55 protein-coding genes, 1 tRNA gene and 2 pseudogenes (2 of these 58 running past the window's edge) are annotated in these 57,671 nt (G+C 45.5%); 35 read left to right on the plus strand and 23 right to left on the minus strand.

Going from position 1 to position 57,671, the window contains the following annotated elements; all coding sequences use genetic code 11:
* Positions 1–303: the end of an endo-1,4-beta-xylanase gene (locus QH73_RS09525; protein ID WP_039716618.1), read on the plus strand. 909 nt of this gene lie to the left of the window's left edge; the window shows 303 of its 1,212 coding nt (coding positions 910–1,212); its start codon lies off the left edge, out of view; it ends in the stop codon at positions 301–303.
* A 327-nt stretch (positions 304–630) separates the two neighbouring features.
* Here QH73_RS09525 and QH73_RS09530 read toward each other — a convergent pair whose 3' ends face one another.
* Positions 631–1,410, minus strand: coding sequence for an ABC transporter permease (locus QH73_RS09530; protein ID WP_039716617.1), 780 nt, complete (start codon positions 1,408–1,410; stop codon positions 631–633).
* Positions 1,411–1,646: 236 nt separating this feature from the next.
* Between QH73_RS09530 and QH73_RS09535 the strand changes: the two genes are divergently transcribed.
* The 3 genes from QH73_RS09535 (at position 1,647) to QH73_RS29320 (ending at position 5,737) form a co-directional block, all read left to right on the plus strand.
* Positions 1,647–2,780, plus strand: coding sequence for a cob(I)yrinic acid a,c-diamide adenosyltransferase (locus QH73_RS09535; protein ID WP_039717667.1), 1,134 nt, complete (start codon positions 1,647–1,649; stop codon positions 2,778–2,780).
* Positions 2,781–3,902: 1,122 nt separating this feature from the next.
* Positions 3,903–5,261 (plus strand): flavin monoamine oxidase family protein, encoded by a 1,359-nt coding sequence (locus QH73_RS09545; protein WP_039716616.1) that lies wholly within the window; start codon positions 3,903–3,905, stop codon positions 5,259–5,261.
* A gap of 86 nt (positions 5,262–5,347) precedes the next feature.
* Positions 5,348–5,737 (plus strand): tetratricopeptide repeat protein, encoded by a 390-nt coding sequence (locus QH73_RS29320; protein ID WP_374189020.1) that lies wholly within the window; start codon positions 5,348–5,350, stop codon positions 5,735–5,737.
* Between the two features lie 200 nt (positions 5,738–5,937).
* Here QH73_RS29320 and QH73_RS09555 read toward each other — a convergent pair whose 3' ends face one another.
* Positions 5,938–7,458, minus strand: a complete 1,521-nt coding sequence (locus QH73_RS09555; protein ID WP_039716614.1) for a bifunctional metallophosphatase/5'-nucleotidase — start codon at positions 7,456–7,458, stop codon at positions 5,938–5,940.
* A 6-nt stretch (positions 7,459–7,464) separates the two neighbouring features.
* Positions 7,465–7,782 carry a hypothetical protein gene (locus QH73_RS09560; RefSeq protein ID WP_039716613.1) on the minus strand — a complete coding sequence of 106 codons (318 nt, stop codon included), beginning with the start codon at positions 7,780–7,782 and terminating at the stop codon, positions 7,465–7,467.
* 145 nt (positions 7,783–7,927) lie between these two features.
* On the opposite strand from QH73_RS09560, the gene QH73_RS09565 reads away from it, so the two are divergent.
* Positions 7,928–8,389, plus strand: coding sequence for a rhodanese-like domain-containing protein (locus tag QH73_RS09565; RefSeq protein ID WP_039716612.1), 462 nt, complete (start codon positions 7,928–7,930; stop codon positions 8,387–8,389).
* Between the two features lie 50 nt (positions 8,390–8,439).
* Here QH73_RS09565 and QH73_RS09570 read toward each other — a convergent pair whose 3' ends face one another.
* The 5 genes from QH73_RS09570 to QH73_RS09590 all read right to left on the minus strand — a co-directional run bounded on the left by QH73_RS09570 (position 8,440) and on the right by QH73_RS09590 (position 13,281).
* Positions 8,440–8,985: a 5-formyltetrahydrofolate cyclo-ligase gene (locus tag QH73_RS09570; protein ID WP_039716611.1), complete on the minus strand. Its 546-nt coding sequence runs from the start codon at positions 8,983–8,985 to the stop codon at positions 8,440–8,442.
* Positions 8,986–8,991: 6 nt separating this feature from the next.
* Entirely contained in the window at positions 8,992–9,582 is a 591-nt protein-coding gene (locus QH73_RS09575) for a TetR/AcrR family transcriptional regulator (RefSeq protein WP_039716610.1), read from the minus strand.
* A 56-nt stretch (positions 9,583–9,638) separates the two neighbouring features.
* Positions 9,639–10,322 (minus strand): phytochelatin synthase family protein, encoded by a 684-nt coding sequence (locus QH73_RS09580; RefSeq protein WP_236146983.1) that lies wholly within the window; start codon positions 10,320–10,322, stop codon positions 9,639–9,641.
* A gap of 142 nt (positions 10,323–10,464) precedes the next feature.
* Positions 10,465–11,364 carry a glycine betaine ABC transporter substrate-binding protein gene (locus QH73_RS09585; protein WP_039716608.1) on the minus strand — a complete coding sequence of 300 codons (900 nt, stop codon included), beginning with the start codon at positions 11,362–11,364 and terminating at the stop codon, positions 10,465–10,467.
* A 27-nt stretch (positions 11,365–11,391) separates the two neighbouring features.
* Positions 11,392–13,281, minus strand: coding sequence for a tetratricopeptide repeat protein (locus QH73_RS09590; RefSeq protein WP_039716607.1), 1,890 nt, complete (start codon positions 13,279–13,281; stop codon positions 11,392–11,394).
* A 153-nt stretch (positions 13,282–13,434) separates the two neighbouring features.
* Here QH73_RS09590 and QH73_RS09595 point away from each other — a divergent pair, with 153 nt between their 5' ends.
* Positions 13,435–14,328, plus strand: a complete 894-nt coding sequence (locus QH73_RS09595; protein ID WP_039716606.1) for an SGNH/GDSL hydrolase family protein — start codon at positions 13,435–13,437, stop codon at positions 14,326–14,328.
* A 72-nt stretch (positions 14,329–14,400) separates the two neighbouring features.
* Here QH73_RS09595 and QH73_RS09600 read toward each other — a convergent pair whose 3' ends face one another.
* The gene (locus QH73_RS09600; RefSeq protein WP_015154444.1) at positions 14,401–14,877 is read right to left on the minus strand and encodes a hypothetical protein; all 477 of its coding nucleotides are present in this window, start codon (positions 14,875–14,877) and stop codon (positions 14,401–14,403) included.
* 235 nt (positions 14,878–15,112) lie between these two features.
* On the opposite strand from QH73_RS09600, the gene QH73_RS09605 reads away from it, so the two are divergent.
* The 6 genes from QH73_RS09605 (at position 15,113) to QH73_RS09630 (ending at position 25,135) form a co-directional block, all read left to right on the plus strand.
* Positions 15,113–15,715, plus strand: coding sequence for a LysE family translocator (locus QH73_RS09605; RefSeq protein WP_039716605.1), 603 nt, complete (start codon positions 15,113–15,115; stop codon positions 15,713–15,715).
* A 595-nt stretch (positions 15,716–16,310) separates the two neighbouring features.
* A complete protein-coding gene (locus tag QH73_RS09610) occupies positions 16,311–19,535 on the plus strand; it encodes an efflux RND transporter permease subunit (RefSeq protein ID WP_039716604.1) in 3,225 nt (1,074 codons plus the stop codon).
* 452 nt (positions 19,536–19,987) lie between these two features.
* On the plus strand, positions 19,988–21,175 hold the full coding sequence (locus QH73_RS09615) for a DUF4336 domain-containing protein (RefSeq protein ID WP_039716603.1): 1,188 nt from the start codon (positions 19,988–19,990) through the stop codon (positions 21,173–21,175).
* 145 nt (positions 21,176–21,320) lie between these two features.
* Positions 21,321–22,745, plus strand: a complete 1,425-nt coding sequence (locus QH73_RS09620) for a sensor histidine kinase (RefSeq protein ID WP_039716602.1) — start codon at positions 21,321–21,323, stop codon at positions 22,743–22,745.
* Positions 22,742–23,191, plus strand: a complete 450-nt coding sequence (locus QH73_RS09625) for a response regulator (protein WP_039716601.1) — start codon at positions 22,742–22,744, stop codon at positions 23,189–23,191. Before QH73_RS09620 ends, QH73_RS09625 begins: the two co-directional genes overlap by 4 nt.
* Positions 23,192–23,200: 9 nt before the next feature.
* A complete protein-coding gene (locus QH73_RS09630) occupies positions 23,201–25,135 on the plus strand; it encodes a hybrid sensor histidine kinase/response regulator (protein ID WP_039716600.1) in 1,935 nt (644 codons plus the stop codon).
* A gap of 150 nt (positions 25,136–25,285) precedes the next feature.
* Here the strand turns inward: QH73_RS09630 and acs are convergent, their stop codons facing one another.
* Entirely contained in the window at positions 25,286–28,129 is a 2,844-nt protein-coding gene (acs, locus tag QH73_RS09635) for an acetate--CoA ligase alpha subunit (protein WP_201278063.1), read from the minus strand.
* 17 nt (positions 28,130–28,146) lie between these two features.
* Positions 28,147–29,049, minus strand: a complete 903-nt coding sequence (locus QH73_RS09640) for a LysR substrate-binding domain-containing protein (protein ID WP_309476468.1) — start codon at positions 29,047–29,049, stop codon at positions 28,147–28,149.
* Between the two features lie 191 nt (positions 29,050–29,240).
* Between QH73_RS09640 and QH73_RS09645 the strand changes: the two genes are divergently transcribed.
* From QH73_RS09645 to QH73_RS09655, 3 genes are all read left to right on the plus strand, one after another.
* On the plus strand, positions 29,241–29,702 hold the full coding sequence (locus tag QH73_RS09645) for a GNAT family N-acetyltransferase (RefSeq protein WP_039716598.1): 462 nt from the start codon (positions 29,241–29,243) through the stop codon (positions 29,700–29,702).
* Positions 29,703–29,890: 188 nt separating this feature from the next.
* On the plus strand, positions 29,891–31,126 hold the full coding sequence (locus QH73_RS09650; RefSeq protein ID WP_039716597.1) for an LL-diaminopimelate aminotransferase: 1,236 nt from the start codon (positions 29,891–29,893) through the stop codon (positions 31,124–31,126).
* Between the two features lie 98 nt (positions 31,127–31,224).
* Positions 31,225–31,884, plus strand: a complete 660-nt coding sequence (locus tag QH73_RS09655) for a Uma2 family endonuclease (RefSeq protein WP_039716596.1) — start codon at positions 31,225–31,227, stop codon at positions 31,882–31,884.
* Positions 31,885–31,902: 18 nt separating this feature from the next.
* Here QH73_RS09655 and QH73_RS09660 read toward each other — a convergent pair whose 3' ends face one another.
* A complete protein-coding gene (locus QH73_RS09660; RefSeq protein ID WP_039716595.1) occupies positions 31,903–32,118 on the minus strand; it encodes a hypothetical protein in 216 nt (71 codons plus the stop codon).
* Between the two features lie 274 nt (positions 32,119–32,392).
* Between QH73_RS09660 and QH73_RS09665 the strand changes: the two genes are divergently transcribed.
* The gene (locus tag QH73_RS09665; protein ID WP_039716594.1) at positions 32,393–32,917 is read left to right on the plus strand and encodes a GAF domain-containing protein; all 525 of its coding nucleotides are present in this window, start codon (positions 32,393–32,395) and stop codon (positions 32,915–32,917) included.
* Between the two features lie 32 nt (positions 32,918–32,949).
* Here the strand turns inward: QH73_RS09665 and QH73_RS09670 are convergent.
* Positions 32,950–33,105 (minus strand): annotated as a pseudogene (locus QH73_RS09670) (SAM-dependent methyltransferase); the annotation flags it as partial.
* A 151-nt stretch (positions 33,106–33,256) separates the two neighbouring features.
* Here QH73_RS09670 and QH73_RS09675 point away from each other — a divergent pair.
* From QH73_RS09675 to QH73_RS09700, 6 genes are all read left to right on the plus strand, one after another.
* Positions 33,257–33,991, plus strand: a complete 735-nt coding sequence (locus tag QH73_RS09675; RefSeq protein WP_039716592.1) for a glutathione peroxidase — start codon at positions 33,257–33,259, stop codon at positions 33,989–33,991.
* 58 nt (positions 33,992–34,049) lie between these two features.
* A complete protein-coding gene (locus QH73_RS09680; RefSeq protein WP_165587652.1) occupies positions 34,050–34,223 on the plus strand; it encodes a hypothetical protein in 174 nt (57 codons plus the stop codon).
* A 284-nt stretch (positions 34,224–34,507) separates the two neighbouring features.
* A complete protein-coding gene (locus tag QH73_RS09685) occupies positions 34,508–34,981 on the plus strand; it encodes a TspO/MBR family protein (RefSeq protein ID WP_039716591.1) in 474 nt (157 codons plus the stop codon).
* A gap of 105 nt (positions 34,982–35,086) precedes the next feature.
* Positions 35,087–35,548 (plus strand): TspO/MBR family protein, encoded by a 462-nt coding sequence (locus tag QH73_RS09690; protein WP_039716590.1) that lies wholly within the window; start codon positions 35,087–35,089, stop codon positions 35,546–35,548.
* A 131-nt stretch (positions 35,549–35,679) separates the two neighbouring features.
* Complete coding sequence (locus QH73_RS09695) at positions 35,680–36,462, plus strand: ATP-binding cassette domain-containing protein (protein ID WP_039716589.1); 783 nt, start codon at positions 35,680–35,682, stop codon at positions 36,460–36,462.
* On the plus strand, positions 36,459–37,151 hold the full coding sequence (locus QH73_RS09700) for an ABC transporter permease (protein WP_132866862.1): 693 nt from the start codon (positions 36,459–36,461) through the stop codon (positions 37,149–37,151). Before QH73_RS09695 ends, QH73_RS09700 begins: the two co-directional genes overlap by 4 nt.
* A gap of 146 nt (positions 37,152–37,297) precedes the next feature.
* On the opposite strand, the gene hisG is transcribed toward QH73_RS09700, so the two are convergent.
* Positions 37,298–37,942 carry an ATP phosphoribosyltransferase gene (hisG, locus tag QH73_RS09705; protein ID WP_039716588.1) on the minus strand — a complete coding sequence of 215 codons (645 nt, stop codon included), beginning with the start codon at positions 37,940–37,942 and terminating at the stop codon, positions 37,298–37,300.
* A gap of 190 nt (positions 37,943–38,132) precedes the next feature.
* Between hisG and rppA the strand changes: the two genes are divergently transcribed.
* Positions 38,133–38,822, plus strand: coding sequence for a two-component system response regulator RppA (gene rppA / locus QH73_RS09710; protein WP_039716587.1), 690 nt, complete (start codon positions 38,133–38,135; stop codon positions 38,820–38,822).
* Between the two features lie 76 nt (positions 38,823–38,898).
* Here the strand turns inward: rppA and QH73_RS09715 are convergent, their stop codons facing one another.
* From QH73_RS09715 to bioA, 3 genes are all read right to left on the minus strand, one after another.
* Positions 38,899–39,423: a GNAT family N-acetyltransferase gene (locus tag QH73_RS09715; RefSeq protein ID WP_039717664.1), complete on the minus strand. Its 525-nt coding sequence runs from the start codon at positions 39,421–39,423 to the stop codon at positions 38,899–38,901.
* A 120-nt stretch (positions 39,424–39,543) separates the two neighbouring features.
* Positions 39,544–40,533 (minus strand): biotin synthase BioB, encoded by a 990-nt coding sequence (gene bioB, locus QH73_RS09720; protein WP_201278064.1) that lies wholly within the window; start codon positions 40,531–40,533, stop codon positions 39,544–39,546.
* 60 nt (positions 40,534–40,593) lie between these two features.
* Complete coding sequence (gene bioA, locus QH73_RS09725) at positions 40,594–41,877, minus strand: adenosylmethionine--8-amino-7-oxononanoate transaminase (RefSeq protein ID WP_039716586.1); 1,284 nt, start codon at positions 41,875–41,877, stop codon at positions 40,594–40,596.
* 374 nt (positions 41,878–42,251) lie between these two features.
* Here bioA and QH73_RS09730 point away from each other — a divergent pair, with 374 nt between their 5' ends.
* From QH73_RS09730 to QH73_RS09740, 3 genes are read left to right on the plus strand one after another with little or no spacing between them, the layout of a single operon-like run.
* Positions 42,252–42,461, plus strand: a complete 210-nt coding sequence (locus QH73_RS09730) for a DUF2997 domain-containing protein (protein ID WP_039716585.1) — start codon at positions 42,252–42,254, stop codon at positions 42,459–42,461.
* 52 nt (positions 42,462–42,513) lie between these two features.
* The gene (locus QH73_RS09735; protein WP_039716584.1) at positions 42,514–42,900 is read left to right on the plus strand and encodes a DUF1257 domain-containing protein; all 387 of its coding nucleotides are present in this window, start codon (positions 42,514–42,516) and stop codon (positions 42,898–42,900) included.
* The gene (locus QH73_RS09740; protein WP_132866866.1) at positions 42,900–43,361 is read left to right on the plus strand and encodes a ferredoxin; all 462 of its coding nucleotides are present in this window, start codon (positions 42,900–42,902) and stop codon (positions 43,359–43,361) included. Before QH73_RS09735 ends, QH73_RS09740 begins: the two co-directional genes overlap by 1 nt.
* Positions 43,362–43,516: 155 nt before the next feature.
* Here the strand turns inward: QH73_RS09740 and QH73_RS09745 are convergent, their stop codons facing one another.
* The 4 genes from QH73_RS09745 to QH73_RS09760 all read right to left on the minus strand — a co-directional run bounded on the left by QH73_RS09745 (position 43,517) and on the right by QH73_RS09760 (position 48,760).
* On the minus strand, positions 43,517–43,708 hold the full coding sequence (locus tag QH73_RS09745) for a hypothetical protein (protein WP_132866868.1): 192 nt from the start codon (positions 43,706–43,708) through the stop codon (positions 43,517–43,519).
* Positions 43,709–43,738: 30 nt separating this feature from the next.
* On the minus strand, positions 43,739–45,364 hold the full coding sequence (locus QH73_RS09750; RefSeq protein ID WP_165587653.1) for a DUF4335 domain-containing protein: 1,626 nt from the start codon (positions 45,362–45,364) through the stop codon (positions 43,739–43,741).
* 72 nt (positions 45,365–45,436) lie between these two features.
* The gene (locus QH73_RS09755; protein ID WP_015154474.1) at positions 45,437–46,036 is read right to left on the minus strand and encodes a DUF3038 domain-containing protein; all 600 of its coding nucleotides are present in this window, start codon (positions 46,034–46,036) and stop codon (positions 45,437–45,439) included.
* A gap of 159 nt (positions 46,037–46,195) precedes the next feature.
* Positions 46,196–48,760 carry an endonuclease MutS2 gene (locus QH73_RS09760; protein ID WP_039717662.1) on the minus strand — a complete coding sequence of 855 codons (2,565 nt, stop codon included), beginning with the start codon at positions 48,758–48,760 and terminating at the stop codon, positions 46,196–46,198.
* A gap of 563 nt (positions 48,761–49,323) precedes the next feature.
* Here QH73_RS09760 and QH73_RS09765 point away from each other — a divergent pair.
* The 8 genes and pseudogenes from QH73_RS09765 (at position 49,324) to QH73_RS09800 (ending at position 55,157) form a co-directional block, all read left to right on the plus strand.
* Positions 49,324–50,487 (plus strand): GuaB3 family IMP dehydrogenase-related protein, encoded by a 1,164-nt coding sequence (locus tag QH73_RS09765; protein ID WP_039716581.1) that lies wholly within the window; start codon positions 49,324–49,326, stop codon positions 50,485–50,487.
* Between the two features lie 364 nt (positions 50,488–50,851).
* Positions 50,852–51,184, plus strand: a pseudogene (trxA, locus tag QH73_RS09770) (thioredoxin); the annotation flags it as partial.
* Between the two features lie 192 nt (positions 51,185–51,376).
* Entirely contained in the window at positions 51,377–52,447 is a 1,071-nt protein-coding gene (locus tag QH73_RS09775) for an LOG family protein (RefSeq protein ID WP_039716580.1), read from the plus strand.
* Positions 52,448–52,558: 111 nt separating this feature from the next.
* Entirely contained in the window at positions 52,559–53,563 is a 1,005-nt protein-coding gene (locus tag QH73_RS09780; RefSeq protein ID WP_039716579.1) for an energy transducer TonB family protein, read from the plus strand.
* Between the two features lie 89 nt (positions 53,564–53,652).
* The gene (locus tag QH73_RS09785; RefSeq protein WP_039716578.1) at positions 53,653–54,156 is read left to right on the plus strand and encodes a sterol desaturase family protein; all 504 of its coding nucleotides are present in this window, start codon (positions 53,653–53,655) and stop codon (positions 54,154–54,156) included.
* 231 nt (positions 54,157–54,387) lie between these two features.
* Positions 54,388–54,750 (plus strand): DUF1818 family protein, encoded by a 363-nt coding sequence (locus QH73_RS09790; RefSeq protein WP_039716577.1) that lies wholly within the window; start codon positions 54,388–54,390, stop codon positions 54,748–54,750.
* Between the two features lie 46 nt (positions 54,751–54,796).
* Positions 54,797–54,870, plus strand: a tRNA-Pro gene (locus QH73_RS09795).
* Positions 54,846–55,157 (plus strand): hypothetical protein, encoded by a 312-nt coding sequence (locus QH73_RS09800; protein ID WP_132866870.1) that lies wholly within the window; start codon positions 54,846–54,848, stop codon positions 55,155–55,157. The genes QH73_RS09795 and QH73_RS09800 overlap by 25 nt, the downstream gene beginning before the upstream one ends.
* A gap of 43 nt (positions 55,158–55,200) precedes the next feature.
* Here QH73_RS09800 and QH73_RS09805 read toward each other — a convergent pair whose 3' ends face one another.
* On the minus strand, positions 55,201–55,398 hold the full coding sequence (locus QH73_RS09805; RefSeq protein WP_039716576.1) for a hypothetical protein: 198 nt from the start codon (positions 55,396–55,398) through the stop codon (positions 55,201–55,203).
* A gap of 38 nt (positions 55,399–55,436) precedes the next feature.
* Positions 55,437–55,667: a hypothetical protein gene (locus tag QH73_RS09810; RefSeq protein ID WP_132866871.1), complete on the minus strand. Its 231-nt coding sequence runs from the start codon at positions 55,665–55,667 to the stop codon at positions 55,437–55,439.
* Positions 55,668–56,492: 825 nt separating this feature from the next.
* Here QH73_RS09810 and psaB point away from each other — a divergent pair.
* On the plus strand, positions 56,493–57,671 hold the 5' portion of the coding sequence (psaB, locus tag QH73_RS09815; protein ID WP_039716575.1) for a photosystem I core protein PsaB. 1,038 nt of this gene lie beyond the right edge of the window; the window shows 1,179 of its 2,217 coding nt (coding positions 1–1,179); its start codon is at positions 56,493–56,495; the stop codon falls past the right edge of the window.

The raw sequence follows: 57,671 nt of genomic DNA on the forward strand, positions 1-57,671 counted from the left end.
CCGACAGACATTAAAGTACGCGATCGCATGGTTGCCGAAGTTTACAAACAGTTTCTCTCGGTAGTCTTGGAGGAACCAGCGGTTTTGGGCGCAATTACTTGGGGATTGAGCGATAAGTATACATGGCTTTCTAACTATGCACCTAGAGAAGACGGCACGCCAGTACGTTCGCTACCATATGATGCTGAGATGAATCGTAAGTTAGCTTGGAATGGGATTGCTCTTGCTTTCGAGCAGCTGAAACAACGTCGTAAATCTTCTAAACTTTGGCTGGCATGGAGAAGACTCCAAACACAAGTTTAAAAGTGAAAGTTGTTTGACCAATTTTTTATGTCTACGCCGCAGAAGATCCCCCCAACCCCCTTTTTAAGGGGAGCATTGTTGCCCTGGTTATTAAGGAAAGCATTGTTTCTCTCTCATTAACACAATCATTTTTACCCCTCATCAAGGAAAGCATTATTTCCCATTATTTCCCCCCTTGATAAGGGGGGTTAGGGGGGATCGGAGCTTTGCCATAACAAACAGAATTAGTGTCCCCCCTTATTAAAGGGGATTAGGGGGAATCGCATCTTTGCCATAACAGGCAGAATTAATGCTACTGGCTAGCAATGAGTAGCACACTTTTTTTATCTAAAACTCACGACGAGAGAACACAATAATTGCGATCGCCAACATTAATACTGTATAAACCACACCATAGATAGCATTAGTTATCAGCGTCATTGCATCGGGTAAGGCAGAAAAACCATAAACAGCTTGATTTTTTAAGTCTAGTCGCGATAGATCGGGTAAGACAAGATACAAATTTCTCACTAATTGTTCGATCGCAGGATTTTTGCTCAAGCGTCCAAACTCTAATAAATCTTGACTCAAATTTCCCATCAAATAAATACCAAAACAGAGTAAAGTAGCTAGTACTGTACTGGTAAATACTCCTAAAACTAGTGCGATCGCAGTTATTAAAGATAACTGCAAGAATAAATAAACGACTGCTAAAAGTATGCTACCTAGCGGATAAGCCAACTGATTTAATTGCAGCAGAGCCAGGAAAATAACTGTCATGGCTGTCACCAAAGCACCTAAAACAGCTGCTAGTCCTAAATGTTTGCCCGTAATAAACTCGCTATGACTGATAGGTTTAGCAATTAATACCAACACGGTACGTTTTTCAATTTCTTTATTCACCAATCCCGTACCGACAAACACCGCGACAATTAAACCTAAAACATTCATCGCCGCCAAACCAAAATCCAGAATAATTTTATCCTCTGCCCCCCCGGCAATTTGGGGAATCAGCATCACCGCCCCACCCAAGAGTAAAGCATATAGAGCGATGATATAGAGAATGCGATCGCGCACCACTTCCCGAAACACATTCGAGCCAATTGTAAACACCCTAGTTGGATTCATATTGTCAGTTATTTAGTGGTTAGTGGCTAGTGGCTAGTGGCTAGAAAAGATTAGTCACCAGTCACTAGCCACTCCTTGCTTGTGGTTGGTGGCTAGAAAAGATTTAATTACTAGTCACTAGTCACCAGTCACTAGCCACTCCTTTACTGTTTTAACTGTTGTAATTGCTAATGCCCAGAGGATAGAGGCTTCAGTTACAATTACAATCTAAGACGGCACGTCAAGAGGGGATGACTGTGAGTAGGAATGGGATCGGAATAAAAACGGCGCAGGTGCGATCGCAGCGGGTTGTCGGTCAAATTCACGTCTACGATGGCGCGGGCAAAGGTAAGTCTCAAGCGGCTTTAGGCGTGGTTTTGCGATCGATTGGCTTGGGAATTCACAGCCGCAACGATACCCGCGTCTTGCTACTGCGGTTTCTTAAGGGACCAGGACGGGCTTACGATGAAGATGGGGCAATTAAGGCTCTACAACAAGGTTTTCCTCATTTAATCGACCAAGTACGGACGGGACGAGCCGAATTTTTTGGTCCCGATGAAATTACCCGTTTTGATCGCCTAGAGGCGCAGCGGGGCTGGGATATTGCTAAAGGGGCGATCGCTTCTGGTTTATATTCCGTGATCGTTTTGGACGAACTCAATCCGGTGTTAGATTTAGGTTTGCTACCCGTGGATGAAGTTGTCAGCGTTCTCCAGTCCAAGCTAGAAGAAATCGAAATTATCGCTACAGGACGCGGCGCACCCCAAAAACTGCTCGATATTGCCGATCTGCACTCGGAAATGCGCCCGCACCATCACCCTACAGCTGAGATGCAGGGAATTGCTGGAATTGAAATCTATACGGGGGCGGGTAAAGGTAAGTCTACCAGCGCCCTGGGTAAGGCACTGCAAGCGATTGGCAGAGGGATTAGTCAAGATAATTCCCACCGCGTTCTGATTATGCAATGGCTTAAAGGTGGTAGCGGCTACACTGAGGATGCCGCGATCGCGGCTTTACAACAAACTTATCCGAATTTGGTCGATCATCAGCGCTGCGGACGCGATGCGATTGTCTGGCGCGGACAACAGCAAGAACTCGACTATGTAGAAGCCGAACGCGGTTGGGAAATTGCTAGAGTGGCGATCGCTTCTGGTTTATACAAAACTATTATCCTCGACGAGCTGAACCCAACTGTAGATTTAGAATTGCTGCCAATTGAGCCAATTATGCAAGCGCTACTGCGCAAGCCCCGCGATACGGAAATTATCATCACTGGGCGCTGTCACACTCCCCCCGCTTATTTCGACTTGGCTGAAGTTCACTCCGAGGTATACTGTCACAAGCACTATGCTAATAGTGGAGTAGAACTCAAAAGCGGCGTTGATTTTTAATGGTTAATGGTTGATGATACTGAACGCTAGGCAATCTTCGACTCCCGGCTCCCGTACGGACGGGTTTTGACCAAAGATTTACTGCCTCAATTGTCCAGCTATTTGCTAAACCCGCCCCTACAACTCCCCACACAATGGAAAACACTCAAACATTAGATCTGATTACTGGTGGCATTGCGATCGCGATCCTAATTGGCGGTTATTTGATGATGTTCACCGATATTTTTACTAGGAAAAAGAAGTAGTTTCTTCTGTTGAAAGTATTGATATAGCTTGGTTTGAGCGCTAGCTCTTGTAGCATTTTTCGATTTTTACGAGTTGTTTAGTGTTGACTAAACAACCTAAATGCTATACTGTTATTATTGCTAATAGCAAGAAAATTTTATGACTTAAGAACTGAAAGCAACAAAACAAGCTAAAGGGAAACTGAGTCATCATTGGCAGGTTATCTAAAAATTGCGCGAATTTCCTAGCCTTTAGCTGCAAAGCACAAAAACAAGGCAAATTTTATGTATTATCAAGCAGGAATACCTGATATATAGCTATTTTTTCTGAAACGCTTTATTAAGATTTAGCGTTATGGCTGTCATTGGTCATTAGTCATTGGTGACTGACTGATAACTTTGGTGACTGACAACTACTGACAATAATAGCTGTTGCCTTCAGTTGCCGCGATCGCAGCGAATAAATTTAGAGTGTTTCTGTCTAAAGTTATAGCTGGCACTGAACATAGGTTTTAAATCTTTTCTCGTCGATTTCAGCTTCTCTTCTGATAACCGCTAGTTTTCTTTTGGAAGGCGATCGCAGTTATAAGGGTTTAGTATTGCCATATTCTTATATGGTGAAGTCTACATAGACATAAATATTTTTTGCGCCTATTTTTCGGACTTGAGTTAAGCCTGAAAATATCTGGCGTTTGAATCAGTTTTGGTTTGTGGTGGGCGCTGCCGTCTTACTTAGTGGTGGGCGCTGCCCACACGACTATTTCTGGTGTTTAAATCAGTTTTGGTTTGTAGTCGGCGCTGCCCACCCTACTAAGTTATTAGTTGCTATTGATAACTGATAACTGATAACTGATAACTGATAACTGATAACCAACCAATTACCATTAGATGAAAAGTTATGCTGACACGCAGAAACTTCATCGAACAAGCAATTATTACTCCGATTCAAGCTGTAGCAGCCACCAAACTTTGTCACTTTCTGCCAATTAACTACAAACCAAAAGTAGTTATTATCGGTGCAGGAATATCGGGACTGGCAGCAGGATATTTCTTATCTCAAAAAGGTATCGATATAACAATTTTAGAAGCACGTTCCCGTTTAGGAGGGCGTGTTTATTCACAAACAATAGATGCAGGTGAAAACTTAACTATCGAACTAGGTGCAGAGTGGATTGGTGCTTGCCACCAGCGAGTCATTTCTCTTTGTCAAGAATTGGGGTTAGAATTACAAAATAATCAATTTCATACTCATTTGTTATATCAAGGTAAATATTTTCGTCAAGATGAATGGGATTTTTCCGACGCTTGGTATGACAAATTAGAAATTTTGTTAAAGGCTTACTCCAATTTAAGCGAATTCGATAAAATGAAATTGGATAAGATTGACTTGTGGCGTTATTTAGTTGACAACGGTATTAAAGATAAAGACTTAGATTTTATTGAACTAATTAAAAGTACTGATTTTGGCGAGAGTATTCGGTTCGCTTCTGCTTTTATTGCTCTAGATGAATATGTCGAATCGCAAGAAACATATCATATGGATTATAAAATTAAAGGAGGCAATAGTAAATTAGCGCAAGCTTTAGCAGCTAGAATTGGGCGAGATAAAATTTTACTAAATCGTCCAGTTGTGGCAATCGAACAAACAGGGCGATCGGTAACAGTCACCTGTGCCAATGGAGATAAAATTAGTGCAGATAAAGTTATCTGTACTCTGCCAACGACAGTGATGAAAAGTATTCGCTGGAATCCAGCGTTACCAGAAGACAAATTAGAAGCGATCGACGCATTACAATACAGTCGGATCAATAAATATGCCACGTTATACGATCGCAGATTTTGGCAAGATGAAAGCTTTGACTTAATTACCGATGGACCCGCTCATTATTTCTATCATGCTACCAAAAATCAAGCTTCTACCAAAGGCGCATTAGTCTCTTACACGATTGGCGATAAAGCCGATATCTTTGCTAGACAATCCGAACTGGGGAGAAATGCATTAGTTGAAAGTGCGTTAAAACCTATCTTTGGCGATACCGAACGGTATGCTCTAAAACGAATCAATCACTATTGGGGAAATGATGAGTTTGCCAAAGGAAGTTATGCTTTCTACGGTAAAAATCAGTGGTTTAATATTCGTCCAGTCTTGCAAAGAAGATTTAAACACGTTCACTTTGCAGGGGAACATATAGCTGATTGGCAGGGATATATGGAAGGGGCAATTGAGACGGGTGAAGCCGCCGCCGCTGCTATTTAGAGATGACTCTAGAATATTTAACATAACTGGAACATTAATAGAGACGCATGATGGAAAGTTGCCCTATTGATTTTAATTGCGCTGACATGGGTCTAACCGACGAAGGTTGTCTAAATCGTCTAACTTGCATTGTACATGCAGCTTATACCAACCTGTATATACCAGCGGATGACTGGGATGACTGGGAGGAAGAACTTGCTGTCTGTGAGCGAGACATAGAGCTTCGTCCTAATGATTTCCGGGCTTGGGAAAAGTTGGGCAATGTGTTGGAGAAACTAGGGCGAGATGAAGAAGCACTCGCCGCTTGCGAGCGAGCCATAGAGATTCGTTCCTATGAATACTTCGCTTGGGGCTTGCAGAGCAGAGTGTTGGAGAAACTGGGGCGAGATAAAGAAGCACGCGCCGCTTGTGAGGAATCCATATCTTGTATAAAGTTCTGGCGCAGTCGCCTAATCAATTCCAGTGTGCAGACTTGAGCTTGCTTACCCTGAAGTGAGTTGGTCTACAATCAACCGGGCTTTAGCTCGGCTGCGTTCTCCAGGTCAAATCCACTACATTAAGCGGGGTCGAAATACATTTTGGGAAAAAATACCAAACAGACACGATCGATCCGATCGTTTGAGGGATGTCGAGCGGATTGTTTGCGCCTGCGAGCAGTATTGGATGAAATCTATGATTAAAAAGAAGGACTTTTGTATCGCTTTAAGACAGACTCCGTAAAACTATCCTTAAGGCGATCGATCGCCACAAAACGTAAATCGCGCATTTGATGAATTAACCTGACATCTTTTTGCTTAAAATTGAGAAATTCTAGCCCTTGTTCTCGACCGCTCATCAAAAAATCATTAATCGCTACGCGGTAATTCTTATCTTTATCGAGGGGTTCGCCGTCAATCATCCAAGTCCCAACATCGGGCTTCTTACTCGCATTGGCTGTTTGTAAAAAACCGCCCGTACCTCTGTTAGCTTGTCCTTGTTCTAAAACTTTTTCTAACAAACTTCCCTTTATTTCGACAGCTAAAACTTTACCACCAAATGGCAAGACTCGAATCATATCGTATTGGGTAATTATTCCTGGGGGAATGAGATCGTCAATCCGAATCGAACCACTGTTAAATATAGCTAAATCTGCTTGATAAACCTCTCGCAACATCGCTTGAGCGATTAATGCGGTGAGGTTAGTGGCGCGATTGCGGACGCTAGATTCTAAACCATCTAAAGCAATATTTGTCGTGGCGATCGCCTCTTCTGGAGCAAAGCCATCTGCCCTAAATCCCTGATATGCTTTTTCTATCCATGCATTCACGACTTTCGCCACGCGAGGATCTTCAGGAATTGCTTCTGTAACTGACTGTAATTGAGAATCTACTAATAGTTTTTTTGTCTCAGTATTGTAACGCAAATTGTGAATATAAACGCTACGCGCATTTGCATCGGCTTTAAATAAAGGTGTAAAATCGTTCCCGCGCCATTGTTGAATATTTTCATGTTCGTGTCCCCCTAAAATCAAGTCAATTTCTGGAACTTCTGCGGCGAGTTTTTGGTCTTGAGCGAGATTTAAATGAGTTAAAGCAACAATCAAATCGACTTTATCTTTAAGCGCTGCAACTTGAGTGCGGGCGGCTTGAATTGGATCGGCATAGCTGACATACCTTTGTTTGTTACTATCTATCGTTAATCCAATTAAACCAACTTTAATAACTGTACCTCGATCGCTTTTTACATTTAATATTTGCGATTCTGCCACACCAGGAAAAGACTTATCTTGACTATCCCTGACATTGCTAGATATCCACTTAAATTGAGATTCTTTGAGGCGTTGTAAAAACTCGGATTCGGCTAAATCAAATTCATGGTTGCCAAAGGTAGCGTAGTCGAAACCAACAGCATTCATCACCGCTACCATTTGTTGACCAGCCAAAGGTTTACCATTCACTTTCGCAGTCCCCAAAGCCGAGGGGCTAAAAGCATCTCCAGCTAGTACAGTGTAGGTACGAGGATTTTGGCTGAGTAATTCTTGTCGCAAAGTCGCAACCCGCGCTAATCCCCCTCGTTTTCCCCCTTCCACCGGGGCGATTTCATAAACATCGTTCAGATGTAGCAGAGCGATCTCCACTACCTCAGCCAACGCAGGGCTAGCGATACATAAAGCTACAATTTGCAGCACCAAACCCCACGCGACAGAGAATGATTTCATCTTCGGTTACATATTTAACGCCAAGCGTCTTTGTAACACAATCATCCCCAAATTGGTAAGCAAACAGGTGCTAGCAAGTCCCAGTAGGATGTATGTAGGAGCCATCACCACCCCAATTGATAGCCAGGTTGCGACGTGTAAAATCATGATTAGGGCAAAAAAGCCAGCTACTCCTGCTGCTTGCCAAACCCGCGCTTGAGGGTGGCGCAGCGCCGTGAAAATCATCGTCGCTATAGTAGCAATTAAAGTTGCTGGAACCAAAAAGGCACAGATACTAACGCAGTGGGTGCGCGAAAACTCCGCCATAATATGTAAATCCAACATTAGTTCTCCCGATCGCGTTGCCAAATATTACAACAGTTACCACCCCAGACTCTAGGAACTTTAAACTTTTTGAAACAATATGAGGGAGTAGGGAGCAGGGAGTAGGGTAAGAGATGAATGGTAACTGATAACTGATAAATGAATAATGCGATCGCTCGTTTTTTACATGATTAAGCGCTGGATTCAACGCAAGTTTCCAACTGTGAAGTGGTTGAAGACTCAACAGTTGGTAGGGTGGTTGCGCGATCGCACTCAGCCGCAGCCGCTTTTACTCGATGCCCGAACTGAGGCAGAATATCAGACTAGCCATCTTCCGCAAGCCCAGCGCATCGATCCGTATCATCCTAACTTAGAGGAAATTGCTGTGGATAAGGATGTACCTGTGGTCGTATATTGCTCTATCGGCTATCGCAGCGCCAGAATTGCCCAGCAACTCGAACAATCTGGATTTACGAATGTTTACAACCTCGAAGGCAGCATTTTTCAATGGGTGAATGAAGGCAACGCAGTTTTTCAAGGCGATCGCCCAACCGTTCAAGTTCATCCCTACAATGCTAATTGGGGCAGATTGTTAAAGGCTCGATATCGTGCTTCAGTTGACAGTTGACAGTTGACAGTTATCAGTAAGTAATATTTTGACTTTTGACTTTTGACTTCTTACCCTAGTCCTTTTTCAGTACAGACAGCATGTAGTGGAATGTCCCAAGGATCTGTGGGGAGTTGGGGTAGGTAGGCAAATTCAAATACAATGCCGATGGTAGGTTTCGATCGCCATACGGGAGAAGATAGGAGGCGATCGTAGTAACCGCCACCGTAACCTAAGCGATAGCCGCGATAATCGCAAGCAACTGCTGGAACGATGATTAAATCGACTGCTGAGGGTGATACGGTGGGAGTTGTGGGAAGGGGTTCGTAAATTCCATACGCGCCAACTTGAATTTCATCCCCAGGTTGCCAAATGTGCCAAGCTAAATTTTCGCCGACACAACGCGGCAGTCCCCAGTTGTAATGATTATGGTGAAATAAGGAATTTAGATCGGGTTCTTGACGACAACTGAAATAAGCGAGAATGGTTTTGCCTTGGCTAAATAAGGGTGAAGCAAGCAGATGGGAGACAATCCGATCGCTTTTTTCGCGCCATTCTTGCTGAGATAATGATTTACGTTTTTGAAGTAGCGATCGCCTCAACTCTACTTTATCCATGATTATTTATTTGTTATTACAAAACTCCGCGATCGCTTGAGCCTTAAGTTTTTCTAATGGAAAGCTATTAGGATAGGTCGAAAACATTAGCATAATACCTTGGAGCGTTGAGGAAAAATAAAGCGATCGCTGTCGCGGTTCTGCGACTCCAAGCCGGACAAACATGTCAGTCTGAATTTCAAATTGCCTTGCTTGCTCGTCCATCAACTTCTGGCTGTATTTTGCCACCACTGGATCGAGACGCGGTTGAGTAAACAAATTTAGATAGAATCGGAAGACTTCAGGTTGGCGGCTGACATCTTCGAGCGCGCCTTCAATAATATGCTGAATTTGTTCGGAAGGGGTTGTTTTGGCTACAGCCGCATTCATCACCACTAAAACATCGTTGATTCGGAGATCGACTAGCGCCGCCAGTAAATCTTCTTTGCCTTTAAAGTAGTGATAGAGCAGCCCTTTTGAGATCTGAGCTTGCTTGGCAACGTCATCAATTGACGTAGAATAGTAGCCCTTCTCACAGAACAGAGTCATAGCTGTTTTAAGAATCTGTTCTGTGGTGGCGCGACGGATGCGTTCGTTTTCGCTTGGAGTGCGTGGCATTAATATGAATATTGTTTATTCGCTCGGGAATTGAGTGATGAGACGATACACCTCTTTTAACTTTTGACTTTCTTACTCACCAACACAAATCCCCTCGTCTTACCTGACACCCTGTCTGTTGTGTCCATTGCTTGCCATAAATCCGTTGCTTTTACCCATACTGGGGGATATTTATAGCGAGAAACATCGAGAATTAAAAACCGATCTGTTTGTTGGTTATAGGCGGCGATAGGAGAAATATGTCCGCCTCTTTCTTGTCCAATTTTGCGACGTAAGTAATTAACCAAGACAAAGTTATTTTCTTGGCGTAAATTCTGTGCGACAAGCTGACGAAACTGCTCTAGATTAGTATCAGTACTGTGATAAACTTTAGCTTCTACAGCATAACTAGCAAGTAGCTGCCCTAACTGTTCTAAAGTCATACCTTGACGGGCAACAACTTCAGGTGCAAGAACTTTTCTAGTTTGAGCATTATTAAAAAAATTTGCCTGGGTAAATACTCGATAAGGCGTATACTCAGGAGCAATAGGAGCAGGAATTGAGAGGGCATTTAATACCATCACTATACTGGCGACTCCACAATAAGCTTGAGTATTTTGGGTAACATACTGCGTACTCAAATCCCAAAAATCTTCCCGCGCTTTACTTTGTAGTAATAATTGTTCTCCTGTTTCGGAGTTGAAGGAGATTAAATTATTAGGTAAGGGTAGTGTCTGCGTCGATACGCTATCGCCAGCCATAAACAACGCGACTGCGCCAAACTTAATTAGTGAAGCAAACGTCTTGATTATCATTTGTCATTCGTCATTTGTCATTTCTGTTCCCTCTTCCCTACTCCCTGCTCCCTGCTCCCTGATAACTGATAACTGATTTTTCAGCCTCCTACTTTATCAAACCCTTTGCAACTAAAAATTCGCGCACGACTTCCTTAATATCGCGAAATTCCCCTTCGACTTGATAATTTAAATTGCGCATTTCCTCTTCATTAATCTTTCCACCTAGTTGTGCGATCGCCTGATGTAGTTTGGGATACTTTTTCAAAGTTGCCTGTCGCACGATAGGAGTTGCTTCATAGGGAGGAAAATAACCCTTATCATCTTGCAGAATAGTTAAATCTAAACGGGCGATTTGAGCATCGGTAGAGTTACCTGCAACTATATCTACTTGTTTATCAATTATTGCTCGATAAATTAAGCCCAAATCCATCACGCGGGGTGGTTTATTTAACTTCAGATCGTATGTCTTTGCTAATCCTGGAAACCCATCCTCGCGGCTGATAAATTCATAGCCGAAGCCAGCTTGCCACTGGGGTGTGTATTGGGCAGCTTGCGAGAGAGTGCGAAGATTATGCTTGCGGGCATCTTCTCCACGAATAATCATGGCAAAGGTATTTTCAAATCCTAAAGCTGGGGTAACTTCTAATTGAAACTGCTCGTAGCCAGATTTTACCTGCTGATAAACAGCTTTTGGATCGCTAATTGGCTTTTGTTTTAAAATAGTTGTAAATGCCGTTCCCGTATATTCGATATAAGCATCAACTTGTCCGGCGAGCATTGCTTGATGGCAAACAAACGTTCCTCCTAAATCTAGACGACGAGCGACTTTAAGTCCAGCCGCAGATTCAATTTGTTGCGCTAATAGTTCGCCTAAAATATTTTGTTCGGTAAAATTTTTGGAAGCAACGACAATCTCACCGATACCCTCAGAAGTGTTAGGATTGCAACTGGCAATCGCCAACACCAAACTCACAGTAATTAAACATAGAAGAATAAATTTTTTCATGTTTCATAAGATTTATTCTTGACAAGATTAACGGTAATTCGACAACAATTGCGGAATATAATCGTAACCATCTACACCGATCGCAGTCATAAATTGCGATCGATATTGTGCCAACACTTTTTGAAAAGCCTCTTGTCCCATTTGCCCTTGTAATACAGTCAACAAACCTGCTGCTTGTCGCCACTCAGGAGAAGCAATCCGCTCTAACATATACATGCCTATACAACCAACGTAAATTGCTTTTTCTTGTTGTTGTAAGCCATAATATGCTTCTGCTAAGTTAACTAAGTTGAGTCCTTGAAGGTACAAATCGCCGGAAGCTTGAGCGGCTTGAAATCCAGCTTGCAGATAATCGATCGCAGCTTCAGGTTGAGATAAAATTAAATGCGCTGCACCAAGGCTACTGCAACATAATGACAAGCTTTGTCTGTCGTTTAACTGCTGAGATAGCTTCAATCCTTGTTGTAAGTAACCGATCGCCATTTCATAAACTTCTGGTTCTGACCTTTCAATAGCCTGAGCCGAATATACCTCACTGTAGCCCAAATTCGCTAAAGCATTGGCTTCACCTAACTTGTCTCCTACCTGGCGGCTGAGAAGTAGCGCCCGCTGGCTGTAATTAATCGCTTCGTCGTATTGTTTCTTTGCTACACAAATTCGGCTGAGATGATTTAAATCGGCAATCTCACAAGGTACATCCTCCGCAGCACGGGCAATTTCCAAAGCGCGATCGTAAAACTGGGTTGCTTGGTGATAATTTCCCACAGCCTGCTGCGAATAACCTAAAAGTGTCAAAATTCGAGCTTTTTCCTGAGTGCCTTCGACTTGCCGTAAAGGTAAATCTAAATAGTCAAGGGCAGATTGTAGGTGTCCGCCATTGAACGAAGCAAAAACACCACCGTAGAGGGGAAAGTATTGCTTTTGAGCAAAGGCGCGTAAAATTTGCAGTGCAATCTGAAAACAACCATCCGCTAGCCGTTCGCGATGGCTGGAATTGAGGCGAGTTGCTTGCATGAAGCCATTAGCTAGCTCACCCCAAACAGCAGCAAACGTGAGAAAGCAAGAGATTGCTAGACTTGACCCCAGCTTGGCATCGTAAATTCGCTGTTCCGTCCATCCAACCAAACCCCGTTGCAAAAACTGCAAAATCAGCGCCATTTCCACCCAATCATCGAGTTGGAAATATTGCTGAGTCGTCCATTCTAATAGAGATTGCTCTAAAGCCAGAGTTTGAAATAATGCTTGGGGAATCGGACTATTAACTTGTTTTGCCCACAGCGCCCAAGGTCCGCGTTGTCCTGGTACGTTCTCAAAACCGATCGCGCTTTGCCCTGCATCGTACACCCAGCTGACTAAATATCCTTCCAAATGCTGCCAAGACTGCAAGCCGCGATCGATCCCCATCGCCACTTGTTGCACCTCCGCCGCCATTTCTGGATCGATTTCACTTGCTTGTTGTTTTAAAGCCGCAGCTAATTGTTTGAGTTGGGCGATCGTCAGTGCTTGCTTTTGATTTGGATCGATAACTTGTAATAAATCGGCAAGTAAATAGGCTGGTTCGGAAGAGGCGATCTGTTCTGCTGCTTTAGCGATCGCGCTAGCGGCTCGATTTTGGGCGGCGGCGCGTTCCCATTCGCTTGCGATCGTTTTGATTGCTCTTTGGGAACGAGTTGCTTTCGCTTGCTTTAATTCATCCTTTACCGTCTCAATCTCATGTTCGATCTCCATTGTGCGTTCGTCTAAACAGCGCTCGAAAATCTCCGCCGTACCAGGAACGACTTGTTGCGCTAGCATTTGATAGACTTGCTCTTTAGAACGAATTTGACCTTTCAGGGTAATTTGTACGATCTGGTCTATCAACGCCAAGTAGCGATCGCGCAGCGTCGGAGGATTGGAATGAGATAGAGAATCGGACATGGTAGTTGGTAGTTGGTTGACGGTTGATGGTTGATGGTTGACGGTTGATGGTTGACGGTTGTTGCTTATTATTTCATTATCCTAACCCTTCACTCCTCGCTCCTCGCTCCTCGCTCCTCGCTCCTCGCTCCTCACTCCTCACTCCTCACTCCTATGTTCCGAAAAATTGTATTAGTTGCCACGATAAGCGCGATCGCTGCCGTTCTATTTCAATTATCTAATTCGGCTCGAACGCAAAATGTCGCCCAAATTTATGTTTTTGGCGACAGCCTTTCCGATCCTGGCAATGTGTTTAAAGCTTCCCAAGGACAATTTCCACCCAGTCCACCTTATTTTCGCGGCAGATATGCAGATGGTTTAGTTTGGACGGAATATCTCGCTCAACAATTGAAATTAAACGCTAATCCCGATACTAATTTTGCTTACGGTGGCGCTACCACAGGTAATTCACAGGAGGTTCCTCTAGGATTGCTGGCACAAATCGATCGCTATCAAGCTAGTCATTCCTCTACCTCTAATAATGCTTTATACATAATCTGGGCTGGAGCAAATGATTATTTAGGAGGTGGAAATGACACAAATCGACCAGTCAATAATTCAGTTGAAGCTGTCAAATCTCTGGTTAAACTTGGCGCAAAAAACATTTTAGTGGTTAATCTGCCAGATTTAGGTAAACTACCAGGAACGCGCAATACACAACAATCTGAAATCCTAAGCCAACTAACTCAAAAGCACAACTCTCAGCTAGCTGATGCTTTGAAGAACTTACAGCAACAGCTTAAATCTGAACCCAATATTATTTATTATGATGTCAACGCTCTATTTAATCGAGTTATGAACGAGCCAACTAAATTTGGCTTTCTCGATGTTATGAATACCTGTTTAAATGGCGAACTTAGCCAATATATGATTTGTTCCAACCCCGATAAATATTTATTTTGGGATGATATCCATCCCTCCACTGCTGCCCATAAATTGTTAGCAGAAACAGTTGCTAACAGGTTAAAATCTGCAACTACACAAACTCAGTCTGCTTATGCCAATTGAAAACAAGTATTAACCCGTTTCAACAGGTTTCGTCTGTGTAGTTCTGCATTATTCGCGCAACATATGAAAACTTCAGTTAGATTTTAAAGCTTCGTCTAGCACTTTTCGCGCTTCTTCTGCCTTAGCTTTTGCTTCCTGATAGCGGACATTGGCTTGAGCAAAAGTTTTCAATACTTTAAATCCTTCCTTTAATCGGGCAATTTCTTCATCACTAACAGATTTATCGGTAAATAGCACGTCAACCGCTTTACGAATTTCCAACGCCTCCGTGCGAGATTCTTGTACCTTCAGCTTTAAGGTAGCTAAGTTATTAAGTATCTGTACGGCTTGGGTAATTGCATCCTCATCGCTACTGAGATTATCCATCGGCTGTTCTTTGACTTCAATCAATTGCTGCGAACTAAATCCCTCCGCTAAATCGGTGGGTAGTTCCCCAGCATCAATTAGTTCCATCAACCGATCCATCGCTTTATCGCGAGCTTTAGCTGAATCTTTACCAGAGACATTCAGGACAACTTCTGGAGCTTGGGGGAGAGTATATTTCGCCATAACCTAATTATATGCAAGAAGAGTTGCACAGCTACACTTTTATAGCAAGCGCGATCGCGTTACATGCTTTATTTTACGGTATAAAGTCAACTGTTGTAGTACATGGGTATTGATTGGTAGTTGGTAGTTGGTAGTTGGTAGTTGGTAGTTGGTAGTTGGTAGTTGGTAGTTGGGTGGTGCGTGGTGCGTGCAATACTTACGACTTACGATTTACGATTTACGACTTACTAATCTTATGGAAATTAGCTTACTACTACGGGGACTAGCAATTGGTTTGGCGATCGCCGCACCTGTAGGACCTATTGGCATCCTCTGCATTCGCCAGTCGCTTGCATTTGGCTGGGTACATGGATTTGTAGCTGGTTTGGGAGCAGCAACAGCAGACGCAATGTATGGTTGTGTGGCTGCATTTGGACTTACCTTCGTCACTAACTTCTTAATCGAACAACAGTTTTGGCTGCGGTTGGTTGGCGGTGCTTTCCTTTGCTACCTGGGAGTCAAAACATTTATCAGCATTCCATCTGAAACTGCGGTATCAACTAGAGGCAACACACTTACTGGAGTCTATACTTCAACGTGGATGCTAACACTGACAAATCCCGCAACAATCTTAGCTTTTGCGGCTATTTTTTCTGGACTAGGCTTAGCCAGCATCGAACAAAATTACCTGTCAGCAATACTCTTAGTAGTTGGAGTTTTTTGCGGTTCCGCACTGTGGTGGCTGCTATTGAGTACTACCGTCACGCTAATAAAGACAAAGCTGAACTTGAAATGGGTCAATCGCCTCTCAGGTAGCGTCATCACAGCATTTGGCATCGTCGCATTGCTAACTTTGTGACACACGCAAAATCCCCTTGTGTTCTTCTTTGCATCTACTCCACGAGAAGCCGCTTTGCGTCTTTGCGTGACACAAAATCACTCTTGTAAATTTTTATATTTATGGTAGAAATGTTGCACAAAAGACAGAAATTCTACTCGGTATAAGCAAATAAAATTCACGTCCAACCTGCGATCGCAAGAAAATTCTATCATTTTCGCAGGCAATTATTAAATTAGATAAAGTTAAGTAAACTAAGTTAAATGCACCTGCCAAAAATCATCAAGGGGTAGTATTTTTCGGCAGGAAAATGGTACTCTGTTCGCTTATAACTATAAATTGAATTCTCACAATAAATTCTCATAGATTCGTTTCCCTCGTTCGCGATCGCAATCTGACTGGAACTACCGATCTTTAACAGTGACCAGTGACCAGTGACCACGCACCACTCTTTCTTGATAACTGATAACTGATAACAGACGTTCCATGTAACGTCTCTACACTGATAACTGACAACTGATAACTGATAACTGATTTAAAGGCGTACCTGCTGTCTTCTTTATCGAGCGTTCCTGTCTGTATCGTTTTCCCAAAACACTAATCGAACTCAGGATCTATGTTACTGAGCATTGCCAATACATTCATTAAGCGACCAGTCTTAACTACAGTCTGTACCGTGGTTATTCTTTTACTGGGAGCAATTTGCATTCCGCTGTTGCCCTTGGATAAACTCCCAGAAATGGCATTAAAGCAAGTTACCGTGACAGCAAATTATCTCGGTAGCGATGCCAAAACCGCAGAAGAAAACGTCACCACCGTACTAGAACGACAGATCAACGGTACGGAACGGGCTGTATATATGTCCTCTCAAACAACGAATAATGGTGACACGACCATTAACGTCTCCTTCCCCACGGAGATGGACAGAAATACCGCTCAAGTCCTCGTACAAAACAACGTCGCCGTTGCTGAAGCAGAACTACCAGAAGAAGTGAATCGCACGGGTGTCGTTACTCAAAAACAATCTCCAACAATTACGATTGCTTATGCCTTTTATTCAGAGAAAAACGAGCAAGGTAACTATATTTACGACAACGTATTTATTAGTAATTATGTCGATCGCCTGATTTTCGATGAAATCAAACGGATTGAGGGCGTAGGCAATTTAAGAATCATTGGCGAACGAAGATATGCAATGCGGATCTGGCTCAATCCCGATGCATTGGCGGCGAGAAATTTATCAGCACAAGATGTCATCAATGCCATTTCCGAGCAAAACATTCAAGTAGGAGCGGGTAGGATCGGTCAGCAGCCGACTCAAGCCAAGCATGACTATGAAATCGCCTTGCGCGCGATCGGTCGCTTTACGACTCCTGAAGAGGCTGAAGATATTATCGTCCAAGTTGGTCAAAACGGGACGCTCACGCGGCTCAAAGATGTCGGTCGTGCGGAAGTTGGAGCGCAAGACTACAGTTCCACAACGCTATTTGACGGCGCTCCTTCAGTCATTTTGTTAGCCTATCAATTGCCTGGAAGCAATGCTTGGAATACAGCCAACTTAATTAAGGCGAGGATGGCGGAGTTAGAGCAAAGTTTTCCGCCAGGATTGAATGCAACGGTTGGTTTAGATAACACGTTGTTTGTTTCAGCTTCCTTAGATGAAGCCTTCAAAACTCTGATGGAAGCGATCGCCTTAGTCTTTTTGGTGATCTTTATTTTCCTCCAAGACTGGCGCACCACAATTATTCCCGCTTTGGCAATTCCCGTATCATTAATTGGGGCAATGGCGTTTGCTTTTATGTTTGGGTTTAGCCTAAATCAGTTAACACTATTCGGGGTAATTTTAGCCACAGGTCTAGTTGTAGACGATGGGATTGTGGTTGTCGAGGCGATCGCCGCTAAATTATCTCAGGGAATGCGACCAGTGCAAGCGGCGATCGATGCGATGGGAGAACTCACTGGCGCAATTATTGCAACATCTGTCGTACTGATGGCAGTATTTATTCCCGTGACCTTCTTTCCAGGCACGACGGGAATTGTCTACAGACAGTTTGCCTTAATTATTGCCTTTGCGATCGCTATTTCTACCTTCAACGCCCTTACCTTTTCGCCTAGCATGTCAGCCATCATCATGCGACGACAGCAGGAGGTACACGGACCCTTGGGCTGGTTTTTTGGGTGGTTTAATCGCGGGTTTGACTGGTTTAAAGAACAGTATGGTAAGTCAGTAGAGTTTCTAATTCGCCTGCGAATGATAGTAATTCCGATTTTTCTAGCAGGCTTAATTGCTACGGGTTGGCTTTACCAGACTACGCCGCAAGGATTTATTCCCGAAGAAGATCAAGGCTATTTCTTTGCGATCGCCGAAGCTCCTTCGGGTGTCTCTTTAAATTACACCACCAATCTCGTCCAAAAAGTTACCCAAATTATCCAACCGCTACCAGAAGTCGAACACGTAGTTGGTAACGCGGGCTTTGGTTTTCAAGGTAATGCTAGTAACAAGGCACTATTTTTTGTCAAGCTCAAAGATTGGGAAGAACGCCCAGGTGCAGACAAGTCAATTTTCGGACTCCTGCAACAAATTAACCAAAAATTGCAAGCAAATGTTCCCGAAGCCAGACTAATCGCCGTCAACGCGCCACCAGTAGATGGGTTAGGTAGTACGGGTGGTTTCGAGATGTACATCCAAAACCGCCAAGCCTTGCCAATGGAAGCGTTGATTGACAACACGCAAAAAGTAGTCGAAGCAGCAAGAAAGCGTCCAGAGTTAGCGGGTGTATTTACTCAATTTACCTTTGGCGCGCCCATGATGGAAATCTCCATCGATCGCGAACAAGCTAAAGCCCTAAACGTCCAATTGAGCGATATTTTCAATACGATGCAGACATATTTAGGGGCGAGATATGTCAACCAATACGTTCTCGGCGGACGACTGTATCGCGTGCAAGTGCAAGCAGAAGAAACATCACGTTCCAATCCCGACGATATTGGTCGTTTGTACGTCCGTTCTGTAGATGGGAATTCCGTACCACTGAGTAACGTAGTGAAAGTCGAGCAAATGACTTATCCCCCAATTATTACTCACTACAACGTCTACCCATCAATCAATATTCAAGGCGCACCTGCACCAGGTTACAGTACCGGACAAGCAATAAGAGCGATGGAAGAAGTAGCAGAGCAAGTGTTGCAACCAGGATTCGGCTATGCTTGGACGGGAACAGCTTTTCAGGAAAAAGCTTCTGGTGGTGCTGCTCCGATTATTTTTGGTTTAGCCTTTGTGATGGTGTTTTTGGTGTTGGCGGCGCAGTACGAAAGCTACGTTGACCCCATCATCATCATGATTACCGTACCCTTAGCAATTTTAGGCGCGATCGGAGCGTTGCTGCTCCGTGCCAACTTGCTTCAAGCTGGTTCGGTTTGGCCTGTTGTCAACAATAACATTTACGCTCAAGTCGCTCTCGTCATGCTGATCGGCTTAGCCAGTAAAAACGCAATTCTGATCGTAGAATTTGCCAACCAGTCAGCAGAGCTAGGCATGAGCTACACCAAAGCAGCAATTCGAGCCGCAGAGGAACGCTTGCGACCGATTCTGATGACAGCAATTTCTGGTTTAGTTGGTTTTTGGCCCTTGGTCATAGCGGCGGGTGCTGGAGCCATGAGTCGCTGGTCATTAGGAACGGCACTATTTGGTGGCTACCTATTTTCGACGCTGCTCAGTTTGTTCTTAGTCCCGGTGCTGTACGTTGTTATTAAGAACATGGAAGAAGATTTCTTGAAACCCAAGAAACTAAGCAAGACACAGCAGAAAGAAGACAGACAGCCGCAACCATTAGCTAGATAGTTGACGGTTAACGGTTGACAGTTGACGGTCTCTCCCGATCGCTATATGGGTGGATTTACCAAAAAAACTCTGCTTTGGATCGGTGTTTTGGATAAATTCGCCCCTTTGTGTCCTGATTCAGGGTGGGTTTATCGAAAGTTTCCCAGGGAAGTAAAAATTTCGGGTGAACCCGCCCCTACAATTACCCATTACCCATTACCAAACAATGTTTCGCAACTGGACTCTTGACGATTGGATCAACCACGTTCTGTTTACAGGCACAATTCTGTATCTGTTTTACTCCTTCTTCTTGCACCACTGAACAGTTATCAGTTATCAGTTATCAGTCAACCGTCAACTGTTAACCGTCAACTGTCAACCGTCAACTGTCTTCACGGAGTATAGCGAGCGCGTTTACTCTCAACCAAAAAACAGCAAAATAGTAATTGAGGATACATCTGTAGGAGCGATTCATGCATTCAAGCACCCAGCCGCAGGATTTGGCGTGGCAGTTCTGGCTGGCTTTACCACTCTATCCATTTGGCAAGCGGCGGACGCTTTGCACGGAAGTTGTGAAGGATACGATCTGGACGTTCGACCAGCTTCAGGGCTTTTTCTATGCGGTTGTCACGATTCGGATGACTGTTGTTAAGCTTAATGCTGGTGGTTTGTTGATCTATGCACCCGTTGCCCCAACAAAAGAGTGCATTCGCATGGTAAGTGAGTTGGTGGCAAAGTATGGTGATGTGAAATATATTATTCTGCCGACTAGTTCGGGATTGGAACACAAGATTTTTGTCGGTCCTTTCGCTCGGTGCTTTCCTCAAGCCCAGGTTTTTGTGGCTCCGAACCAATGGAGTTTTCCACTCAATTTACCCCTGTCGTGGTTGGGATTTCCCCGAAAACGCACTCAAGTACTACCGGAAAACTCTCAAGAGGCTCCCTTTGGCACGGAGTTTGACTATGCCGTGTTGGATTTGGACTTAGGCAAGGGTTCTTTTGCAGAAGTAGCACTTCTTCATAAGCGATCGCGCACTCTGCTCTTAACTGATTCCATTATCTCCATTCCCGAAGAACCACCCGCGCTTTTGCAGTTAGACCCGTATCCTTTGCTGTTTCATGCTAGAGACAGTGGGAACGAGGCAATGGAAGACACTCCCGCCAATCGTCGTAAGGGATGGCAGCGGATTTGCTTGTTTGCAATTTACTTCCGTCCTAGAGCAGTAGAAACAGCTGGACTGGTACAAATGTGGCGCGATGTTGTGCAGGCAAAAGAGCGATCGCGACAAGCTTACTTTGGCTTATACCCATTCCGTTGGCAAGCGGGATGGCAGCAATCGTTCGATATGCTCCGTAGCAACGGTCGTCCGTTTGTCGCCCCAATTCTACAAACTCTGATTTTTTCCCAAGCACCACAACAAGTCTTAGACTGGGCTGATAAGGTAGCAAGTTGGGATTTCGGGCGAATTATTAGCTGTCACTTGGATGCACCAATCGCTACAACTCCTTATGAATTCCGACAGGCTTTTGCTTGCTTGGAGCAGAATCCTCGCGTAGGTCAAAATGCTCCCTTACCAGAAGCAGACTTTGGATTCTTGCGGCAACTAGAAACATTTCTCGTCAAATATGGCGTTGCTACACCAGCTAAAGAGAAAGTGTAACAAACAGTTATCAGTTAACAGTTATCAGTTAACAGTTATCAGTTAACAGTTATCAGTTGTCAGAAAAGAGTGGTCGCTGGTCACTGCTCCCTAGTTTCATGTCGCAGGATATACTTTTTTAAGGAAGTGTCGCCAGCTGCGATCTATGAACTCAGAGATATTGACAAAATTGCGTGCCTGCTGTCGAGATGAAGCGGCATTCGAGCAGCTGCAACAAATTCTAAGCGACAAAATTCAACCTCTAGAGCAGGAGATCGATCGGGCGAATTTTCAGGTGGAACGACAAAAAGCCTTGTCCAACGCGATCGCCCGACTCCAAGAAACCCTCGATCTGGAAACAATTTTTCAAGCCACTGCTACTGAGGTGCGTCAACTTTTGGCAGCAGACCGCGTGGGTATGTTTCGCTTCTATGCCGATTCTGGGTGGAATGATGGAGAATTTGTGTCTGAGGATGTCGCTGCCGATCTCGCCTCAGCGATCGCGCAGAAAGTCCACGACCATTGCTTTGGCGAGCAATTTGCCGTCCATTACCAAAGGGGACGGGTGCAGGCAGTTGCCGATATCTACAACGCGGGGCTGAGCGACTGCCACATTCAGATCCTCGCCCAATTTCAGGTGCGGGCTAACTTGGTCGTGCCACTCTTGCAAGGTCACAACCTCTGGGGATTACTCTGCATTCATCAATGTCGCGCCCCGCGTCAGTGGCAGGAATCCGAGATCGAATTTGTCCATCAGATTGCCGATCGCTTAGGGGTGGCTCTCCAGCACGCCGAACTGCTAGCCGAACTGCGGGCAGAAATCGTCGAACGGCAGCAAGCGGAACAGCGCGCTCAAGAGTTGAATCAGGAACTGCAGCAAGCGATTGTCGAACTGAAGGCGGTGAATAAGGAATTGGAAGCTTTTAGCTATTCAGTCTCTCACGATCTGCGCGCGCCCCTACGCAGTATTGATGGCTTCAGTCAGGCATTGCTAGAAGACTGCCTTGACCAATTAGATAACACCGGACAAGACTATCTACACCGCATCCGCTCCGCTACCCAGCGAATGGGGCAGTTGATTGACGATCTCCTCACCCTATCGCGAGTCACTCGCAGCGAGATGAGCAGGGAATCAGTCGCTCTGAGCCGATTAGCCAGTCGTATCTGCACGGATTTACAGATGGCTCATCCAGATCGACAGGTGGAGTTTGCAGTTCAACCTGGATTAGTCGTCCAAGGAGATCCCCGTCTGCTGGAAGTTTTATTAGATAATTTATTGAATAATGCTTGGAAATTTACCTCTAGGCAGTTGCAGGCAAAAATTGAATTTGGAGCGATCGCACAGGAAAATGGGATTCCCGCTTTCTTTGTGCGGGATGATGGCGTAGGCTTTGACATGGTTTATGTTGACAAGTTATTTAGACCGTTCCAGCGATTGCACGCTATGAACGAATTTTTCGGCAATGGGATTGGACTTGCTACGGTGCAGCGAATCGTGCATCGGCATGGGGGACGGGTGTGGGCAGAAGGGGCATTGACACGGGGAGCAACGTTTTATTTCACGCTCTTCGCAGAGGAGGTCGAGGCATGAATGGGAATGGCGATCGCAAAGTCATTCTGCTCGTAGAAGATAATCCTGACGATGAAGCATTGGCAATCCGCGCCCTCAAACGCCATCACATCGGTAATGATATTGTCGTTGCCCATGATGGAGTCGAAGCCCTAGATTACTTGTTTGGTACGGGTGCATATGCGGGGCGAGATGTCAACAGCAAACCAACAGTAGTTTTGCTCGATCTCAAGCTGCCCCGCGTCGATGGACTGGAAGTTTTACGCCGTTTGCGGGAAGATGAACGCACTAAGTTAATGCCCGTGGTCGTATTGACGACTTCCAGCGAAGAGAGAGATTTGCTCGACAGTTACAGCTTGGGGTGCAACAGTTATATTCGCAAACCCGTGGATTTTCTTCAGTTTTCGGAGGCAATTCGGCAATTAGGAATGTATTGGCTGTTGATGAACGAACCACCACCGCTTTAGGGAGGCGCGATGAACCCTCACCTACACATTCTGGTTGTCGAGGACTCGGAAGACGATATGCTGCTAATGCTGCGGGAACTGCGGCGGGGTGGATATACTTTGGAATACGAGCGGGTAGAGACGGCAGCTCAGATGCAGGTGGCGCTCGATCGCCAGTCGTGGGATCTCGTCATTGCCGATTACACTCTACCTGAGTTTAGCGCCCCAGATGCTCTAAAACTATTACAAAGCCAGCAGCAAGATTTACCTTTTATTATCGTCTCCGGCACGATTGGCGAAGAAACTGCCGTTGCTGCGATGAAAGCTGGAGCGCACGACTACATCACCAAGGGGAATTTACCTCGGTTAGTACCTGCGGTGGAGCGGGAACTACGCGAGGCGAAGGAACGACAAAAACGGCACAACGCAGAACAGGCATTAAGAGAAAGCGAAGAACGGTTTCGCCAATTGGCAGAAAACATTGCTGAGAGCGTGTTTTGGATGTCAGATCCCATATCGCGCCAGCAACTTTACGTCAGCCCTGCCTACGAACGCATTTGGGGGCGATCCTGCGAGAGTTTGTATGCTAACTTTTTGGAATGGCTAGAAGCAATTCATCCTGAAGATCGGCAACGCATTCAAACTAACTTCTTCGAGCAGGCTCTAGCAGGTAACTATGATGAAGAGTATCGAATTATCCGTCCCGATGGCTCGATCCGATGGATTCGCGATCGCGGTTTTCCAATTCAAGATAATTCTGGCACGCCTTACCGAGTGGTAGGCATTGCCGAAGATATCACCGATCGCAAGCTGACAGAAGCAGCTCTGCGCCACGCCCAACGTATGGAAAGTTTGGGGACTCTGGCAAGTGGCATTGCCCACGACTTCAACAACATTCTCACTCCGATTCTGGCAACCGCTCAACTGCTAACTTTGAAACTTTCTCTAGGCAAGCAAGATCGGCATCTACTCCAGCTGATCGAAGACAGTGCAAAACGCGGCGCAGATTTGGTCAAGCAAATTTTAGCCTTTGCCCGTGGCGTGGAAGGCAAACGATTGCCACTGCAAGTTAGGCATATATTATCAGAAGTCATGCATGTTGCCCGCCAGACTTTCCCCAAAACCATTGAAATCCATACAGATTTTCCCAGCGCTAATCTTTGGACAGTTGCCGCCGATGCTACCCAACTGCATCAGGTATTCATGAATCTTTGCGTCAATGCCCGCGACGCTATGCCTAACGGCGGAATTCTCAGTCTTGCTGCCGAAAATAAGTTCGTCAATGAAGCCTGCAGGCGGATGAATCCAGAAGCTAGCCCAGGTTCTTACGTGGCGATCGCAATTTCGGATACAGGAACGGGAATTCCATCTGAACTGTTAGAGCGAATTTTTGACCCCTTTTTCACGACTAAAGAAGTAGGCAAAGGGACAGGACTGGGTTTATCGACTGCCTTAGGCATTGTGAAAAACCACGGTGGTTTTGTCAAGGTGTATAGCGAGGTGGGAAGAGGATCGCAATTTAAAGTATACTTACCCGCGATCGAAGATGCAGAGACTCAGCCAGCAGCAGAACTCGCCCTCCTGAGCGGAAACAACGAGCTAATTCTGATTGTGGAAGACGAACCGTCGATCCAGCAAGTAACTCAAACATCGTTGGAAAACTATAATTACAGGGTTCTGATTGCCAAGGATGGGATTGAGGCAATCGCTCTATATGCCGAATGCAAGTACGAGATCGATCTGGCGCTGATAGATCTGATGATGCCATCAATGGATGGGTTAACCGCAACTCGCACCCTGCAAAAACTCAATCCCAAAGTCAAAGCGATCGTCACGAGTGGTTTAGCATCGAATAACCTGATGGCTGAAATCACCGAAATCGGTGTCAAAGCATTTTTACCCAAACCCTACACGACAAAAGAATTATTGGACGCAATATACAGAGTGTTACATTTTGATAGTTAAGTGTGTGGTGCGTGGTGCGCTCAGGCGTGGTGCGTGAAATCCTCCTGACTCCTGACTCCTGTACGGGCGGGTTCACCCGAAATCTTCGTCAGAGTCAGAGATCTTTGGTAAACCCGCCCCTACGACTCCTTTTGACAACTGATAACGGATTTACAACTCAAATTCTACTTTGACGACATCCGCAGCCCGATGCAGGTGGAAGCCGAGTTTTTCGCAGACTTTTTGCATGGCTCGATTTTCGGCGAGAATTTCGGCAGTAATGCGATCGAGTTTTTCGTCACGTCCGACTTGTAATAGACGACTCAATAATTCCGTACCTAACCCTTGTCGCTGATGGCGATCGCCCACTAACATAGCAAATTCTGCTTCGTTGCAACCGTGTAATTTACTCAGACGACCGACTGCTAATATTTCCCGTGTTGCTGTCTGTGGATGATGGTACTCTGTGACTAATGCCATTTCGCGATCGTAATCGATAAAGCATATCCGCGTTAGTCTTTCGTGGGCGATCCGCTGACTCAACTTAATCAAATGAAAATAACGAAAATAGACACTTTCCTCCGATAGAGTTTGATGAAACTGCACCATTAAAGGTTCGTCTTCGGGACGAATTGGGCGAATGGTCACAATCGTGCCATCTCTCATCGTCCATTGACTCACGTACTGCTGGGGATAAGGACGAATCGCCAGTTTCGGCAACCGATCTTCTGGTGTTTCCGGCGAGTGCAAAACGATCCGCGCATCTAAAGCGAGGAGCGAGTCAGGACGAGCCAGCAACGGATTGATATCAATCTCCTTAATCCACCGCTGTTCGACTACGAGTTGGCTGAATAATACTAAAAGTTGTTCTAGTGCTTCTAGATCGATGCTTTTTCTACCTCTGACTCCTTGCAATGCTTGGTAAATTTGGGTTTGTTCCATCATTCGGCGTGCCAGAGTGGTATTTAAGGGAGGTAGGGCGATCGCTCGATCTTTAAATACCTCCACTAACTGTCCCCCTAAGCCAAATAGCAGCGTAGAACCGAATTGTGGATCGAGACTGCTGCCAATAATCAATTCGTAACCATCCAATTTCAGCATCGGCTGAACGGTAACGCCTAAGAATGGGGAGTCAGGAGTCGGGAGTCGGGAATCGGGTTTTGTAGGGGCGCACGGCTGTGCGCCCATACCAGAATCAGGATTATTTTGGACGTATTGGTTGACAGATGTTTTAATTTTGTGGTAGGCAGAACGCACGGCATCGGCATCGGGTAAATTTAACTGCACGCCGCCGACATCAGTTTTGTGGGTAATGGTTTCGGAAAAAAGTTTCAGGACGACAGGATATCCAATGCGATCGCTATATTCAACTGCTTCTGTTTCACTTCTAGCAATATAAGTTGGCACGACAGGGATACCGTAAGCAGCTAGCACTTGCTTAGATTCAACCTCCGTCAAGAGCGTGCGTCCCTGCTGTCGTGCTGTGTCGATAATTTGTGTCACCAGGGAACAGCTGTTGCTGTCTGCTAAATTTACTGGTAAAGCAGGAGTTTCGTAGATACCGCGCAAATTGTAGCTATAACGCCACATCAGGCTGAAGACGCGGGCGGCTGTATCTGGATATTGATAAGTGGGGATGCCAGCATTATTCAGGATCTTTTCCCCTTCTATAACATCTGCGCCGCCCATCCAACTTGCCAGAATGGGTTTACCCGTCACATTAGCATAGAGTTTCAATGCTTCTGCCGTCTTGGTAGGGTCAGTCATGGCTTGCGGGGTCAAAATGACCAACAAACCATCACTATTCGGGTCTTTTGCTGCTATCTCTAAGGCTTGAGTGTAACGCTGGGGTTCGGCATCTCCTAAAATGTCAATTGGATTGCTGTGACTCCAGTGGGTAGGTAGGAATCGATTCAATTCAGTGCGAGTCTCTTCGGTTAATTCTGATAGTTCGCTCCCCATAGCAATCAAGGCATCGGTAGTCAGTACCCCAGGTCCCCCAGCATTGGTAAGAATCGTTAAGCGCCGACCTTTGGGACGAGGTTGTTTTGCTAACACCTCCGCCATATCAAATAAGTCAGAGATCCGGTTGACTTGCAACACGCCGGAACGCCGGAAAGCTGCATCTAATACCACATCGCTACCAGCTAGCGCTCCTGTATGGGAAGCCGCTGCTTTTGCTGCTGCCTCCGTCCGACCTGCTTTGAGGACGATAATTGGTTTCGTTAGTGCGACTTCCCTAGCTGCCGAAAGGAACGATCGCGCATTACCAATCGACTCCATGTAAATGACGATACTTTTGGTATGAGGATCGTCACCGAGATAGTAAATTAAATCGCCCCAATTGACATCAAGCATGGAACCGATGGAGACAAAGGCACTAAAACCGACATTCTCTTGCTTGCTCCAATCGAGGATCGCCGTGCAGAGCGCTCCACTTTGGCTGATGAAACCAACATTACCAGGTCGGGCGATCGCGCTGGCAAACGTAGCATTCAACCCTGTATGCGGACTCATCACTCCCAGGCAGTTAGGTCCGACAATTCGCAGATTACCTCGACGTGCTTGTTCCAGTACTTCCCGTTCTAACTCGATCCCATCTGCTCCAGCTTCTTTAAATCCAGCCGAAATAATAATCGCACCTTTAACTCCTGCGGCAACACACTCTGCGATCGCTCCTGGTACGGCGGGTGCGGGAATTGCTATGACTGCTAAATCGACTGGCGCGGGGACATCTTGAATGGTGGGATAAGCTTTAATTCCCAACACGCTAGGACGTTTGGGATTGACGGGAAATACAGTTCCACCAAATGGATTGCTGATGAGGTTCCATAGCAGGGTACGCCCGACGCTACCTTGTTTTTCACTAGCTCCAATTACAGCGACGTTCTGGGGGGCAAAAATAGAGTTGAGGGGATTGCTCGACTGCTCGGAGCGAAGAATGTCATGAGCGCGTTCGGCGATCGTTGGCTGGGTATATTGTTGACTCACTGTTGCTTGCCTTGGGAAAGTCAAAAGTTGAAAGTCAAAAGTCAAAATGAGTTAGTTTTGTTTTTTACAGACTCAATAAATTTCTGCAAAACAGGCGCGCGATCGCCCTTTCGCCATGCTACAGCAATTTCAATTTCAGGGGTTGGTTCGATAAGCGATCGATATATCACCCCGGCTCGCTGCAAATTTTGTAGAGAAGTCGGTACTAGCGCTACTCCTACACCACCTGCTACTAAACTAATACTGGTTTGTAGTTGGATTGCTTCTTGCACTGCTATTGGACTAAACTCTGTTTGTTGAAAAAATTGCCTAATTTGATTGTAAAGTCCACTACCTAAACGCGCAGGTGGCAAAATGAATAATTCTCGTTCCAAGTCTCGGATTGATATTTGAGTGGATGTAGCGAGAGGATGAGTTGCTGAAATTGCGATCGCCATGCCTTCTTTTAACACAGAAACTATTTCTAACTCTATTTCTTCTAAATCGATAGATAAGTAAAGAATACCCGCATCAATTTGCTGTTGTTGTAACTGCAAGATTTGTTGCGGCGTTGTCAATTCATGTAAATCCAATACTACCTCTGGACATCGTTCTCGAAAGGCATTTAATAAGGTGGGTAAAACGCTATATGTCGCCGAACTATTAAACCCCAAGCTCAAACGTCCAATTTCGCCGCGACTCGCTCGTTGTGCTGCTTCCACAGCTTGCTCGATTTGCCCAAGAGACTGTCGTACTTTTTCTAAAAATACTCGACCCGCAGCAGTCAATTCTACACGTCGTTTAGTGCGATCGAACAACCTGACTCCAATTTCAGCTTCTAAATCGCGGATTTGCTGACTTAACGGTGGTTGAGCAATATGCAGGCGTTCGGCGGCGCGACTGAAATTTAATTCCTCTGCAACCGCCACGAAATAGCGCAGGTGGCGAAGTTCCATGATGGTCATTGGTCAATGGTCATTAGTTGACGGTTGACGGTTGACGGTTATTGCTCCTCAGCTCCCTCAGCTCTCTTCCCCGACTCCCGACCTCAAACTGATAGTTATATTTTATAAGTATAAGTTTTGCATGAAATATATATTGGACATCTGAAAAAAGCTTTTCTACAGTACTGATAAGTACGCAATGGACATATCAGATGAGTCATATAAATATTCAAATTCGGCTCGCAACAGTTGAGGATTTAGAGCAAGTGTTTTCATTTATTCGTCAGAAAGCAGCATTTGATGGATGCTTGGATGCACTACAAGCAACCCCCCAGCAGCTAGAGAAAACTTTATTCGGGCGATCGCCACTAGCGAGAGTATTATTAGCAGAAGTCGATAACTGCGCGATCGCATTTGCCTTATTTTTCTATACCTACTCCAGTTTTCTCGCCAAACCGAGTATCTGGCTCGACGATTTATTCGTACAGCCACATATGCGCGGACAAGGAGTCGGAACCGCATTACTCAACTACTTATCAACCCTTGCCAGCGAGAACGATTGCGGACGCATAGAATGGACGGTGAACGCCAACAACAATCGCGGCATCGAATTTTACCAAAAACAAGGCGCACAAATCCTCGATCGCATCCGGCTGTGTCGTCTCAGTTATTAATCTGGAGCGAGGAGTGAGGAGTGAGGGAAAGAAGAGAGCAGAAGGAGTAGAAGAGCAAGGGAAAGAGAGCTAAGGGAGCTGAGGGAGAAAAGTTACTGCCAACTGTCAACTGTCAACTGTCAACCAACAACAAATGACCAATGACAAATGACCCTTAAAATTATTTACGGCACACATGGAGATCGATCGTGGCAAAGATTAACGATAACTACCTAAAACTCAAAGCAGGCTACCTGTTTCCTGAAATTGCGCGGCGGGTGAATGTATTTGCGGAGGCGAATCCCGAGGCGAAAATTATCCGGTTGGGAATTGGCGATGTCACCGAACCATTACCAGAAGCCTGTCGCACGGCGATGATTCACGCTGTGGAAGAAATGGGCGATCGCGCTACTTTTAAAGGCTACGGTCCCGAACAAGGTTATGCTTGGTTACGGGAGAAGATTGCTAGCCACGATTTTCAATCGCGAGGATGCGATATTGATGCTTCAGAAATTTTTATTTCTGATGGTTCTAAGTGCGATACGGGCAATATTCTCGATATTTTTGGTAAAGATAACAGAATTGCCGTTACCGATCCTGTATATCCCGTGTATGTCGATACGAATGTCATGGCTGGACATACGGGAGAGGCAAATGAGAAAGGTGAGTATGGCGGTTTAGTCTATCTTCCCGTGACGGCAGAAAACAACTTTACTGCCGAAATTCCGACTCAAAAAGTCGATTTAATCTATCTCTGTTTCCCTAACAACCCTACAGGTGCGACAGCCACGCGGGAACATCTCCAAGCGTGGGTAAACTACGCCAAAGCGAATAACTCGATAATTTTCTTCGATGCTGCCTACGAAGCATACATTACAGATCCCGATCTACCCCATTCTATTTATGAAATTGAGGGGGCTAGAGATTGCGCGATCGAATTTCGTTCTTTTTCTAAAAATGCTGGCTTTACAGGTACGCGCTGCGCTTTAACTGTCGTACCCAAAACCCTCAAGGCAAAAGCTGCTGATGGTTCGGATGTGGAATTGTGGAAATTGTGGAATCGTCGTCAATCCACTAAATTTAATGGTGTATCTTACATCGTGCAGCGCGGTGCTGAGGCTATTTATTCGGAAGCAGGTAAATCACAAATTGACGCTCTTGTCAATTTCTATTTAGAAAACGCCAAAATTATCCGCACTCAACTAACGGCTGCGGGTATAGAAGTTTATGGCGGCGTGAATGCACCTTATGTTTGGGTAAAAACCCCGCACGGTTTATCCAGTTGGGATTTCTTCGATAAATTGCTGCAAGTTTGCAATGTAGTGGGAACCCCTGGTTCTGGATTTGGTGCGGCTGGTGAAGGTTACTTCCGTATCTCTGCATTCAACAGTCGCGAAAATGTCGAAGAGGCAATGAAACGGATTGTCGAGAAGTTTAAAGTGTAGAGCAATTTCAATTTAGCGATCGCATACACTGTAGGAGCGGGTTCGCTACGAAGCTAGAAGATAAACCCGCTCTGACTCGATATATTGTCAATCTCCCTATGACTACCACAAGTTCTGTCGTCAAACCTGTTAGCCAAATGCAGCTGGCTCCTGGTAGTGTAGTGACTATTCCCAACGTTAGTTGGCAGGAATTTGAGTTAATCTTGCACGAATTAGGCGAACATCGAGCCGCAAGAATAGCCTACAGTCAGAATACTTTAGAAATAATGGTTCCCTTACCCGAACACGAACGACCAAAAGATATAATTTCAGATATTATTAAAATCTTGTTGAAAAGAACGGGTAGAAGATACGAACCTTTTGGTTCAACTACTTTTAAACAAGAGAGTGTAGCAGGGGTTGAACCCGATGCCTGTTTCTATATTCAAAACTATCAACGTATGATTGGTCGTCGCAGATTAGAACCTGGCGATCCTCCTCCAGATTTGGCAATAGAAATAGATGTAACTTCTAAAACAACGTTAGATGCCTATAAAGATATTGGCTTTCCCGAAATTTGGATTTATGACAGTGGTAGGTTAAGAATTTATCTCCTTAGCAACGGTGAATATACCGAGTCTAATGCTAGCCTGACTTTTCCTCAACTACCTTTAAATCAATTTATTTCTACTACAGCAGAACGTGCTTGGCAGGTAGGAAGCGTACAAGCTTTAGAAGAATTTGAAGAGGCGATCGCCACCTATCAAGTTAACAGCTAGCAATCGCCATAAACTCGCTTATTTATCCTGACTAGATTCCGATTCTTCTGGACGCTGATATGCAGGAGGATAGTCTACAAATTCATCGATTCTAGTTGTATTAGTTGTAGCTCCTTCTGGTAAGATATCTTCTGTAGGATCGGTTGATTTATCGGCAGCAATATCCATTTGACCCGCTGCATTTGTATTCGATTTATCGCTTGTGCCTTTATGACTTGCATGACCACTAGGCATAATCTTTTCCTCAACGCATCTACGTATCAGCTTAGACAGTGCGATCGCCAGATAAACCCTATCAAAAGACTTAGATCTAAAAATTTTTAGCAAAGCATATTTGTAGAGACACGCATTTGTTGCAGGCGCATAGATGTGTGTTTTGTAGTGGCGCACAGCCGTGCGCCACTACAGTTCGTGCATTAATTTTGTACGTCTATATCCTAAGATTGTTGTCAACCGTTTTACATGTAAGGTAATAATTTATCTACTAGTCAATAAACTAATTTCTCATATGAAAGATTCGGCTATTTTAAGTAAGATTCTGTCTGAAGATAATTCGCCAGAAGCAATTTTTTCAGCTTTACTACCAGCATTAGGAGATCTATTACAATGCGATCGCTGTTTTCTCTATTTATGCCATCCTGAAACTAATATTGGTAAAGTTGTGAATTGTTGGTGTCGCAGTCCTGAATATCCTGATGTAAGAGATTCAGACTGGAAAGCAGAACCCGCTGACTTAGGAAACGAAGACCCTCTATTTGCAGCCGCTTTGCGTGCCGAACCATCAATTTTTGTGGAAGATGTAGAGACAGCAGATCCAAAAGTGGTCAATAAAGATTTCGAGCATAAAACTTTCGGACACCGAGCCTTAATTCACGCTCACATATGTTACGAAGATCGACTATGGGGTATTTTACAACCCTGTGTATTCGGTCAACCGCGAGTTTGGACAAAGGCAGATCGTGAAATAATTTCTGCTGTAATAGCTAAGCTCACGCCTATAGTTATTAATTATGTTACATCTACCCAGAATTAAACAGTAGGGTGGGTATCGCTCACCTACGCGATCGCAATTTTTTCTGTTAATTGTCCCGTGCCGTAACCGAGATCTAAAATCCTTTCTCCTAGCTGTGGCGACAGCAACTCTAGCAGCGATTCGCCGTACTGCCACACAAACCCATGTTTACTCTCGTAGAGGGATGTATTCCAAGCATTTTCTGGCATATTTTTGTCTTCGTCCCCTAGTTTCCCGAGCATCAGGTAAGCGGTAATATCCACCTGTAGTAGTATAGCAACACGATCAAAAGAGTTGACAGATAAACTCATAACGAGTACGCTTTGTTTGTATGTTGATTTGTGAAGTTAAGGAGATACCGTGCTGTCTAACCGCGAAGGACAAAAAGTACCCAGCGTTAAATTTCGGACTCGCCAGAATAATGGCTGGTTAGATATGTCTACTGATGAGATATTTAATGGTAAGACAGTTGTAGTTTTCTCGCTACCAGGGGCGTATACGCCAACTTGCTCGTCAACCCACGTTCCGGGCTATAACGATTTAGCACCAGCTTTCAAAGAGAACGGTGTGGATGACATCATTTGCGTTTCTGTCAATGATGCCTTTGTCATGAGCGAATGGGCAAAAGACCAAGGTGCAGACAAGGTAACTTTTCTTCCCGATGGCAACGGCGAGTTTACTGGCGGAATGGGAATGTTAGTAGACAAATCGGATTTAGGATTTGGTAAGCGTTCTTGGCGCTATTCCATGCTCGTAAAAGATGGTGTAGTAGAAAAGATGTTCATCGAGCCAGAGGAACCAGGCGATCCCTTTAAAGTATCCGATGCGGAAACCATGCTTAATTACATCAACCCAGAAGCAGCAAAACCGAAGTGCGTCTCTTTGTTTGCCAAAGTCGGCTGTCCGTTCTGCACCCGTGCCAAGGAAATGTTGCAAGAACGCGGTATTGAATACGAAGAAATTGTTTTAGGACAAGATGCGACAACCCGTTCTCTACGGGCAATGACGGGAGCAATGACAGTACCGCAAGTCTTTATCGATGGAAGACTCGTTGGCGGTTCGGAAGCATTAGAAGCCTATTTGAGTACGAATTAAATAAGTCAAAAGTCAAGCATTCGTAGGGGCGGGTTTTGAGCGAAGATTCTTGGTTCAGATGTCCATCTACTTGCTAAACCCGCCCGTACAAAAGTCAAGCATTCGTAGGGGCGGGTTTTTTGCAGCTCCTTGTGAAAAAATCAATAGTTACGCGATTAAACCCGCCCGTACTCAAAATGTTTATATTAACAGTGACAATCGGCGTTTCGATCGCATTGATGGTGTAAGTTAAATGCGCGATCGCTTAGTACGCGAAGTCAGGAGTAAGAAGTAAAAAGACTTTAGCAAGCGGTTGCAAAGGCGGGAAAATCATTAACAGTAAGTGGCGCTCTGATGTATGCTTTAATTGCGAATGCGCGACTTGTGACTTGGTAACTGCTCCCTTATCCCTGCTCCTTGCTCCCTTTGACTTTTGACTTTTGACTTTTGACTTTTGATTCTCTCCAATGACTGAGTACTCGTACTGCCCTAAACTGTCACAATCGCGATAGAAGACTGAGGAAAGGATAAACAAGAATGATTCCGTCTTGGTTAGCGATTGGAGGAATAACGTTTCTTGTCGCCTTCGGTGGCTTTTTCTTTAAGCCTCGCGATTTGAAATGGGCAGTTCAACTGGAACGCCCACATTGGTTAACTTTTGAGCCATTAATTCCAGTAATATGGATGGTGATTTTTACTTGTGGGGCAATTTCAGCTTATATTGTTTGGGAAGCAGAACCAGGTAGCCTCAAGACCTGGTTATTAATGGGATTATACCTAGTTTTAGAATTAATTACCGTTGCTTATTTACCAGTGACGCTACAACTACGCAGTTTGGCGATCGGTACGTTTGTGGGTTTTACAGGCGTACTTTTAAGCGTATTGTTGTTACTAGCTGTCTTGCAAATTTCTGGATGGGCAGCAGCTTTGCTCATACCCTATGCAATTTGGAGTCCCATCGGCACGTTTACAACCTGGGAAATGATTCGCCTCAATCCTACAGAGCAGTGAACAGTTGTCAGTTATCAGTGACTAGTGACTAGTGACTAGACCAATAAAGAGTCTAGCCACCAGCCACCAGCCACTAGCCACTCAGTACTTACTACTCACTTAATCATGATTAAATCTTGGATGGTAATCGGGGCTGTGACGCTGTTGGTGGCACTCGGTTCAAATTTCTTTACACCAAGCGATCGCAAATGGTTTAAGCGCCTGCGCCGCCCCAATTGGTTGACTTTTGAAGCGTTAATTCCCGTCATTTGGACGGTCGTATTTATTTGCGGTGCTTGGTCGGCTTATATCGTGTGGGAAAATACAGGTAGTTGGTTGCTGATGGGGTTTTACTTGTTGGTAGAAATTCTCATTGTTTCCTACACGCCTGTAATGTTTAGAACTCGCAGCCTCAAAATTGGGACGATTATCGGTGGTACGGGTGCGATCGCCGGTCTATTATTAGCCTTAACTGTCCTGGGCGTTTCCCCTTGGGCGGCGGCTTTACTCCTACCGTATCTAATTTGGAGTCCGATTGGCACTTACACGACTTGGGAAATGGCAAAATTAAATCCCCAGGATGTCTAACAATTAAGTTGTAGCTTGCTTCTACCCCTGTTTGCATGTAAGTTGATACACTAAAAGCTCAACCATTACTTCGATCGCGGGTAAAATCAGCACATAATGTTACCTGAGGCAACCCCTTTCGGGAGTCATTTATGCCGCAGGACAATTCAATTGCAATCGAATTTCGCGATGTCACGTTCATTCAAAACGGACGGGCGCTGGTATCAAATCTCAATTTCACCATCGGTCGAGGTGAAGTCTTAGTCCTATTAGGGCGTAGTGGTAGTGGCAAAACTACCACTATGAAGTTGATCAATCGCCTGTTCGTCCCTTCTCACGGTGAGATTCTGTTTGAAGGCATTCCTACAACCAAGTGGGATGAAATCAAATTACGCCGTCAGATGGGATACGTGATTCAGGAGACAGGTTTGTTTCCGCATTTCACGATCGAACGAAATGTCGGCTTAGTGCCAGCTTTAGAAAGTTGGAAACCCAAACAAATTAAGGCACGAGTTTACGAACTTTTACACTTAGTTGGTTTGGAACCGGAGCAATTCGCTCATCGTTATCCTCGCGAACTTTCTGGAGGACAACGACAGCGTGTAGGAGTTGCTAGGGCGCTAGCTGCCGATCCGCCAGTGTTATTGATGGACGAACCTTTCGGCGCGCTCGATCCAGTCACTCGTCTAGAAATTCAACAGCAGTTTCGCCGCTTGCAACAGCAATTAGGCAAAACCGTAATTTTTGTGACGCACGATATTCAGGAAGCTTTTATTTTGGCTTCTCGAATTGGTCTTATGCAAGCAGGACGGATGCTGGTGTTAAGTACACCAGAAGAGTTTTTAAAATCTCCCAAGCCAGAGGCGCGTGCTTTTATCAAAGGGTTACCACCGTTTGCTCAGATTTATAATTCTGGTGAGAAGAACGGAAAATGAACTTGAGTGAATTTTTTCTGGTGAAGTACGCGCCGGAGATTTTACAGGAAACTGCTACCCATATCCTCTTGGTAGGAATTTCAATTGGTGTTGCGACTTTGGTAGGTATTCCGCTAGGGATATGCATCACCCGTAAACCCAGCCTGCGTCAGCCAATCTTGGGAATTGCTAACGTGTTGCAAACAATTCCTAGTTTGGCACTATTTGGATTTTTAATTTCCGTGCCGCTAATTGGCGGAATTGGGGCGCGGACGGCGATTATTGCTCTAACCCTCTATTCTCTTCTACCAATTATTCGCAATACCTATACAGGAATTATTAACGTCGATCCGGCAATTCGCGAGGCAGGAAAGGGGATGGGCATGACCGATCGCCAGTTACTCTTGCAAGTCGAGGTTCCGTTGGCGCTAGGGGTGATTTTAGCAGGGGTAAGGGTAGCTACGGTGATTGCTATTGGCGTTGCCACGATCGCAGCAGCAATTGGTGCTGGCGGCTTAGGCGTGTTTGTATTTCGGGGAATTGCAATGGTGAATAATCAGTTGATTCTGGCAGGGGCAGTTCCGGCGGCGGTGTTAGCAATTTTAGCAGACTGGGCGATCGCCACTTTGGAACGCCGTTTAACGCGCCGAGGGAATTGGGAGCAAAGGAGTAGAGGAGCAGAGGAGCAGGGGGGATTGGTGCAGTCTTAACAGCGATCGGTTATCGTAGGAGCGGGTTTTAACCAAAAATTTTCGGTTCTAGCAGTTAATTTATTTGCTAAACCCGCCCTTACAAGAATCAGAGAGCAGGAAGCCTATGCTTGAAAGCATAGGATTGAGATGTAGATTTTACTCAACTAAATAGGTGACATAATTGCAGCGCGAATTTGTTCGATATACTGATAAAAATTACCGCTGTTAAGCCGATAACTTAAAGGATGGGCAATTAATCTTGCCGTACTTTCAAACAATGTTTCAATCTCGATTAATCCATTTTCTTGTAGCGTTCTACCAGTAGAAACTAAGTCAACAATTGCCTCAGACATACCTGTAATTGGTCCCAATTCTACAGAACCGTATAAAGTAATAATTTCTACTGGTAAATCTAAATTTTCAAAGTACTCGCGGGCGCAATTAACAAACTTAGAAGCAACTCTTCCGTGAGCCGGTAATTCTAAAGCCGAACGATAAGGACTAGAAGCTTTGACGGCTACAGAGAGCCGACAAGAACCGAATTTTAAATCGGCTAGATTGGCAACTTTCGGTTTTTTCTCGCGCAATACATCGTAGCCAACAATTCCTAATTGTGCCTGTCCGTATTCTACGTAAACGGGTACATCTTGCGCCCGTACTAATAAAGCTTTGGCAATATTATTCGAGTCTTGAATCTGTAATTGGCGATTGCTAGAATCAAGAAATGCACTAAAATCTAAACCAACTGATTGCAACAAACGGATACTATCTTTTAAAAGTGCGCCTTTGGGTAGTGCTACGGTAATCATGGCTAGGGAGTAGGGAGTAGGGGAAGAAACAGAAGACAAGTCCTCATTCTCACAAAAAACTATTATGCCCTGAAACTAGAACGATCGCGATTGTATAATTCTGATTTTCTACATGAGTGAGACACTGCCAGATTGTAGCCAGTGTCAGAATAGAAATATTGCGTAATCTATCCGTGCAGCCACGATTGATATGAAAATTTTGTTAGTTGACGATGAAGTTGAACTAACCGATCCCCTGAGTCGCCTCCTCAGCCGTGAAGGGTACGAGGTTGATGTGGCATATGATGGGAACAAAGGTAGCAATTTGGCTACTCAGAAGACTTATGACTTGTTGATTCTCGATTGGATGCTTCCCCACCAATCGGGGTTAGATATTTGTCAGCAATTACGGCGCAGTGGTAAAAATACACCTGTTCTCTTCCTGACTGCTAAAGATACGATAGACGATCGCGTGCAAGGTTTAGATGCGGGTGCAGATGATTATATTGTGAAGCCGTTTGAGTTACGAGAATTACTTGCAAGAGTCCGCGCTTTGTTGCGGCGAGGTGCTGTAGATTTGAATTTAGCTACAACTCAACGTTTGCAAGTTGCAGATTTAGAATTAGATGTGGATAACCGCCTAGCTTATCGTCAAGGACGCACGATTGAACTATCAGAAAAAGAGACTAAGCTTTTAGAATTTTTTATGCGTCATGTCGGACAAGTGTTAACTCACGATCAAATTCATCAATATTTATGGACTGAAGAGGAACAACCGAGCAGTAATGTTTTAGCTGCTTTAATTCGGTTATTAAGACGCAAAATTGAAGCTAAAGGAGAAATAGTGTTAGTTCATACTGTTTATGGTAAGGGTTATCGGTTTGGGGATGGTAATGGGTAGTTGGTAGTTGGTGGTTGGTAGTTGGTAGTTGGTAGTTGATAGTATTGGATATATGGCGAATATATCATTACAGATACTACGATCTATTAAGGCAATATTCTAATAAATATAAAATATTTCCATTTGTCTTTTTGTGTTCGTATTCTCTCACAACTTTTCCACCCAATGCTTCTGGAATTTTGCGACTGGCAATGTTGGCGCGATCGACAGGATAAAGAAAATATTCACAATCTAAATTCTGCTCAGCCCAACTTTTGATACCTCTAATTGCTTCTAGCCCATATTTATAACCGTGGGCTGCTTTTTTTAACCAAATGCCAAATTCTGGAGTCTTACCAAGCATACCATGAAGACCTGCACACCCTAAGAATTCTTGCGAATCCTTTTTTAAGATAACTAGTATTAGATCGCTACCCTTTTCTAAATCTACAATTGCCCTCTCAATAAATGCTTCAATTTCAGAGATATGCTGGGGGGACTGCGGACACATATAAGTAGTAATTGTCTCGGTAAATTCCGAAAAAATTTCTTCTTTATATGCCATTGATACAGGTTTTAATCTGAGACGATCTGTCAATATCTCCACATTGAGTAAATCCATTTTTATGTCACGCATCAGCCGTAGGCGTTAGCGATAGCGAAGGCGAAGCCGTTAGCGTAGCGTTAGGCGCAAAGACGCTAAGAAGAACACAAAGAATACTCACCCCTCGCTCCTCACTCCTCACTCCTCCAAAACAAAACCAGCGTCGCGAATCATGTCTAAATCCATTTGTGCTGCTTGCCCTGGGGTGGTGAGGTAATCGCCAATGAAGATGGAGTTGGCGGGATATAATCCTAACGGTTGGAGCGATCGCAAATGGACTTCTCTACCTCCGGCAATCCGAATTTCTTGTGATGGTAGCAAGAATCGAAATAAGCATAATATTCGCAAACAGCGTTGCGGATTGAGTTGTTGTAATCCTGCGAGTGATGTACCTGGAATTGGGATCAAAAAGTTAATTGGTACACTTGTCACTTCCAATCGTCGCAGTGACAGAGCTAAATCGATGATATCGTCGTCTGACTCGCCCATGCCCATTATTCCGCCCGAACAAGTTGTAATTCCGGCAGCTTTAACATTTTCTACCGTTGCCACGCGATCGCTAAATGTGTGAGTCGTACAAATTTGTTCGTGGTGCGACTCTGCTGTATTGAGATTGTGGTTGACTCTATCGACTCCGGCTGCTGCTAAACGCTGCGTTTGTGACTCACTCAACAATCCTAAACAAGCACAAATTTTTAAATCGTAATTTGCCTTGACTTCTCGCACGGCTGCTAAAAATTTGGCAAAAGTTGTTTCATTAGGCGATCGCCCAGACAGTACCATGCAAAACGTACCCGCTTTTAAACTAGCTGCCCGTGCTGCGGCAGCTAAAATTTTCTCTTGTGCCATCAACGGATATTTCTCAATTTCTGCTGTCGAGATTTTTGACTGAGAACAGTAATGGCAATCTTCAGGGCAAAGTCCACTTTGGGCATTGAGTAAAAAGTGCAGTCGAACCCGATTACCCCAATAATGTTTGCGAACTTTGTATGCAGCTGCTAGCTGTTCGAGTAACACTTCATCAGGGGCGCTGAGTACGGCTAAAGCTTCCTCACGGCTGAGGATATCTCCCGCTAAGGAGCGATCGGCAAGTTGGTTCCAATTTGGTAAATTGATAGCTTGTAGCATGGTTGGATGGGGAGTTAAGAGTTCGTAGGGGCGCACAGCCGTGCGCCCCTATAATACGAATTAGAGATCGTCTACAACCCGACGAATGACTTCGTACACAGATTCGAGTTGAGGTGGGGTAATGCAGTAAGGTGGCATGAGGTAGATGGTATTACCTAGAGGGCGCAAGAGGAAGCCTAATTCGAGAAAGCGCGATCGCAATTTTGAACCTGTGGCGTTTAAGTAGCTTTCGCTTTCAGCTTTCAGATCCAGGGCTGCTATTGTACCGCAGATGCGGGTACGTTCGATTTTTGGGTGTCCGAGCAGCCATGTTTCCATGTAGCGACGGTGTAAGGCTTCCATTCCCCTAAATGCATCTGGATTTTGAGTTAATAATTCTAGGGAGGCGATGCCTGTGGCGCAAGCTAGGGGATTTCCCGTGTAAGAATGACTGTGGAAGAAGGTGCGATCGATGTCGTCGCTGTAAAAAGCTTGATAAATCTCCTCTGTTGCTACAGTCACAGATAGAGGTAAACAGCCACCTGATAAACCTTTAGATAAGCAAAGTATATCGGGACAGGTACTTGACTTTAAACAAGCAAATAATTCTCCCGTTCTACCAAAGCCTGTCATAATTTCGTCATAGATCAGCAGCACGCCATATGTACGGGCGAGTTGAGCGAGTTCTTGCAAAAATTGGGGACGACACAGGCGCATTCCTGCGGCTCCCTGTACTAATGGTTCGATAAATATGCCTGCATAGCTGTGCCGATTTTTTTGCAATAATTCTGCCAGTTGCTCTAAAGCCTGTGCTTCGCGGCTAGCGACGTTTGGATCTTCGTCGAATGTCGCAGGAAAAGGTACGACATCTGTTGCAAACATCAAAGTTTTGAAAGTTTGCCACCAAGGAGAACTACTACCAACTGACATTGCGCCTATAGTATCGCCGTGATAGCCGCCTTCAAAGCTAATGAATCGAGTTCGTTGTTTTTCCCCTTGGTTAAACCAATACTGGTATGCCATTTTCAGCGCAACTTCGATCGCTGTAGAGCCGTTATCGGAGAAAAATATCCGTGTCAGAGACTTAGGGAGACGTGCCACTAGTTCAGCGGCTAATTTTTCCGCTGGTTCGTGGGTAAATCCAGCAAAAATAACCTGTTCTAGTTGTTTTGCTTGTTGATAAAGCGCCTCAGCGAGTACGGGATGGCTGTGTCCGTGGATCGTCACCCACCAACTCGAAATACAATCAATAATCTGCCTGCCATCCTCCAATTCCAACATCACCCCTTCTCCCCGTTTAACTTTCAAAGGAGGAGGAGCCGTTTTCATCTGGGTGAAAGGATGCCAAATTGGACTGTTACTCATAAGTAGGAGATAGGTGTAGAGTGTGTGGGAAGTGTGGGAGCTGAGGAAGTTGGGGGAGCTAAGGGAGCAATTCTAACCACCAGCCACCAGCTACTAGTCACTCTCCACTGATAACTGACAACTGATAACTGAATAACTGATTTTCTGCTTGACTGCTGTTGAAAGTTAAGCGAAACTGACAAATAATTACTGTGCGAGTTCACTCTATTGCTAAATTTTGTTAACTTTTTCATCTATATAATTCGATGGATGAAACATTATGTAGCAGTAGGGATATTAAGATAGGGGATCGCGTCGCTCGAAGCAAGCCATCCTGCCTAAAAGCTGGATCTAAGTGTCAGATAACCTTAAAACCTGTTGTGTTGGCTAGAAGCATGGAAACCTTAGAATTTGTCATCTATCCCGATGGTCGCGTACAGGAAAAAGTCACGGGGATCGTTGGTTCCTCCTGTACTGAAGTTACGGCAGCGCTGGAAGCAGAACTAGGGCAAACCATTAGCCAGCAGCCAACATCAGAATATTTTAATCAAGTTAATACACAAGCTGATGTCTCAATCGCTCAAGCATCGTTTAGCGAATGGTAGCTTTTTTATTTAGTTATTTACCCTAGTTAATTTACGACGATCTAGAAACACTATGTCACACTTTAGCCAAATCAAAACTCAAATCCGCAATTTAACATCCTTGCAAGCAGCTCTCACCGATCTAGGAGTTGATTGGAAATCTGGATCTCGGCAAGTCCGAGGCTATCAGGGACAAACGCGGAATGCCGAAGTGACAATCGAGCAAGATAACGGTTACGATGTAGGGTTTAGTTGGAATGGCAAAGAGTACGAACTCGTCGCCGATATGCAATATTGGCAGCAGCCTTTATCAGTAGAAGGTTTCTTGCGCCAAGTGACGCAGCGTTATGCATACCACACCGTAGTTAACGAAACAGCAAGACAAGGTTTTCAAGTCACCGAACAACAGAAAAACTCAGATGGATCGATCAGACTGTTAGTGCAGCGCTGGAGTGGCTGATGGACGATCTTGGCACATCGAATTATTCTGACTCGGAGCGATCGCATCTAGAACCCGAGTTGGGGGGAAATCTGCGTGATGCTGCCAATCGTTCTGGACTAGAGCCAGAATTGGGCGGTGTTACCCGGCAAAAGGGTGTATACGTTGACGAAATCACTTGTATTGGGTGCAAGCACTGCGCTCATGTCGCTCGCAACACCTTTTATATCGAACCAGATTACGGTCGCTCTCGTGTTGTCCGTCAAGATGGTGACGTGGAGGAACTGATCCAAGAGGCGATCGATACTTGCCCGGTAGATTGCATCCACTGGGTCGATTACACTGAGCTGAAGCGGCTAGAACAAGATAGACAATATCAAGTCATTCCCCCAGTTGTAGGATATCCCGTAGAGGGGGCGGTGGCTGCTGCCCAAAAGCGCCGTCGTAAACAACAGTTAACCCGCAAAAAAGCCAAGTATTGATCGAATCAACTATCCAAACAGGCGATCGCCTACTGAGGAGACTGCAAAACAGTCTCCTTGTTTTTTTTCGTACAGACGTGACACGGTCACCCATACCCATAAAACCTTTTTAGTCGCCAGCGAGTGTGAGGTAGGGCGACTTGAGTTTTATGGTATTATTTCATACCTTGGCTTGTCTCAACAAAAGCGCCAGTTCCCAAACTGGATTTTACATACCAGTGGAGAGTGGCTGGTGGTAAATAGGGTGTGGGGTGTAGGGAAATTTTGAATGCGTGAATGCGTGAATTTTGAGTTGCTCCCTCAGCTCCCTCCTCTCCCTCAGCTCCCCCTCTCCCTTGTTTCCTCACTCCTCACTCCTCGCTCCTCGCTCCTCACCCCTAGTTTTGTTCTAGGAAGGACTGCACTTTCCCGTCAGCGCCGAGTATGACTCTGACTCTGGGTGTTTCGCCTTGGGGGTTAGCGGAGACAAACGGTTCGCCGATTAATGGTAAACCAGAGCGCTCGATGTAGTTTCTAGCTGCTTTGCCTAAAGGTTCGATCCGCTGCACCGAGCCGTCTACATCTAGGACAATACTATACTCCAACGGCTCGCTGAGTCCAGAGGGGGGTTGCCAACGCTGTTGGAAGTATTCTCTTACCTCATTAACTTGTGGTGTAGGGGCAAAAGCTGCCGCTTGGGGTGCTTTTTGTGACGGTTTAGCTGGCGGCTCTTCAACTGGCTTGCCTTCCAAAGCCGCTCTAATCCTTTCTCTGGGTGTCAAGCCTTCTACCGATGGTGGCGGAGCTGGATTGGTGGGTGGTGCGGCAGGAACATCGATTGTGGGGGGAGTCTGAGCTGAGCGATCGGGAGTAGGAGGACTGGGAAGATTATTATTGGTGGTAATTCCTGGTAAGGTAGCTAAGCTATCTGGTTGCACTGTGCCATTATTAGCTGGTTGGTTAGCTGCTGGTTGGTTAGCCGATTGTTTAGGTGTTTGAGTAGAACCAGACGGTGCTTGAGCAATACCAGGTAAGGGGCTAGCTCCAGCGTTAGGCGGTGCAGGTGGAGCAGTGGTTGTAAAAGGTGGCGTGGTTGGTGCGGTAGACAGAGTCGTGTCTGATAGAGGTGAGGGAATTGGCGAACTCCCCACAGTTGGCGTATTTGGTAAATTCCCTAAAGTTGGGCTTGTCGTCGGCGATGGGAGATCGCTTGTGGGTGGCACAGACGGTATAGCCTCTGGAGATAGGGTAGGCGAGGGAGAAGGCTGTTGTGGCGGACGACTAGCTGTTTGTGGCTCGTCAGAACGGTTGAGCAGATGTACGAGTCCTGCGGTTAAACCTACTCCTACCAGGAGTACGGCTGCTATCCCTGCCCAAGCTGTAGAAGGAGTCGTAGCAAAACGAGTCGGACTATTAAAGTTGGCTGGGACAGCTAAAACGTCGGCAGCATATTCATCTAAAGCGTTTGCTAGATCGAATAGTTGCGTCATGCTCAAAGGAATGAATTGCCCCGTACTAGGAGTTGCTAAAGCTCCTAAAAATAAATTGTGGGATAATCCTTCACCAGGTTGAATGTATATTCCTCCTGCTGGAGCTGGTGCAGGCGTGCTAGAGGAATCTAATTCGGCTGGCTTGGTGGGTGTATTGGCAGCATCTTCTACCAGCAAAGCATTGAATCGTTCTGGCGATGAAGCGAGAACTCTCTGCACGTAGTTTTTGACAACTTCATGCAATTCTACGAGAGAGTGGCGATCGCCCTGAATGCGAATCTGCTCTGCTTCTGGCAGTTGGGAGTCATGAAAGCGCACCTCGAACTGAACTGGCGCATTCATCGAGCTAGCGCCCCGAGCCGCTCCTGACGTGCGCTCGGTAACCTGTAACGTACAAGAAGCTTGCGTGTATTTTTTAACAACTGGTTCTGACAGAGACATAAGCGGGGAGTAGGGAGTAGGGAGTAGGGAGTAGGGAGTAGGGAGTGAGGAGTGAGGAGTGAGGGGACAAGGGAAACACAGATTACTGGTCACTGGTCACTGACAACTGATAACTGATAACTGGTCACTGATAACTAGCCACCAGTCGCTTTCCCGACTCCCTAGCTATAATTGCGAACGATCGAGTAAGGTAAGCCATAAGTGCCGATGACCGACAGCACCGCTATAAAATAACAGATCGACTAAGAGCTTAAAGCCTAATTGACTCAGCCAATTGGTTGATAAATGTTCGGCATCTTCCATGCGCTCTTGATAGAGATTGCTGAAACTATCAATGTAGTCGCCCAACACGCCGATTTTATGGGGAACTTCTCGATTGGCGATCGCCTGCTCTAACAACATGACGGCGCGGCGAATTTGAGTCTGATATTGTTTGGCTAGATGACAAATAATTAAAACTAGCGATCGCGCCTCTTCTATATCTAATTTTTTCCTACCCCCGTCACCTTTACGTAAAGGATTGGACTGCCTCAAGCGCCACAATGCCACGCGATCGGGGATTTTTGTTGCCAAATTTAATTCTTCTGCTGCCGATAACATTGCCTCAGAACCAATACCTACTAATGCTTCTAGCGCCAACAGTATCAGATCGAGTTGAGCTTTGATATTGTTGAGCTGCACGGGTGCAGGCTCGGCGCGAGTGAGATCGTTCCACTTAGTACTTTGATTGGGAGATTGGGCGCTAGAGTGCATAGTCTTCAGCATAGGTGGTACGACTAAGATACACTGAGCTGTTACCCAATTTGAAACCGTGTTTCTTTGGTTTTGGCTTGTTTTCTCCAGCTAGCAACAAATTTGCCGCTCAAGCAGCTCAGGTTCAGAAATTTTGCTCAGTCATTTTTTACCACATCCTACACGTTGACGCTACCGCAAAAAAGCTACTGTCACCCCAGAGCCACCATCTTCAGGAGCCGCAGCCTCGAAGCGACTTACCATAGGATGCTGTTGCAAAAAATTGTGAACTCCTTGTCTCAGTTTCCCCGTACCGTGACCGTGAATAATCCATATTGTTCCCGACGCTTCGGCGATCGCCTTATCTAGCACGATCTCCGCATCAGCCACCCGACTACCTCGAATATCGAAGGTGTTTTGGGAAGTCCTGATTGTGGGGGAGTCGGTAGGGGCGCACTGCTGTGCGCCCCTACTGGGGAGTCGGGAGTCGGGAGTCGGGTGAGTGGCTAGTGGCTGGTGGCTAGAATGGCTTCCTTGTCCCCCTTGTCTTCCTTGTCCCCCTTGTCTCTTCTCTTGAAAAGTTGCTTTTTTCCCATCCAGCGATTCAATATCCTCTAGCTTGACGGTCATTTTCATCAGTCCGAAGCGGACGATTAATTCGCCGTCATCGTTGGGTTCGTTCAAAACTTCTGCGGTTTGCCCTAAACGGGGAATGCGAATGCGATCGCCTGCTTGGGGGCGAAACCCGGCTTTGGGTTTGGGTGTTGGAGCAGTATGCTGTTGGGCAAGCCGATCGATCGCCACCGTCGCTTGCTGTGCGGCTTGAGCTGTAGGAGATCCTTGCTGCAACTTGCGAATCACCTGAGCAATTTCCGCTTTAGCTTGGGCGATCGCCTGTTGAATTGCTTGTTCTTGAGAAGCACGTAATTCTCGTTCTCGCGCGTCTAGCTGAGCAGTCCGTTCTGAGAGTTGACGATACAATTGCTCTGTTTGTTGTAATAACTGTTGGGCTTGGGTGGCTTTCGTTTCTTGTTGTCGCCGTTGGGCTTCAAGTCCGGCGATTACCTGGTTCACATCTTCCGTTGCTTCTCCTACCTGGTGTTTTGCTTGCTCGATTACCTCTGGTTTTAAGCCCAAACGAGCAGCGATCGCTAAAGCATTAGAGCGACCTGGAATCCCCCACAATAAGCGATAGGTAGGCGATAAAGTTGCCTGATTAAATTCCACCGAGGCATTTTCAAACCGCTCGTCTTGATATTTCAACGCTTTCAATTCACCAAAGTGAGTTGTCGCCATACTCAGCTCGGCATTATCGGCAAGGTGACGCAAAAGGGCGATCGCCAAAGCACTGCCCTCGACTGGATCGGTTCCCGCACCGACTTCGTCGAGTAGAACGAGTGAGTAGCTAGTGGCTGGTGGCTGGTGACTAGTGGCTAGAATTTCTTCCTTGTCTTCCTTATCCTCCTTGTCCTCTTCTCCCCTGCTCCCTGCACCGAAGCGCTCCCTGCTCCCTACTTCACCAATCGCCTCTAATATCCGACTAATCCGCCGAATGTGACCGGAGAAGGTCGATAGGCTCTGCTGTAATGACTGTTCGTCACCAATATCTGCCAATACCATGTCAAACCAGGGAATTTCTACAGGTTCTTTGGCAGGAATAAATAACCCAACTTTTGCCATCAAAGCTGCTAAACCAAGGGTTTTCAGCGCTACCGTTTTCCCTCCAGTGTTGGGTCCGGTGATCGTAATGACGCGAATCTGGGGCTGAACGATAATATCTACAGGAATGACTGGCTGCCCTTGTTCGTGCTGGTTTTGCCATACGAGCAGGGGATGGCGCAGTTGGCGCAAAGTTATATTTTCCCCCTGGGAGCGATCGCAAAAGCGGGGTGGATTGGCTTGCAACCAGTAGCTATAACGAGCGCGGGCGCTGGCAAGGTCTATTATCGTTACAACTGCTAGCAAATTTTCTAAATCTGGCTTGACGGCTGCGACTTGCTCGGTTAATCGCCTGCGAATCGCCTCTTCTTCTGCTTGCTCTCTGGCAATGTATTGCCGCAGTTGATTGCCTAAAGCCACGATCGCGTTTGGCTCTACATACAAAGTTGCTCCACTCATGGATGCATCGTGGACGATCCCGGGAATTGCATCTTTTTGCGGTGCTTTGACGGGAATCACGAAGCGATCGCCTCTTTGGGTGATAAGTTGTTCCTGTACGGCGTTGGCTTGGCGCTGTAAGATTCCTTGTAGAGTTTGGGTAATTCGTTGGCGCAATTGCCGCACGCGATCGCGAATCTCGGCTAATTTAGGGCTAGCGCGGTCTGCTACCTTACCCTGTTCGTCGATACAGTACAAAATATCCTGTTCTAACTCAGGATCGGTTTTAACAGTAGAGACTAATTCCTGTAAAACTGGCAAATCTTGCTGTTGGTCGATGCTGCGCCGTAACTGTCTCGTTCCGGTGAGAGTTGTGGCGATCGCGAGTAACTGCTCTGCGGTTAATATACCTTGTAACTCTGCTCGTTCTAAAGATTCGCCAATATCTTGAATTCCGGCAAACGACAACCCAGCACTCAGACGACTATCTAACTCGTAGACTTCTTTGGTTTGGTTCAACAATTCCTGACTTTTTGCCTGCGTGTCGGGAATGACCAAATTCCGAGCGGCGATCGCTCCTAGTTTAGTCGCCGTAAAAGTTGCCAAGTGCTGACACAAGCGCGACCATTCTAATAGTTCTAACGTTTCTGATTGAATCAAAGCTTGGTGGTTCAATTTTATTAAAAGGAAGCAGGGAGCAGGGATTAGAAGACAGAATTTATCTCAAGTAATTATTCTGTCTTTGATTTAAAACTTTTAGATCGCAGAAATTCAAATAAAAGGCTTTTAGATATCAAATCTACGTTAAATTCAAGCAAAAGCTGAAAGCTATAGCTTTTTTGACTGGGTTCTGTGCGTGCGATCGCGAATTTTTTCGCTTTAGCTTAGTGTTGAATACATTTGAGCGAACAATACATTTTGACTTTAACGACACTTTGACTTTAAATCCATTGTAGTATGCTCTCAGTCAGTCTCAATCGTACTAAAGCCTGAATTTCCCTACCTATTTGTAGTACTATCCCTCTTTTACTGAGCAGGGAAAAGAGAGTACCTGGTTGCTGAGGGAGCATTCATCAAGTCGTAAGTCGCAATTACTAGCCACTAGCCACTAGCCACTAGCCACTAGTCACGCACTCCTCACTCACAAAAATCTCCCAACCTCTAACCAAACCCCTCGCGAATTTGGTACTCTAGCGAAATAGTTTGGGAACGGGTAAAGAAACGTGAATATTCAAATTGGACGTGGCAAAACCGCACGCCGCGCATACGGCATTGATGAAATTGCACTGGCTCCGGGGCAACGCACTATAGACCCCAGTTTAGCGGATACCAGTTGGCAGATTGGCGCGATCGAGCGAGAAATTCCCATTATTGCAAGTGCGATGGATGGAGTTGTCGATGTGCAGATGGCTGTACTGCTTTCCCAGTTAGGAGCTTTGGGCGTACTCAACTTAGAAGGTATTCAAACTCGCTACGCCGACCCAGAGCCAATTTTACAACGGATTGCCTCAGTAGGAACTCATGAATTTGTCCCGCTGATGCAAGAATTGTATGCCGAACCAGTCAAACCAGAATTAATCGAGCAACGAATTGGGGAAATTAAGCAGCAGGGGGGTATTGCTGCTGTCAGCGCGACTCCTGCTGGTGCGAGTAAATATGGTAGTGCGGTGGCAAAGGCTGGCGCAGATTTATTTTTTATTCAAGCTACTGTTGTATCGACAGCTCACATAGCTCCATCTGAGTTGACCAACCTTGACTTGGCGAAATTTTGTCAAGAAATGCCCATGCCCGTCGTGTTGGGCAACTGCGTCACTTACGAAGTGACTTTAAGTTTAATGAAGGCAGGAGCAGCAGCAGTTTTAGTTGGGATTGGTCCTGGGGCGGCTTGTACTTCTCGCGGTGTTTTAGGTGTGGGCGTACCTCAAGCCACGGCGATCGCAGATTGTGCCGCAGCGCGAGAAGATTACTATCAGGAAACTGGAAATTACATCCCGGTGATTGCTGATGGTGGCTTGATTACAGGTGGAGATATCTGTAAGTGTATCGCCTGCGGTGCAGACGGCGTGATGATCGGTTCTCCCTTTGCTAGAGCCGCCGAAGCACCAGGCAAAGGCTTTCACTGGGGTATGGCAACCCCTAGCCCCGTTCTACCGCGTGGAACTCGAATTCGTGTCGGTACGACTGGTACTTGCGAACAAATTTTACGCGGACCCGCTCAACTCGACGACGGGACGCACAATTTCTTGGGCGCTTTAAAAACGAGCATGGGAACTTTGGGGGCAAAAGACATTCGCGAGATGCAACAAGTCGAAGTTGTGATTGCTCCTTCATTGCTCACCGAAGGAAAAGTCTACCAGAAGGCGCAGCAACTCGGTATGGGTAAGTAGATTGAGGTCGGAAGTCATCTGACTTCCGCCAATGAGTAGGTTTACTTAAACAAAATATCGACAACTTAAAACTTTCCATAATCTTGCAAAGAGTACTGGAAAAAATAAAACAGTCGCCTACAATAGAGTAAGCGGAGACGCATGTTTCCGTTCACTCCTCACACCACACTCCGCCCGGACTACTGTTCGGGCGGTTCCTTATGTATGGGAATTCACGTAGAGTAATCCTTACTTTTCACATCAACTACAATCGCACGGCGATCGCCATAGAGGATCTATCTAATTACATATACTCAGGAGGTAAAAATGCTTGGTTTTACTGTGATAAAATTTTCAGCAAAGTAAGCAACAATATAGCCAAGGATTTTCAGGCATGTCAGCAGCCGCGCAAGTTACAGATTCTTCTTTTAAGCAAGAAGTACTAGATAGTGAAATCCCAGTTTTAGTGGATTTTTGGGCACCTTGGTGCGGTCCTTGCCGCATGGTCGCCCCTGTTGTCGATGAGATCGCGCAGCAGTACGATGGGCAAGTCAAGGTCGTCAAGCTCAACACCGACGAAAACCCCAACATTGCCAGTCAGTATGGTATCCGCAGTATCCCCACTCTGATGATTTTCAAGGGGGGTCAAAAAGTTGACATGGTAGTAGGTGCAGTACCAAAAACAACACTATCCAATACTCTAGAAAAGTATTTGTAGAGCTGGGTTAGCACAAAATAAAGACTTGCAAGCGCCTGAGGTTTTGGCTATATGGCGCTTTTTGGTCTATACATTCATCAGGGTAGCAATTCTGCTGCTTGTAAGACGTGAAATTTTGCGTCTCTGTAATTTCCTCTCAACAGATGTCCCAAATCTCGCTAAAATAGAGTGCCGACCCGTGCAGCAGCACTCATGACTTCATCTCGTTCGTTAGACACTATCGAAACACTGAAAGCAGACCTAGCTATATTGTTGGAAAAATTGCCAGATTTACAGCATCGGCAGTTGATCCAGCAGGCGATCGCAACTATTATTCGGTTAGCCGACAGCGAGATTGACCGTCTCGATTGGAAAATCTTAGCGGCTTCTCTAGCTGATATGGAGCGAGGGTTAGAATTATTTCATACCTATCGCCACGTTCGGAAGGTAACAATTTTTGGTTCGGCACGTACTCCGGTGGATAGTCCGGCGTATAAAATGGCAGCCGACTTCGCCCGTTGCGTCACTCAGTTAGGGTTTATGGTGATGACTGGTGGTGGTGGCGGAATCATGCAAGCGGGAAATGAGGGTGCGGGAAGGGAAAATTCTTTTGGGTTAAATATTCAACTACCATTCGAGCAAGAAGCAAATCCTTACATTGTTGGTGACGCGAAATTAATTCACTTCAAATATTTCTTTACCCGCAAGCTGTTTTTACTCAGGGAAAGCGATGCAGTAGCGCTGTTTCCTGGCGGATTTGGCACGCAGGACGAAGCATTTGAATGCATGACTTTGAGTCAAACTGGAAAGTTCGGTCCCGTGCCGATGGTACTCATTGACCACCCAGGGGGAGACTATTGGGAAGCTTGGAGCGAATATATCCAAGAACATTTGATTCAAAAAGGTTTGGTTAGTCCTGAAGATCCGAGTCTTTATACAATTACAGATAACTTGGAAGTTGCTTGTAACGCGATTACGCAATTTTATCGAGTTTATCACTCTAGCCGTTACGTCCGCGATTTATTGGTGATTCGCCTCGATACAGAATTATCTGATGCTGAAGTTGAAGAGTTAAATGACAATTTCAGCGATATTTTGGTGAAAGGCAAGATTGAAAAAAGTGGAGCGTTGCCCCAAGAAACTCAGGATGAAACGATAGATCTACCTCGGATCGTGCTTTATTTTAACCAAAGAGACTTAGGGCGTTTGTATCAGATGATTGCGAGGATCAATCAGATGGGACAACCTTCAGAAGAAACTGCTTCTCATCCAGAAAGGAAGTAAGGCAAGCAAGGCAACTATTCAGAAGTGCGATCGCCCCTTGCCCATTTTTGCCACGATCGACATACACTGGTAGACGAACTGTCGGCACGGCTGTTATGAGGCGATCGCGGCATGGTGTTGCAAAAAGAATTCCAGCAATCGGAACAAGAATTCTGGCGTGACGGCAGAAGGAGAAGCAATACTGATGCTCTTTGGTTCGGTATCGTTATCTCACTTCTCGTACACGTTATTTTTTTCCTCAGCTTCGATTATTGGGTTCGCATCCTACCAAAACCAAAACAGCAATCTCGCGCCGAACCAATTCCACTTGAGTTTGTTGAAGTTCCTCCCCAACCAAAAAAACCGCCCCCAGAAACTAAACGTCGGGCAGCAAACGATTCCGTTGCTGGTGGTAAAGCCAATCGCAGACGACCGCTAGCAACTCGACCGAATAACCCAACTGCGCCTAGAACCAATTCCCGTACTGCATCACCACCCGCTCAACCCCGCCGCCAGCAGCCATCTAGCAGCCGCACGGAGAGTCCAGAGCCACCAAAACCCCAAATCCAGCCTCCTCAAGCCCAACCTCCGATTGCCACTGCTCCCAATCGCTCCAAACCAGTTCCGAAGACTCCCAACCTAGAGCAAAAACCAGCAAATCGTCCTAGTGCTGCAACCAAGCGATCGCCTGCTAGAACTACAGCCAGAACTCAGCCGCGATCTTTAGGATCGGCGAGCAAGTTAGGCGGTCCACTCACGCTTTCCAGCCGCGACCTAGCAGCTAATCCCAACCGTTCTAATCGCGCTGCGCCAGGAATTGATGCTCGTCAGGATGTCGATATGGGTTCTTACTTGCAGCAACTTCAGCGACAAGTCAGGCAGCAGTGGATACCAGGAATGACGCAGAATTCTCGTTCAACTGTCGTGTTTTTCACAGTCACGCGATCGGGTCAAGTCACCAACCTACGGATCGTTCGACCTTCTGGCTCCAACACCACCGACACCGCCGCCATTAGTGCCATTAGACGCGCCGCACCCTTCGCACCTTTACCCTCTGGATTTGCCTACAATTCCCTCAAAATTAGTTTTACATTTAATATCAACGTCTCTGGTGGTTTAGATCTATGGGTAAGATGACGTAAAAAGTTATCAGTTAACAGTTATCAGTTATCAGTTAACAGTTATCATTCATTCACAAATGACCAATGACAAACTAAGGAGGAGTGATGCTCGATTTAACAAAGCTAGCAGTTGGAGGAGTTTGCTTTGTCTTGGCATTTATCCTAGCGAGTCTAGTCGAATACTGGTTGCATCGTTTGATGCACGTTTCGCCTCGCATTGGTGAAAGACATCGCGATCACCACCGCCGGAATGAAGGACAAGGTGTAGTATGGGAATTTCGGGATTACGTTCAGGGTAGCTGCATTGCCATGTTTGCAATGTTCTTTGTCTCTCTCGAAGCTGGGATAGGTTGGTTTCTAGGCAGTTTAGCTTATGCTGCTTTTTCTGCTTATGCCCACCAGTTACAGCACGAAAATCCAACCAAGTGCTTTTGGATGAAAATGCCCGTGCATTACGTCCATCATAAATATGGTATGTGGCATCACAATTTTGGTTTAGCTGTAGATTGGTGGGATCGGGTGTTTGGCACTTACAAATCCGTAGAATGGCTCACGGAAGAAGAAACTAGCCAACCAGAACGCAGCTATTTACAACTACGCTGGTGGTGATATAGCGAGCCTAAATGTATTTGTGAATCTGGGTTATTGCTGGTTGACGGTTGACGGTTAACGGTTAACTGTCAACCACCACAACGAGCGGTTCATGACTCAAATAGAATCGCTATATGACTTATCAGTTATCAGTGACCAAAACAGTTCGCAATTTGCAATTGCAGCAGGTTGCAAACCCCTATATTCATTTATGGAAAAAACAAACAGCCGCGACTCAATTAAAACTTTATGCGCATAGTTAAGAGTGGCGCAGGTTGGCGGATTGGATTCGATCCAGAGGCAAAGGAATTTAAAGGTTTAGTCGGTGCTGAGGACTGGGCGATCGAACTGACGCAGGCAGAATTACAAGATTTTTGCCGATTGTCAGCACAGCTATCAACGACTATGAGCCAAATGGAGCGCGAATTGATGGATGAGGAGGCGATCGCCTGTGAAGCCGAAAGTGACTTTATCTGGATGGAAGTAGCAGGCTATCCCCACGCTTATAGCTTGCGACTGATTCTAAATACAGGTAGGCGAGTTGAGGTGAGTTGGGCGGCGGATGCAGTTCCCGATTTCATCCGAGCGGCTCAAATGCTGTTTGTTTTCTAAATAGCGCGATCGCAATTTCTTATGCTATGATATCTAAGCTGTGAAACGGGGCGTAGCGCAGCTTGGTAGCGCGCCACTTTGGGGTAGTGGAGGTCGTGGGTTCGAATCCCGCCGCTCCGATTGATTCAAATCCTCGATCTAGAAAGAGTTCCGGCGTTTTAGATGCTGGGACTCTTTCTGCTGACGTGACTGGCGAGGAGTGTCAATTCTCAGACATCGCTTCACTGCGTGAAGACAGTAGACGGCACAAACTGCACAATCTTTGCGACAATCGTTTAGTTATCCACCTGGTAATGACAGTTCCGAACGGGATGCTTACTGTCAGGCGCAGCACCGACGTAGATAGTTACCAACTTTTTCAATTTATTGGTTTTGGAGCCAAGCAAATAGATTGGCGGGGTTTTTGACATCTAAATAATTTGAAATCTAACAATGTCACCCCTTATTTCGCTAAGCCTCCTCATCGTTGGCTAGATTGAACTTTAAATCGTCCAAAACGTACTTGGATGAAATGCGGCGATTCTGTTGACGGACAAAAATTTTGTACAGCGCTATTAACGTAGGTAGAAAGTAGGAGCAAGTGGTGATGAAGAATACAACTAAAATCGAGATAAAACTGAAGGTGAAGAAAATCTCTAACTCTGACATAAATTTATCCAAATTCTCTAGAGTACTTTAATGTCTGACTAAATTTCAGAGTAGTTATGCCTCTGCCTACTGCTGGGTTTGTACTTTGATGCCCATAGCGTTTCTGCTGGCGGAAAAAAGAGGAATAGTACGAACGACCACAAGGAGAATGAAAGTGAGAACGAACGACGGGGAAAAGCACGTTGAGTCAATCGCGATCGCTCTTTGCTACTCCAAACAGTAACTATGCCAGCTAGCAAGGCAATGAATGTCAGTAAAGGGAGCAACATAAAACCTCCTGATAGTAGAAATACTCGACTCGTCCTGTCATGCATACGTTAGCAACTACAGCAAGTAACGGCAATATTTCTTAACCATTACAGAGAATTGTTACAACTCTAAACAAGGCTCTTAGTTTGCTTTGGCGATCGCCCGGGGCTAAGAATGTTGCTCAAAGCTAGACAGGGAATAAGCTTGAGCTGGACTACGGTTTCAATAGGAAGTGTCAGAACTATGAGACAGATGTAGAACGCGCGCTCAATTATGATTCTCAAAAATCAACTTGGGGAAAGAAAGCTTGGCAAACTCCAGTTAAAGTTTCGATCGAGTCTCAGAAGACGCTAGTTTACAGATTTCAGTTCAATGACTGCGAACATTAGCTGTATTACTAGGTAAATATTTTAGTTATTTTTATCACAATGCAACTTGAGATTTATCTCTTTCCTTAGTTAGAGGATTAAGTATTGAAGAGTAGTTATCTTGTTTGTTACCAATAGGAAGAAGCAAGCATAATTCGCTCGAACAGCACAAAGAGTTTTGTGCCAAAAACAGCAAAGCCTCAATTTTTTGAATTGCTATTTACTTAGCAATTCAAACTTTTTATGCTTAAATAAGCAAATGCAGCAAAGATAAATAGAAATATTAAAAATAATTTTTATTGTTTTCTTTTTTAACCAAGTTATCTCTAAAATGTTGTTATCTATCTGGTGTAAAATACCATGATGCTAATTTATGTTGTCCTTGAGTTGAATACTAAAAAAGCGTAGATTTACAGTGAAGTATTGCGATCGCGCTGCAACTCAAATCGGCATTTAGAGAAAATGTGAGTAAAATTCATGGCAACAAAATTTCCTAAGTTTAGCCAGGATCTCGCCCAAGACCCGACAACTCGTCGGCTTTGGTACGGAATTGCCCAATCTCACGATTTTGAAAGCCACGATGGGATGACCGAAGAGAACCTTTATCAAAAGATCTTCGGGACTCATTTTGCTCAAGTGGCAATCATCTTTTTGTGGACATCTAGCCTTTTGTTCCACGTCGCTTGGCAAGGCAATTTCGAGCAGTGGATTAAAGATCCATTGCACGTCCGTCCCATTGCTCACGCAATTTGGGACCCTCACTTTGGTAAAGCCGCAGTCGATGCTTTTACCCAAGGTGGGGCAAACTATCCCGTTAACATCGCTTACTCTGGGGTTTATCACTGGTGGTACACCATCGGAATGCGAACGAATGGCGACCTCTATATGGGTGCGGTGTTCCTGCTACTGCTAGCGTCTCTGTTCCTATATGCTGGCTGGCTGCACTTACAACCTAAATTTCGTCCCAGTCTTTCGTGGTTCAAGAGTGCCGAGCCTCGCCTGAACCACCACCTAGCAGGGCTATTTGGCGTTAGCTCTCTGGCTTGGGCTGGACACCTAATTCACGTTGCGATTCCCGAATCTCGCGGTCAGCACGTCGGTTGGAGTAATTTCCTCACCACTCCGCCACACCCAGAGGGATTAAGACCATTTTTCACTGGGGACTGGGGTGCTTATGCAGCTAGTCCCGACACGGCAAACCACATATTCGGCACATCTCAAGGTGCAGGAACCGCAATTCTGACTTTCTTAGGTGGTTTCCATCCCCAAACCCAGTCCTTGTGGCTGACAGATATGGCACATCACCATTTGGCGATCGCAGTCATATTTATTATTGCCGGACACCAATACCGCACCAACTTCGGTATCGGTCACAGCATCAAAGAGATGCTCAATGCTAAGAACTTCTTTGGGATTCAAACTGAAGGTCAGTTCAACTTGCCTCACCAAGGGCTGTACGACACCTATAACAACTCGCTGCACTTCCAACTGTCTATTCACTTAGCAGCGTTAGGAACGGCGCTTTCTTTGGTGGCGCAGCACATGTATGCCATGCCTCCCTACGCCTTCATTGGGCAGGACTTCACGACTCAAGCAGCGCTGTACACGCACCACCAATACATTGCTGTGTTCTTTATGGTAGGAGCGTTCGCCCAT

The sequence above is a fragment of the Scytonema millei VB511283 genome, assembly GCF_000817735.3.
Classification (GTDB): Bacteria; Cyanobacteriota; Cyanobacteriia; order Cyanobacteriales; family Chroococcidiopsidaceae; genus Chroococcidiopsis; species Chroococcidiopsis millei_B.

Excerpts from the sequence above, each read along its gene's own strand:
- QH73_RS09530 (WP_039716617.1), bottom strand. The coding sequence starts at position 1,410 with ATGAATCCAACTAGGGTGTTTACAATTGGCTCGAATGTGTTTCGGGAA.
- QH73_RS09545 (WP_039716616.1), top strand. The coding sequence starts at position 3,903 with ATGCTGACACGCAGAAACTTCATCGAACAAGCAATTATTACTCCGATT.
- QH73_RS29320 (WP_374189020.1), top strand. The coding sequence starts at position 5,348 with ATGGGTCTAACCGACGAAGGTTGTCTAAATCGTCTAACTTGCATTGTA.
- QH73_RS09555 (WP_039716614.1), bottom strand. The coding sequence starts at position 7,458 with ATGAAATCATTCTCTGTCGCGTGGGGTTTGGTGCTGCAAATTGTAGCT.
- QH73_RS09560 (WP_039716613.1), bottom strand. The coding sequence starts at position 7,782 with ATGTTGGATTTACATATTATGGCGGAGTTTTCGCGCACCCACTGCGTT.
- QH73_RS09565 (WP_039716612.1), top strand. The coding sequence starts at position 7,928 with ATGCGATCGCTCGTTTTTTACATGATTAAGCGCTGGATTCAACGCAAG.
- QH73_RS09570 (WP_039716611.1), bottom strand. The coding sequence starts at position 8,985 with ATGGATAAAGTAGAGTTGAGGCGATCGCTACTTCAAAAACGTAAATCA.
- QH73_RS09575 (WP_039716610.1), bottom strand. The coding sequence starts at position 9,582 with ATGCCACGCACTCCAAGCGAAAACGAACGCATCCGTCGCGCCACCACA.
- QH73_RS09580 (WP_236146983.1), bottom strand. The coding sequence starts at position 10,322 with ATGGCTGGCGATAGCGTATCGACGCAGACACTACCCTTACCTAATAAT.
- QH73_RS09585 (WP_039716608.1), bottom strand. The coding sequence starts at position 11,364 with ATGAAAAAATTTATTCTTCTATGTTTAATTACTGTGAGTTTGGTGTTG.
- QH73_RS09590 (WP_039716607.1), bottom strand. The coding sequence starts at position 13,281 with ATGTCCGATTCTCTATCTCATTCCAATCCTCCGACGCTGCGCGATCGC.
- QH73_RS09595 (WP_039716606.1), top strand. The coding sequence starts at position 13,435 with ATGTTCCGAAAAATTGTATTAGTTGCCACGATAAGCGCGATCGCTGCC.
- QH73_RS09600 (WP_015154444.1), bottom strand. The coding sequence starts at position 14,877 with ATGGCGAAATATACTCTCCCCCAAGCTCCAGAAGTTGTCCTGAATGTC.
- QH73_RS09605 (WP_039716605.1), top strand. The coding sequence starts at position 15,113 with ATGGAAATTAGCTTACTACTACGGGGACTAGCAATTGGTTTGGCGATC.
- QH73_RS09610 (WP_039716604.1), top strand. The coding sequence starts at position 16,311 with ATGTTACTGAGCATTGCCAATACATTCATTAAGCGACCAGTCTTAACT.
- QH73_RS09615 (WP_039716603.1), top strand. The coding sequence starts at position 19,988 with ATGCATTCAAGCACCCAGCCGCAGGATTTGGCGTGGCAGTTCTGGCTG.
- QH73_RS09620 (WP_039716602.1), top strand. The coding sequence starts at position 21,321 with ATGAACTCAGAGATATTGACAAAATTGCGTGCCTGCTGTCGAGATGAA.
- QH73_RS09625 (WP_039716601.1), top strand. The coding sequence starts at position 22,742 with ATGAATGGGAATGGCGATCGCAAAGTCATTCTGCTCGTAGAAGATAAT.
- QH73_RS09630 (WP_039716600.1), top strand. The coding sequence starts at position 23,201 with ATGAACCCTCACCTACACATTCTGGTTGTCGAGGACTCGGAAGACGAT.
- QH73_RS09640 (WP_309476468.1), bottom strand. The coding sequence starts at position 29,049 with ATGACCATCATGGAACTTCGCCACCTGCGCTATTTCGTGGCGGTTGCA.
- QH73_RS09645 (WP_039716598.1), top strand. The coding sequence starts at position 29,241 with ATGAGTCATATAAATATTCAAATTCGGCTCGCAACAGTTGAGGATTTA.
- QH73_RS09655 (WP_039716596.1), top strand. The coding sequence starts at position 31,225 with ATGACTACCACAAGTTCTGTCGTCAAACCTGTTAGCCAAATGCAGCTG.
- QH73_RS09660 (WP_039716595.1), bottom strand. The coding sequence starts at position 32,118 with ATGCCTAGTGGTCATGCAAGTCATAAAGGCACAAGCGATAAATCGAAT.
- QH73_RS09665 (WP_039716594.1), top strand. The coding sequence starts at position 32,393 with ATGAAAGATTCGGCTATTTTAAGTAAGATTCTGTCTGAAGATAATTCG.
- QH73_RS09680 (WP_165587652.1), top strand. The coding sequence starts at position 34,050 with ATGTCCATCTACTTGCTAAACCCGCCCGTACAAAAGTCAAGCATTCGT.
- QH73_RS09685 (WP_039716591.1), top strand. The coding sequence starts at position 34,508 with ATGATTCCGTCTTGGTTAGCGATTGGAGGAATAACGTTTCTTGTCGCC.
- QH73_RS09690 (WP_039716590.1), top strand. The coding sequence starts at position 35,087 with ATGATTAAATCTTGGATGGTAATCGGGGCTGTGACGCTGTTGGTGGCA.
- QH73_RS09695 (WP_039716589.1), top strand. The coding sequence starts at position 35,680 with ATGCCGCAGGACAATTCAATTGCAATCGAATTTCGCGATGTCACGTTC.
- QH73_RS09700 (WP_132866862.1), top strand. The coding sequence starts at position 36,459 with ATGAACTTGAGTGAATTTTTTCTGGTGAAGTACGCGCCGGAGATTTTA.
- hisG (WP_039716588.1), bottom strand. The coding sequence starts at position 37,942 with ATGATTACCGTAGCACTACCCAAAGGCGCACTTTTAAAAGATAGTATC.
- rppA (WP_039716587.1), top strand. The coding sequence starts at position 38,133 with ATGAAAATTTTGTTAGTTGACGATGAAGTTGAACTAACCGATCCCCTG.
- QH73_RS09715 (WP_039717664.1), bottom strand. The coding sequence starts at position 39,423 with ATGGATTTACTCAATGTGGAGATATTGACAGATCGTCTCAGATTAAAA.
- bioB (WP_201278064.1), bottom strand. The coding sequence starts at position 40,533 with ATGCTACAAGCTATCAATTTACCAAATTGGAACCAACTTGCCGATCGC.
- bioA (WP_039716586.1), bottom strand. The coding sequence starts at position 41,877 with ATGAGTAACAGTCCAATTTGGCATCCTTTCACCCAGATGAAAACGGCT.
- QH73_RS09730 (WP_039716585.1), top strand. The coding sequence starts at position 42,252 with ATGGAAACCTTAGAATTTGTCATCTATCCCGATGGTCGCGTACAGGAA.
- QH73_RS09735 (WP_039716584.1), top strand. The coding sequence starts at position 42,514 with ATGTCACACTTTAGCCAAATCAAAACTCAAATCCGCAATTTAACATCC.
- QH73_RS09740 (WP_132866866.1), top strand. The coding sequence starts at position 42,900 with ATGGACGATCTTGGCACATCGAATTATTCTGACTCGGAGCGATCGCAT.
- QH73_RS09755 (WP_015154474.1), bottom strand. The coding sequence starts at position 46,036 with ATGCTGAAGACTATGCACTCTAGCGCCCAATCTCCCAATCAAAGTACT.
- QH73_RS09775 (WP_039716580.1), top strand. The coding sequence starts at position 51,377 with ATGACTTCATCTCGTTCGTTAGACACTATCGAAACACTGAAAGCAGAC.
- QH73_RS09780 (WP_039716579.1), top strand. The coding sequence starts at position 52,559 with ATGGTGTTGCAAAAAGAATTCCAGCAATCGGAACAAGAATTCTGGCGT.
- QH73_RS09785 (WP_039716578.1), top strand. The coding sequence starts at position 53,653 with ATGCTCGATTTAACAAAGCTAGCAGTTGGAGGAGTTTGCTTTGTCTTG.
- QH73_RS09790 (WP_039716577.1), top strand. The coding sequence starts at position 54,388 with ATGCGCATAGTTAAGAGTGGCGCAGGTTGGCGGATTGGATTCGATCCA.
- QH73_RS09805 (WP_039716576.1), bottom strand. The coding sequence starts at position 55,398 with ATGTCAGAGTTAGAGATTTTCTTCACCTTCAGTTTTATCTCGATTTTA.
- QH73_RS09810 (WP_132866871.1), bottom strand. The coding sequence starts at position 55,667 with ATGTTGCTCCCTTTACTGACATTCATTGCCTTGCTAGCTGGCATAGTT.